Source organism: Pseudomonas sp. B21-036 (assembly GCF_024748925.1).
Lineage (GTDB): Bacteria > Pseudomonadota > Gammaproteobacteria > Pseudomonadales > Pseudomonadaceae > Aquipseudomonas > Aquipseudomonas palmensis.
Genome location: NZ_CP087178.1, coordinates 4,256,191 through 4,312,152 on the forward strand (window position 1 = coordinate 4,256,191; position 55,962 = coordinate 4,312,152).

Annotated in this window: 52 protein-coding genes and 1 pseudogene (2 of these 53 cut by a window edge); 24 read left to right on the forward strand and 29 right to left on the reverse strand. The window is 64.3% G+C overall.

Features of this window, described 5'->3' with window-relative positions:
- On the forward strand, nt 1-407 hold the 3' portion of the coding sequence (wrbA, locus tag LOY33_RS19230; protein ID WP_043862567.1) for an NAD(P)H:quinone oxidoreductase. Its footprint begins 199 nt before the window's first position; only the last 407 of its 606 coding nucleotides appear in the window; the start codon falls outside the window, past its left edge; it ends in the stop codon at nt 405-407.
- Nucleotides 400-813 (forward strand): DUF2069 domain-containing protein, encoded by a 414-nt coding sequence (locus tag LOY33_RS19235; protein WP_043862568.1) that lies wholly within the window; start codon nt 400-402, stop codon nt 811-813. Before wrbA ends, LOY33_RS19235 begins: the two co-directional genes overlap by 8 nt.
- A 97-nt stretch (nt 814-910) precedes the next feature.
- Here the strand turns inward: LOY33_RS19235 and LOY33_RS19240 are convergent, their stop codons facing one another.
- Together LOY33_RS19240 and ttcA are read right to left on the reverse strand one after the other, a co-directional pair.
- Nucleotides 911-1,582, reverse strand: a complete 672-nt coding sequence (locus LOY33_RS19240; protein WP_043862569.1) for a DNA-3-methyladenine glycosylase I — start codon at nt 1,580-1,582, stop codon at nt 911-913.
- A gap of 5 nt (nt 1,583-1,587) precedes the next feature.
- Nucleotides 1,588-2,412 carry a tRNA 2-thiocytidine(32) synthetase TtcA gene (gene ttcA / locus LOY33_RS19245; protein WP_054914704.1) on the reverse strand — a complete coding sequence of 275 codons (825 nt, stop codon included), beginning with the start codon at nt 2,410-2,412 and terminating at the stop codon, nt 1,588-1,590.
- Nucleotides 2,413-2,680: 268 nt separating this feature from the next.
- On the opposite strand from ttcA, the gene LOY33_RS19250 reads away from it, so the two are divergent.
- Complete coding sequence (locus LOY33_RS19250) at nt 2,681-3,280, forward strand: Yip1 family protein (RefSeq protein WP_043862571.1); 600 nt, start codon at nt 2,681-2,683, stop codon at nt 3,278-3,280.
- 128 nt (nt 3,281-3,408) lie between these two features.
- A complete protein-coding gene (locus LOY33_RS19255; protein ID WP_043862572.1) occupies nt 3,409-3,903 on the forward strand; it encodes a SprT family zinc-dependent metalloprotease in 495 nt (164 codons plus the stop codon).
- 111 nt (nt 3,904-4,014) lie between these two features.
- Here the strand turns inward: LOY33_RS19255 and LOY33_RS19260 are convergent, their stop codons facing one another.
- The 4 genes from LOY33_RS19260 to LOY33_RS19275 form a co-directional block, all read right to left on the reverse strand.
- Nucleotides 4,015-5,343: a dicarboxylate/amino acid:cation symporter gene (locus LOY33_RS19260; protein WP_054914705.1), complete on the reverse strand. Its 1,329-nt coding sequence runs from the start codon at nt 5,341-5,343 to the stop codon at nt 4,015-4,017.
- Between the two features lie 298 nt (nt 5,344-5,641).
- Nucleotides 5,642-6,988, reverse strand: coding sequence for an ATP-binding protein (locus tag LOY33_RS19265; RefSeq protein WP_043862574.1), 1,347 nt, complete (start codon nt 6,986-6,988; stop codon nt 5,642-5,644).
- A complete protein-coding gene (locus LOY33_RS19270; protein ID WP_043862575.1) occupies nt 6,985-7,662 on the reverse strand; it encodes a response regulator in 678 nt (225 codons plus the stop codon). The genes LOY33_RS19265 and LOY33_RS19270 overlap by 4 nt, the downstream gene beginning before the upstream one ends.
- Before the next feature lie 111 nt (nt 7,663-7,773).
- Entirely contained in the window at nt 7,774-8,376 is a 603-nt protein-coding gene (locus LOY33_RS19275) for a membrane protein (protein ID WP_043862576.1), read from the reverse strand.
- A gap of 132 nt (nt 8,377-8,508) precedes the next feature.
- Here LOY33_RS19275 and LOY33_RS19280 point away from each other — a divergent pair, with 132 nt between their 5' ends.
- Nucleotides 8,509-9,300: a dienelactone hydrolase family protein gene (locus tag LOY33_RS19280; RefSeq protein WP_253086725.1), complete on the forward strand. Its 792-nt coding sequence runs from the start codon at nt 8,509-8,511 to the stop codon at nt 9,298-9,300.
- A gap of 101 nt (nt 9,301-9,401) precedes the next feature.
- Entirely contained in the window at nt 9,402-10,103 is a 702-nt protein-coding gene (locus tag LOY33_RS19285; RefSeq protein ID WP_258659728.1) for a 4'-phosphopantetheinyl transferase, read from the forward strand.
- Between the two features lie 9 nt (nt 10,104-10,112).
- Here the strand turns inward: LOY33_RS19285 and LOY33_RS19290 are convergent, their stop codons facing one another.
- The 3 genes from LOY33_RS19290 to LOY33_RS19300 are packed head-to-tail and all read right to left on the reverse strand — an operon-like array spanning nt 10,113 to nt 12,968.
- Entirely contained in the window at nt 10,113-10,628 is a 516-nt protein-coding gene (locus tag LOY33_RS19290) for a (2Fe-2S)-binding protein (protein ID WP_258659733.1), read from the reverse strand.
- Nucleotides 10,615-12,246, reverse strand: coding sequence for an ATP-binding protein (locus LOY33_RS19295; protein WP_054914710.1), 1,632 nt, complete (start codon nt 12,244-12,246; stop codon nt 10,615-10,617). The genes LOY33_RS19290 and LOY33_RS19295 overlap by 14 nt, the downstream gene beginning before the upstream one ends.
- Nucleotides 12,243-12,968: a response regulator transcription factor gene (locus tag LOY33_RS19300; RefSeq protein ID WP_054914711.1), complete on the reverse strand. Its 726-nt coding sequence runs from the start codon at nt 12,966-12,968 to the stop codon at nt 12,243-12,245. The genes LOY33_RS19295 and LOY33_RS19300 overlap by 4 nt, the downstream gene beginning before the upstream one ends.
- Nucleotides 12,969-13,696: 728 nt before the next feature.
- On the opposite strand from LOY33_RS19300, the gene LOY33_RS19305 reads away from it, so the two are divergent.
- The gene (locus tag LOY33_RS19305) at nt 13,697-16,585 is read left to right on the forward strand and encodes a ribonucleoside-diphosphate reductase subunit alpha (RefSeq protein ID WP_043862582.1); all 2,889 of its coding nucleotides are present in this window, start codon (nt 13,697-13,699) and stop codon (nt 16,583-16,585) included.
- 249 nt (nt 16,586-16,834) lie between these two features.
- Complete coding sequence (locus tag LOY33_RS19310; protein WP_043862583.1) at nt 16,835-18,082, forward strand: ribonucleotide-diphosphate reductase subunit beta; 1,248 nt, start codon at nt 16,835-16,837, stop codon at nt 18,080-18,082.
- 185 nt (nt 18,083-18,267) lie between these two features.
- On the opposite strand, the pseudogene LOY33_RS19315 reads toward LOY33_RS19310, so the two are convergent.
- The 6 genes and pseudogenes from LOY33_RS19315 to LOY33_RS19340 form a co-directional block, all read right to left on the reverse strand.
- Nucleotides 18,268-18,602: pseudogene (locus LOY33_RS19315) on the reverse strand (low molecular weight protein tyrosine phosphatase family protein).
- A 142-nt stretch (nt 18,603-18,744) separates the two neighbouring features.
- On the reverse strand, nt 18,745-19,308 hold the full coding sequence (locus tag LOY33_RS19320; RefSeq protein ID WP_078479805.1) for a UPF0149 family protein: 564 nt from the start codon (nt 19,306-19,308) through the stop codon (nt 18,745-18,747).
- Nucleotides 19,309-19,365: 57 nt separating this feature from the next.
- Complete coding sequence (locus tag LOY33_RS19325; protein WP_408980663.1) at nt 19,366-20,562, reverse strand: hypothetical protein; 1,197 nt, start codon at nt 20,560-20,562, stop codon at nt 19,366-19,368.
- A gap of 9 nt (nt 20,563-20,571) precedes the next feature.
- The gene (locus LOY33_RS19330; RefSeq protein WP_054914714.1) at nt 20,572-21,468 is read right to left on the reverse strand and encodes a nitrilase family protein; all 897 of its coding nucleotides are present in this window, start codon (nt 21,466-21,468) and stop codon (nt 20,572-20,574) included.
- Nucleotides 21,469-21,595: 127 nt separating this feature from the next.
- Nucleotides 21,596-23,545, reverse strand: a complete 1,950-nt coding sequence (locus LOY33_RS19335) for an FAD-dependent oxidoreductase (RefSeq protein ID WP_258659736.1) — start codon at nt 23,543-23,545, stop codon at nt 21,596-21,598.
- Nucleotides 23,546-23,626: 81 nt separating this feature from the next.
- Nucleotides 23,627-24,820 (reverse strand): hypothetical protein, encoded by a 1,194-nt coding sequence (locus LOY33_RS19340; protein ID WP_258659737.1) that lies wholly within the window; start codon nt 24,818-24,820, stop codon nt 23,627-23,629.
- Nucleotides 24,821-24,936: 116 nt separating this feature from the next.
- Between LOY33_RS19340 and LOY33_RS19345 the strand changes: the two genes are divergently transcribed.
- Entirely contained in the window at nt 24,937-25,839 is a 903-nt protein-coding gene (locus tag LOY33_RS19345; protein ID WP_043862589.1) for a formate/nitrite transporter family protein, read from the forward strand.
- Here LOY33_RS19345 and LOY33_RS19350 read toward each other — a convergent pair.
- Complete coding sequence (locus tag LOY33_RS19350; protein WP_258659738.1) at nt 25,836-26,903, reverse strand: MBL fold metallo-hydrolase; 1,068 nt, start codon at nt 26,901-26,903, stop codon at nt 25,836-25,838. The two genes, LOY33_RS19345 and LOY33_RS19350, sit on opposite strands and share 4 nt — an antisense overlap.
- Nucleotides 26,904-27,057: 154 nt before the next feature.
- Between LOY33_RS19350 and LOY33_RS19355 the strand changes: the two genes are divergently transcribed.
- Nucleotides 27,058-28,134 carry a diguanylate cyclase gene (locus tag LOY33_RS19355; protein ID WP_258659739.1) on the forward strand — a complete coding sequence of 359 codons (1,077 nt, stop codon included), beginning with the start codon at nt 27,058-27,060 and terminating at the stop codon, nt 28,132-28,134.
- 71 nt (nt 28,135-28,205) lie between these two features.
- Here LOY33_RS19355 and LOY33_RS19360 read toward each other — a convergent pair whose 3' ends face one another.
- Nucleotides 28,206-28,529 (reverse strand): DUF2025 family protein, encoded by a 324-nt coding sequence (locus tag LOY33_RS19360; protein WP_043862592.1) that lies wholly within the window; start codon nt 28,527-28,529, stop codon nt 28,206-28,208.
- Between the two features lie 192 nt (nt 28,530-28,721).
- On the opposite strand from LOY33_RS19360, the gene LOY33_RS19365 reads away from it, so the two are divergent.
- Nucleotides 28,722-29,936 carry an ATP-binding protein gene (locus LOY33_RS19365; protein WP_043862593.1) on the forward strand — a complete coding sequence of 405 codons (1,215 nt, stop codon included), beginning with the start codon at nt 28,722-28,724 and terminating at the stop codon, nt 29,934-29,936.
- On the opposite strand, the gene LOY33_RS19370 is transcribed toward LOY33_RS19365, so the two are convergent.
- On the reverse strand, nt 29,875-30,792 hold the full coding sequence (locus tag LOY33_RS19370) for a LysR family transcriptional regulator (protein ID WP_054914718.1): 918 nt from the start codon (nt 30,790-30,792) through the stop codon (nt 29,875-29,877). The genes LOY33_RS19365 and LOY33_RS19370 overlap by 62 nt on opposite strands.
- Before the next feature lie 115 nt (nt 30,793-30,907).
- Here LOY33_RS19370 and LOY33_RS19375 point away from each other — a divergent pair, with 115 nt between their 5' ends.
- Nucleotides 30,908-31,666: an SDR family NAD(P)-dependent oxidoreductase gene (locus LOY33_RS19375; RefSeq protein WP_078480543.1), complete on the forward strand. Its 759-nt coding sequence runs from the start codon at nt 30,908-30,910 to the stop codon at nt 31,664-31,666.
- A gap of 4 nt (nt 31,667-31,670) precedes the next feature.
- Here LOY33_RS19375 and LOY33_RS19380 read toward each other — a convergent pair whose 3' ends face one another.
- The 7 genes from LOY33_RS19380 to LOY33_RS19410 all read right to left on the reverse strand — a co-directional run bounded on the left by LOY33_RS19380 (nt 31,671) and on the right by LOY33_RS19410 (nt 36,248).
- Nucleotides 31,671-32,090, reverse strand: a complete 420-nt coding sequence (locus LOY33_RS19380) for a DUF4375 domain-containing protein (protein ID WP_058540986.1) — start codon at nt 32,088-32,090, stop codon at nt 31,671-31,673.
- A gap of 53 nt (nt 32,091-32,143) precedes the next feature.
- Nucleotides 32,144-33,001, reverse strand: coding sequence for an HlyD family secretion protein (locus LOY33_RS19385; RefSeq protein WP_043862597.1), 858 nt, complete (start codon nt 32,999-33,001; stop codon nt 32,144-32,146).
- Nucleotides 33,002-33,012: 11 nt separating this feature from the next.
- Nucleotides 33,013-33,219 carry a DUF1656 domain-containing protein gene (locus tag LOY33_RS19390; RefSeq protein WP_254996540.1) on the reverse strand — a complete coding sequence of 69 codons (207 nt, stop codon included), beginning with the start codon at nt 33,217-33,219 and terminating at the stop codon, nt 33,013-33,015.
- Nucleotides 33,206-35,194, reverse strand: a complete 1,989-nt coding sequence (locus LOY33_RS19395) for an FUSC family protein (RefSeq protein ID WP_043862599.1) — start codon at nt 35,192-35,194, stop codon at nt 33,206-33,208. Before LOY33_RS19395 ends, LOY33_RS19390 begins: the two co-directional genes overlap by 14 nt.
- Nucleotides 35,195-35,436: 242 nt before the next feature.
- Nucleotides 35,437-35,553, reverse strand: coding sequence for a cytochrome c oxidase subunit CcoM (gene ccoM, locus LOY33_RS19400; RefSeq protein ID WP_043862641.1), 117 nt, complete (start codon nt 35,551-35,553; stop codon nt 35,437-35,439).
- A gap of 133 nt (nt 35,554-35,686) precedes the next feature.
- A complete protein-coding gene (locus LOY33_RS19405) occupies nt 35,687-35,848 on the reverse strand; it encodes a hypothetical protein (protein WP_088513942.1) in 162 nt (53 codons plus the stop codon).
- A 70-nt stretch (nt 35,849-35,918) separates the two neighbouring features.
- Complete coding sequence (locus LOY33_RS19410) at nt 35,919-36,248, reverse strand: hypothetical protein (RefSeq protein ID WP_043862600.1); 330 nt, start codon at nt 36,246-36,248, stop codon at nt 35,919-35,921.
- A 151-nt stretch (nt 36,249-36,399) separates the two neighbouring features.
- Here LOY33_RS19410 and LOY33_RS19415 point away from each other — a divergent pair, with 151 nt between their 5' ends.
- Nucleotides 36,400-37,014, forward strand: coding sequence for a hypothetical protein (locus LOY33_RS19415; protein WP_258659747.1), 615 nt, complete (start codon nt 36,400-36,402; stop codon nt 37,012-37,014).
- 6 nt (nt 37,015-37,020) lie between these two features.
- Here the strand turns inward: LOY33_RS19415 and LOY33_RS19420 are convergent, their stop codons facing one another.
- Nucleotides 37,021-37,719: a M949_RS01915 family surface polysaccharide biosynthesis protein gene (locus tag LOY33_RS19420; RefSeq protein WP_058540983.1), complete on the reverse strand. Its 699-nt coding sequence runs from the start codon at nt 37,717-37,719 to the stop codon at nt 37,021-37,023.
- A 116-nt stretch (nt 37,720-37,835) separates the two neighbouring features.
- On the opposite strand from LOY33_RS19420, the gene rapA reads away from it, so the two are divergent.
- Nucleotides 37,836-40,682, forward strand: coding sequence for an RNA polymerase-associated protein RapA (gene rapA / locus LOY33_RS19425; RefSeq protein WP_258659751.1), 2,847 nt, complete (start codon nt 37,836-37,838; stop codon nt 40,680-40,682).
- A gap of 214 nt (nt 40,683-40,896) precedes the next feature.
- Nucleotides 40,897-43,149 (forward strand): bifunctional diguanylate cyclase/phosphodiesterase, encoded by a 2,253-nt coding sequence (locus LOY33_RS19430; RefSeq protein ID WP_258659753.1) that lies wholly within the window; start codon nt 40,897-40,899, stop codon nt 43,147-43,149.
- On the opposite strand, the gene LOY33_RS19435 is transcribed toward LOY33_RS19430, so the two are convergent.
- Nucleotides 43,049-43,936, reverse strand: a complete 888-nt coding sequence (locus LOY33_RS19435; RefSeq protein WP_258659754.1) for an NAD(P)-dependent oxidoreductase — start codon at nt 43,934-43,936, stop codon at nt 43,049-43,051. The genes LOY33_RS19430 and LOY33_RS19435 overlap by 101 nt on opposite strands.
- Before the next feature lie 198 nt (nt 43,937-44,134).
- On the opposite strand from LOY33_RS19435, the gene LOY33_RS19440 reads away from it, so the two are divergent.
- Nucleotides 44,135-46,321, forward strand: coding sequence for a hypothetical protein (locus LOY33_RS19440; RefSeq protein ID WP_054914724.1), 2,187 nt, complete (start codon nt 44,135-44,137; stop codon nt 46,319-46,321).
- Between the two features lie 204 nt (nt 46,322-46,525).
- On the opposite strand, the gene LOY33_RS19445 is transcribed toward LOY33_RS19440, so the two are convergent.
- A complete protein-coding gene (locus LOY33_RS19445) occupies nt 46,526-46,831 on the reverse strand; it encodes a DUF2288 domain-containing protein (protein WP_043862607.1) in 306 nt (101 codons plus the stop codon).
- 355 nt (nt 46,832-47,186) lie between these two features.
- Between LOY33_RS19445 and LOY33_RS19450 the strand changes: the two genes are divergently transcribed.
- The 5 genes from LOY33_RS19450 to LOY33_RS19470 all read left to right on the forward strand — a co-directional run bounded on the left by LOY33_RS19450 (nt 47,187) and on the right by LOY33_RS19470 (nt 52,171).
- On the forward strand, nt 47,187-48,305 hold the full coding sequence (locus tag LOY33_RS19450) for a branched-chain amino acid ABC transporter substrate-binding protein (protein WP_043862608.1): 1,119 nt from the start codon (nt 47,187-47,189) through the stop codon (nt 48,303-48,305).
- A 223-nt stretch (nt 48,306-48,528) separates the two neighbouring features.
- The gene (livH, locus tag LOY33_RS19455; protein WP_043862609.1) at nt 48,529-49,452 is read left to right on the forward strand and encodes a high-affinity branched-chain amino acid ABC transporter permease LivH; all 924 of its coding nucleotides are present in this window, start codon (nt 48,529-48,531) and stop codon (nt 49,450-49,452) included.
- Nucleotides 49,449-50,705, forward strand: a complete 1,257-nt coding sequence (locus LOY33_RS19460) for a high-affinity branched-chain amino acid ABC transporter permease LivM (protein ID WP_043862610.1) — start codon at nt 49,449-49,451, stop codon at nt 50,703-50,705. The genes livH and LOY33_RS19460 overlap by 4 nt, the downstream gene beginning before the upstream one ends.
- Entirely contained in the window at nt 50,702-51,469 is a 768-nt protein-coding gene (gene livG, locus LOY33_RS19465) for a high-affinity branched-chain amino acid ABC transporter ATP-binding protein LivG (protein WP_054914726.1), read from the forward strand. The genes LOY33_RS19460 and livG overlap by 4 nt, the downstream gene beginning before the upstream one ends.
- A complete protein-coding gene (locus LOY33_RS19470; protein WP_043862612.1) occupies nt 51,470-52,171 on the forward strand; it encodes an ABC transporter ATP-binding protein in 702 nt (233 codons plus the stop codon).
- Between the two features lie 33 nt (nt 52,172-52,204).
- Here the strand turns inward: LOY33_RS19470 and LOY33_RS19475 are convergent, their stop codons facing one another.
- Nucleotides 52,205-53,155, reverse strand: coding sequence for a LysR family transcriptional regulator (locus LOY33_RS19475; RefSeq protein ID WP_043862613.1), 951 nt, complete (start codon nt 53,153-53,155; stop codon nt 52,205-52,207).
- A gap of 103 nt (nt 53,156-53,258) precedes the next feature.
- Here LOY33_RS19475 and LOY33_RS19480 point away from each other — a divergent pair, with 103 nt between their 5' ends.
- From LOY33_RS19480 to LOY33_RS19490, 3 genes are all read left to right on the forward strand, one after another.
- On the forward strand, nt 53,259-53,858 hold the full coding sequence (locus LOY33_RS19480) for a short chain dehydrogenase (RefSeq protein ID WP_043862614.1): 600 nt from the start codon (nt 53,259-53,261) through the stop codon (nt 53,856-53,858).
- A gap of 70 nt (nt 53,859-53,928) precedes the next feature.
- Complete coding sequence (locus LOY33_RS19485) at nt 53,929-54,603, forward strand: COG3650 family protein (protein ID WP_043862615.1); 675 nt, start codon at nt 53,929-53,931, stop codon at nt 54,601-54,603.
- Between the two features lie 105 nt (nt 54,604-54,708).
- Nucleotides 54,709-55,962, forward strand: the 5' portion of a protein-coding gene (locus tag LOY33_RS19490) for an NAD(P)/FAD-dependent oxidoreductase (protein WP_043862616.1). 366 nt of this gene lie beyond the right edge of the window; the window shows 1,254 of its 1,620 coding nt (coding positions 1-1,254); it begins with the start codon at nt 54,709-54,711; its stop codon lies beyond the right edge, outside the window.

A 55,962-nucleotide genomic window follows, 5' to 3' on the forward strand; every position in this document is an offset into this window, starting at 1 on the left:
TGCGCCATTGCTCGGGCCTGGCCCTGGGCAGCCCGACGCGCTTCGGCAACATGGCCGCGCCGCTCAAGTATTTCATCGACGGCACCAGCAGCCTGTGGCTGAGTGGCGGGCTGGTGGGCAAGCCGGCGGCGGCGTTCACCTCCACGGCCAGCCTGCATGGCGGCCAGGAGTCGACCCTGCTGTCGATGCTGCTGCCGCTGATGCACCACGGCATGCTGATCATGGGGCTGCCCTACAGCGAATCGGCCTTGCTCGACACCCGGGGCGGCGGCACGCCGTATGGCGCCAGCCACCATGCCGGGGCCGATGGCAAGCGCGACCTGGACGCCGACGAGATCGCCCTGTGCCGTGCCCTGGGCCAGCGCCTGGCGAGCACTGCCAAACTGCTGGAGAACGGCCGTGGCTAAGAAGCCCAAGGTGCTGCCGCCGCTGGAGTGGCTGGAGCCACGTGTGCGCGCTACCCGGGTGCTGAGCCTGGTGGCGTTTTTCAGCCTGATGGCGTTGCTGACGGTGAACAACCTGTGGTTCGCCAACCTGCACGGCGCGCGCGTGGGGGTGATCCTGGCCATCGAGCTGGTGCCGTTGCTGCTGGTGCTGCCGGGCATGCTGATGGGCAGTGCACGGGCCCATGCGTGGACGTGCTTCGTGGTGAACCTGTACTTCATCAAGGGCGTGCTGGCCGCGTTCGACCCGGCGCGGGCGCTGCTGGGGTGGCTGGAAGTGGGGATCAGCCTGGTGCTGTTCGTGAGTGCGCTGCTGTTTGTGCGCTGGCGCTTTCAGTATGAGCGGCGGGTGGCGGGGGAAGGCGTCTGAATAGGCGGCGCGCCTATCGCGGGTCAAGCCCGCTCCCACAGGATTACCACGGTCCTTGTGGGAGCGGGCTTGACCCGCGATTGCGACACCGTCGTTCTCAATGGTTGACGGTATACGCCAGCATCATCGACAACTGGCACATCGGCCGCCCGCTCTGGGCATGCCACTGGTTGAACGCCTGCTGCACGGTGGCCAGGTCGCGCTGGCTGGTCGGCTGCCGGTCGATCACATCCTGCGCCACCAGCGCCGCCACCACGTCATTGCTCGGCACGAAGGTGTCCTTGCCGACCATGCGCAGAAAACGCGGCGCCGACAGCCCGCCCATCTGGTTGCCCTGCTTGGCCAGGTACTTCCACAGGCCGACGATGTCGGTCACCGGCCAGTCGGCGATCAACGCACCGAAACTGCCCTTCTCCCTGGCCACGTCGAGCATGAACTGCGCATTGCGCGGCACGCTCTTGAGCTTGCCCAGGTGGCGGATGATGCGGGTGTCCTGCATCAGCCGCTCCAGGTGCTCGGCGCCCATCAGCACCACCTTCTCTGGGGCGAAGCCAAAGAACACCTGCTCGAACGCCGGCCACTTGGCGTCCACCAGGCTGTGCTTGAGCCCGGCGCGAAACACCCGCAGGGCCATGGTCGAGAGGTAGCGGTCGTCGCTGATCTGGCGCAGCTGCGCCGGGCTCAACGGCTCGGGCAGGTGCGCCTCGAGCGCCGCCGCCGAACCGAAGCGGTTCAGGCAGAATTCATGCAGCCACTGATAATCGCGCATGCCGGTCAGAGGTTCAGAACATCGACGAACCGTGGGGTGGCGGTTTCATCGATGCGCAGGTTGGTGAAGTCGAACAGGTTGCGGTCCGCCAGCTGCGACGGCACCACGTTCTGCAGGCCGCGGAAGATGCTCTCGGTGCGTCCCGGGGTCTTGCGCTCCCACTCCACCAGCATGTCCTTGACCACCTGGCGCTGCAGGTTTTCCTGCGAGCCGCACAGGTTGCACGGGATGATCGGGAATTGCTTCATGTCCGAGTAGGCCTGGATGTCCTTCTCGGCGCAGTAGGCCAGCGGACGGATCACCACGTTGCGACCGTCGTCGGCGCGCAGCTTGGGCGGCATGGCCTTGAGCGTGCCGTTGAAGAACATGTTGAGAAAGAAGGTCTCGACGATATCGTCGCGGTGATGCCCCAGGGCCATCTTGGTCGCACCGATCTCGTCGGCGAAGGTGTACAGCGTGCCGCGACGCAGGCGCGAGCACAGCGAGCAGGTGGTCTTGCCTTCCGGGATCAGTTCCTTGACCACCGAATAGGTGTCTTTCTCGACGATGTGGTACTCGATGCCCAGGGTCGCGAGGTAGGCCGGCAGGATGTGCTCGGGGAAGCCTGGCTGCTTCTGGTCCATGTTGACCGCGACGATGTCGAACTTGATCGGCGCCACTTTCTGCAGGTGCAGCAGAACATCGAGCATGGTGTAGCTGTCTTTGCCGCCCGACAGGCAGACCATGACCTTGTCGCCCTCTTCGATCATGTTGAAGTCGGCGACGGCTTCGCCGGCAAGGCGACGCAGGCGTTTTTGCAGTTTGTTCTGGTTGACCGAAAGGGTGCCCATGGCGATTGAATCCGCAAGGTGTGACAAAAGCGGCACATTTTACGCACAAACCTGACGCTCGCGTAGCCCATCCGATAAAGACTGCAAGGAAATGAAGCGCCGCGCTTACAGCGCAATTTGCTCTAAAAAAGCGGATTTGTGCAGCGAACCCCTTCCTATACTGCGTCATAAGGCCACAGCAAGCGTGACCTGATCCCGTCAGGCCCAGCCACTGGGCCGCGCAAGCGCTCCGCTGGGGGGCGATGGCAACAACGAGGGAGTGACTGGCATGATCCATCACGTTCTGGGGCTGTTCACCCATCCTGACCAGGAATGGAAAGAAATCCGTGGCGAAGACGAAACCATCAGCCACATGTACCTGACCCACACCTTGATACTGGCGGCGATACCCGCCGTTTCCGCGTTCATCGGCACCACCCAGGTGGGCTGGGTGATCGGCAACCGCGCACCGGTCATGCTCACCGTCGACAGTGCGATCTGGATGACCGTGATGTCCTACCTGGCCATGCTGGGCGGCGTCGCGGTGATGGGCGCCTTCATCCACTGGATGGCGCGCACCTACGACGCCACCCCGAGCATGGCCCAATGCATCGCGTTCGCCACCTACACCGCCACCCCGCTGTTCATCGGCGGCCTGGCGGCGCTGTACCCGCACCTGTGGCTGGGAATGATCGTCGGCACGGCAGCCATCTGCTACACGGTGTACCTGCTGTACGTGGGCCTGCCGACCTTCATGAACATCCCGTCCGACGAGGGCTTTCTGTTCTCGAGTTCGGTGCTGGCGGTGGGGCTGGTGGTGCTGGTTGCCATCATGGCCTTCACCGTGATCGTCTGGGGACTGGGCGTGGGGCCCGTCTATACCAGCTAGACAATACGCCAACCTAGGGGCTGTACCCATCAGGCCGCCGCAAGGCGGCTTGATGCTGTGCGGACCAGCGGTCTCGGCAGCGCCGCCCGGGTTGCGGCATAATTGCCGGCCAGGAGTGTCCAACCGTTATGCCAGAGCTGCTCAATTCCCGCGTCGAAAGCTGTTACCAGCAAGCCGAAAGTTTTTTCAAGCGCCCCTTCCTGCGTCCCGAGGTGAGCTTCAAGCTGCGCGGGCAGAAGGCCGGTGTCGCGCACCTGCACGAAAACCTGCTGCGCTTCAACCTGCAGCTGTACCGCGAGAACAGTGAAGACTTCCTGCGCCAGACCGTGCCACACGAAGTCGCGCACCTGGTGGCGCATCAACTGTTCGGCGACCGCATCCAGCCCCATGGCGAGGAGTGGCAGCTGATCATGCGCGGGGTGTACGAGCTGCCACCCAACCGCTGCCACAACTATGCAGTCAAGCGCCGCAGCGTGACCCGCTACATCTACAAGTGCCCATGTGCGGGCAGTGACTTTCCGTTCTCGGCGCAGCGCCACGGGCTGGTGCGCCAGGGGCGGCGGTATCTGTGCCGGCGGTGTCGGCAGACGCTGGTGTTCACCGGCGAGACGCGGGTGGAGTAGACGCTTCGCCGGCAAGCCAGGGCCCTGCGGGAGCCGACCTTGCGGCGAAGACGCCTGCACAGGCACAAAAAAAAGCCCATCCGAAGATGGGCTTTTTGCGTTTGGCTAACCTCAGCCCTGGCGCACCGCACCTTCGGCGACACCCAGGTCGTCGGTAGGACGGGTGTCGACCAGCGGCGAACCACCCGAAGCCAGCTCGGCTTGCAGCTTGTCTTCGTCCAGCTCGTTGACCCACTTGGCCACCACCACGGTTGCCACCGCGTTGCCGATCAGGTTGGTCAGGGCGCGGGCTTCGGACATGAAGCGGTCGATACCCAGGATCAGCGCCAGGCCGGCAACCGGCAGGTGGCCAACCGCCGACAGGGTCGCGGCCAGCACGATGAAGCCGCTGCCGGTAACGCCTGCAGCACCCTTGGAGGCCACCAGCAGCACCAGCAGCAGGGTGATCTGGTGGGTGATGTCCATGGTGGTGTCGGTGGCCTGGGCGATGAACACCGCAGCCATGGTCAGGTAGATCGAGGTGCCGTCCAGGTTGAACGAGTAGCCGGTCGGGATCACCAGGCCAACCACCGATTTCTTCGCGCCCAGACGCTCCATCTTGGCCAGCATGCGCGGCAGGGCCGACTCGGACGACGAGGTGCCGAGCACGATCATCAGCTCTTCACGGATGTAGCGGATCAGCTTGAGTACGCTGAAACCGTGGGCACGGGCGATGCCGCCCAGAATCACCAGGATGAACAGCAGGCAGGTGATGTAGAAGCAGGCCATCAGGTAGCCCAGCTGCACCAGCGAACCCACGCCGTACTGGCCGATGGTGAAGGCCATGGCACCGAAGGCACCGATCGGGGCCAGCTTCATGATCATGTTGATGATGTTGAACATGACGTGGGCGAAGCGGTCGATCAGGTCCAGCAGCGGCTTGCCGTAGGCACCCAGGCGGTGCAGGGCGAAACCGAAGATCACCGAGAACATCAGCACCTGCAGGATGTCGCCGTTGGCGAAGGCACCGACCACGGTGTTGGGGATGATGTTGAGCAGGAAGCCGACGGTGGTCTGCTGCGCACCGGCGGCGGCATAGGCAGCCACGCTGCTGGCGTTGAGGGTGGTCACGTCGATGTGCATGCCGGCACCCGGCTTGACCACGTTGACCACGACCAGGCCGATGATCAGCGCGATGGTCGAGACGATTTCGAAGTAGAGCAGCGCGTAGCCGCCGGTCTTGCCGACCGATTTCATGCTTTGCATGCCGGCGATGCCGCTGACCACGGTGCAGAAGATGATGGGGGCGATGACCATCTTGATCAGTTTGACGAAACCGTCACCCAGCGGCTTGAGCGCCACACCGGTGTCGGGATAGAAGTGACCCAGCAAGATACCGATGGTGATGGCGATGATCACCTGGATATACAGCGATTTGTACAGCGGCTGACGCGTCGTCATGGCTATTTTCCTCAATGTGCCGGCCCATCCTTCCCAGGAGGCGATCGGCACCTAAAGCGCGAACCCTCCTGCATTGGAGGGATTTGTTGTGTCGAGCTGCGTGGCAATGCTCTGCGGAGTCAATAGCAAGGCTGATGCCAGGATGTGCCAAGGCGGTGCAAACACCCTGTTTCAGGGCATTTCGTGCACCGCAAGGCAGCAAGGCAGGACGCGCCAGTTGGCGGATTTCCGCCCGGCACTCAAAGAATAGACCCGATGATGGCGGTAATCCGCCCACTGGGCGGAATGTGACAGGCGCTCAGTCGAGCGGAAAGCGGATACGGAAGGCTGCGCCGCCCAGGGGCGAATCGTCGAGAGTGAGGGTGGCGTCGTAGCTCTCGATGATGTCCTTGACCACCGCCAGGCCGATGCCCTGCCCCGGGTACTGGCGATCGAGGCGCTCGCCCCGCTGCAGGATACGTTCGCGCTGGTGCACCGGTACGCCCGGGCCGTCGTCCTCGACACACAGCTCCAGCGCCGTGTCGCTGACCCGCAGGCTGATGCGGATCTGCCCCAGGCACAGACGGTAGGCGTTTTCCAGCAGGTTGCCGAGCAGTTCGAGCAATGCGCCCTGCTCCATGGGTACCAGTGCCTGGTCGGGCACTGCATAGGTGATGTGCACCTGCTTGTCGCGGTAGACCTTGGCCAGGGTGCTGCACAGGCTGTCGAGCAGCGGGTGCAAGGCCACCTGGTGGCGCACCAGGCCGCTCTTGCGCAGGCTGGCGCGCTGCAACTGGTAGTCGATCTGCTGGCTCATGCGCTCGATCTGGCTCTGCAGCACCCGCGCCTGCTCGCGCTCGCCTTCGCGCTGGGCCATGCTTTCGCTGACCCCTTGCAGCACCGCCAGCGGGGTCTTGAGGCTATGCGCCAGGTCATCCAGCGAGTCGCGGTAGCGCCCGCGCTGCTCGCGCTCGCTGCGCAGCAGGCGGTTGAGCGAGCCGGTCAGGCGCAACAGCTCGCGCGGGTGTTCGGCACTGAGGCCCTCGCGGGCGCCGGACTCCACGTCGTCCAGCTCCACGCTCATGCGCCGCAGCGAGCGCAGGCCCCAGGTCAGCCCGGCCCAGAGCAGCAGCATCAGGGCCAGCAGCGCCGCGCCAAAGCCCAGGTAGAGCTTCTCTTGCAGGCCGTTGAGGGTTTGCTGGTACTCGCGCACCGGTTGCAGGGCAACGATGCTGAAGGCCGCGCTCTTGCCGCCCAGCAGCTTGACCTCCACGTCATAGACGAAGAACTCCTCGCCGTGGTCCTGGCGGATGCGCGCGAACTCGTTGCCGCGTCCGTCGTAGCGGGGTGTGTAGTTGATGTTCTCGTCGTTGGTGGCACGCGAACGCCACACCAGGTTGCCCTGGCGGTCGTAGATGTAGCCGAGCAGGCGGCTGTCGGGCAGGTTGAATTTCTCGTCCGGCAGCAGATCGGGCATCTGCAGCTTGCCGCCGTCTATGCGCGCCGCCGAGATCAGCGTGGTCACGTCCGAGGCCAGGCGCTGCTCGATGGACTCCTGCAGGGCCAGGCTGAAGGCCTTCTGCAGGGCCGGCAACAGGGCCAGCATGAACAGCAGCGCCAGCACCGCTGCGGCCAGCATCAGGCGCAGGCGCAGCGAACGAATCACAGGCAGCGCTCGGTGAACAGGTAGCCCAGGCCACGTACCGTGTCGATGGGCTTGAAGCCGTTGTCGCCCTCGAGCTTGCGGCGCAGGCGGCCGATCAGCACTTCTATCACGTTGGGGTCACGCTCGCCGTCGTCGGGGTACAGCTGCTCCATCAGACGGTCCTTGGCCACCACCTGCTGGTGATGGCGCATCAGGTATTCGAGGATGCGGTATTCGTAGGCGGTCAATGCCAGGGGCTGGTCATCGAGCAGCGCCTGCTTGCGGTTGAGGTCCAGGCGCAGGGGGCCGGCGATGATGGTCGACTGGGTGAAGCCGCTGGAGCGGCGCAGCAGCGCATTCAGGCGCGCCTCCAGCTCTTCGAACTGGAACGGCTTGACCACGTAGTCGTCGGCACCGGCGGCCAGGCCTTCGACCTTGTCCTGCCAGTTGCCACGGGCGGTGAGAATCAGGATAGGAAATGTCTTGCCCTGGCTGCGCAGTTGGCGGATCAGGTCCAGCCCGCTCATGCCCGGCAGGCCCAGGTCGACGATGGCCAGGTCGTGATTGAACTGTTCGGCCTGGTACAGCGCCTCCTCGGCATTGGCCACCGCTTCGACCACATGCCCGCTTTCGCTCAGACGGCTGAACAGGTGATGCCGCAACAGGGCTTCATCCTCGACCACCAGCAGTTTCATACGCTCCTCCATAACCAGGCCCGGCCTGCTTGGCCGGGCATCTCGCTACATAACGGCAGAATAACAGCGAACCGGCCAGAGTGAAGGCCGGTTCGGGTATTGCGCGGGGGTTCAGAACAGGTAGTTGGCCGACAGGTAGGTTTGCGCGCTGCTTTTCAGGCGCAGGGCACCGAGCTTGTCGCCGTCGTGCTCGGACAGTTCGGTGGTGGCGTTGCTGCGCAGGTAGCGGTAGCCCAACTCGACCGAAGCATTGCTGCTGACCTGTTGCAGTACGCCAGCCTGCAGGCCGTAGGCGTAGCCGGTGTCGGTGTCGCGGCTGTAGCCGGAGGATTCCTGGCTGAGCTTGGTCACGCCCAGGCTCGCACCGCCGAATGCCTTGGTGCTGCTACCCAGCGGATAGAACACGTCGTAGCTGCCCAGCAGGTTTTCCTGGCGCATTTTCAGGCCGCTGTGGTTGTTGGAGACGTTGTCGTAGGTGAGGTAGTAGCGGCCCTGGTCGTTCTGCTGACCAATGCGCGCACCCCAGGTGCCGTCCTTGCTGATGATGCCGTCGGTGTTGAGGTGGTCGGTGTTGCTGCTGAGCAAGCCGGACTTCTTGATCTTGTCGCTGGTCTGGCCGTAGGTGAGGCCGGCGAAGGTGGTGTCGGCAGCCTGTACCAGGGAGCTGGCACCCAGCATGGTGATGGCGATCAGTACGGTATTGAGGCTTTTCATGAGTGTGTACTCCAGAGTGATGCGCGGTGTTTGTGTGGGAGCTAGAGTAAGCAGGGCGCCCTGAACCGCCGCTGAATGCTGGCTGAACCCCGGCTGAACGAGCGGGCATCAACGGAAAAAAGGAGACTGACCATGCGTTACCTGCTCGCACTTGCCCTGATCGGCGCCACTGGCCTGGCCCAGGCCTCGGTGCAAACCCGCCAGATCGACTACCAGGACGCCGACGGCAAGCGCCTGGTGGGCTACTACGCCTATGACGACGCCGTGAAGGGCGAACGTCCCGGGGTGGTGGTGGTGCACGAATGGTGGGGGCTGAACGACTATGCCAAGCGCCGTGCCCGCGACCTGGCCGGGCTGGGCTACAGCGCGCTGGCCATCGACATGTATGGCGACGGCAAGAACACCGAGCACCCGGCCGATGCGCAGGCGTTCATGGCGGCGGCCCTGAAAGACCCGAAGACGGCGGCAACACGCTTCGATGCCGGGGTCGAGTTGCTGAAGATCCAACCGCAGACCAACCCCGACAAGATCGCCGCCATCGGCTACTGCTTCGGCGGCAAGGTGGTGCTGGACGCTGCGCGGCGCAGTGAGCCGCTGGCGGGGGTGGCGAGCTTTCACGGAGCGCTGGTGACGGCCACGCCGGCAACCAGCGGCAGTGTGAAGGCGCCGTTGCTGGTGGAGCATGGCGCCAGCGACAGCATGGTAACCCCCGAGCAGGTGGCTGCGTTCAGGAAGGAGATGGAGGCAGCCGGCGCCGACCTGAAGTTCGTGAGCATCCCGGGGGCCAAGCATGGCTTCACCAACCCGGATGCCGACCGCCTGAGCCACGGCGAGCACGGCGGGCCGGATATCGGCTATGACAAGGCCGCCGATGAAAGCTCGTGGGCAGACCTGCAGGTGTTCTTGAAGAAGGTGTTTGACTGAAGCCCGCCTGGCGGCAACGCTGGCTCCTGCGGCAGGCCGCGTGAACCTGCAGGCGCCAGCGTTGCTGGCGAAGGCTCGTGGGCCACGGCACAATAGCGCCCATGAATCGACTCCCGCACTGCTGCGCCCCGCTCCAGCACCACTGGCCCCTGCCCCACCCGGTCCCCGGTGCGGTGTTGGTCAGCTGCGCCTTCGACCCGGCCAACCTCGCCGCCGATGACTTCCGGCGCGCCGCCATCGAACCCACCCCCAGCCTGCAACGCTCGGTGGCCAAGCGCCAGGCCGAGTACCTGGCCGGCCGCGTGTGCGCCCGCGCCGCCCTGCAGCGCCTGGACGGGCGCGACTACCTGCCCGCCACCGACGACGACCGCGCCCCCCTATGGCCGGCCGGCATCAGCGGCTCGATCACCCACGGCAAGGGCTGGGCGGCCGCCGTGGTGGCCCGCAGCAGCGACTGCCAGGGCCTGGGCCTGGACCAGGAAAACCTGCTGGAGACCGAACGCGCCGAACGCCTGATGGGCGAAATCCTCACTGCCGATGAGCTGCAGCGCATGGACCGCAGCCAGCTGAGCCTGACCACCACGCTGACCTTCTCCCTCAAGGAAAGCCTGTTCAAGGCGCTGTACCCCATAGTGCGCAAGCGCTTCTATTTCGAGCACGCCGAACTGCTGGAGTGGTCCGCCGATGGCCACGCCCGCCTGCGCCTGCTCACCGACCTGTCGCCGCTGTGGTGCCACGGCCGGGAAATCCAGGGGCAGTTCAGCCTGCAGGGCGATCAGCTGCTGAGCCTGGTCAGCGTGTGAGCCGCAGGCTTACAGCGGGCACTGCGCGCAGCGCCCTACCCACTCCACCTTGTAGCTCAGGCAACAGGTGCGCCTGACCCGCCGCCCGTCAGGGGTGTAGCGCACCGCGTCGTACAGCGGGTTGCCGGGCGTATCCAGCAACCGCTGGACCTCGGGCCGCTCACCTGCAATCTGCTCCAGGCAGTCACCGGCATTGCCCCACAACACCGCCGCCGGCACGCTGCCCAGCACGGCCAGTTGATCGACGATGGCTGGCAGGTGCCGTTCCAGTACCGCCACCACACCGCCCACCGCCGCGGACGTCGACAGGTCGGTTGGCAGGCCGCGCCCATCCAGCGTCACCGCCAGCGCCTGAATCTGCAACGGGGCGCGCCCGACCAGGGCCGCACGCCACAGCACGGCGAAATAGTACTTGGACCATTGCGACACCAGCACCGGCCGTTGCGCCGGCATCAGCTCGGGGCCGTACAGCCCCAGCAGCAGGGCATCGAAGGCGTCGGGGCGCAACAGCTCAGCGAGCCTCAAGGCCGTCCTCCTGCGCCTGCTCCGCGTCATGCGCGCGTGGCCAGCTCAGGCTGAAGCAGGCACCACCCAGGCGCTCGCTCTTGCCGATCAGGGCGCGCCCGGCATGCCAGTAGATGATCCGCCGCACGATCGACAAGCCCAGCCCGTGCCCGCCAGAGGCGCGGGTACGGCTGTCGTCCAGGCGGGTAAAGGGCGTGAAGATGCGCGACCAGGCGCTTTGCGGCACCCCCGGCCCATCGTCCTCGACGTCGATGCGACAGCGCTGGGCGCCCAGTTGATAGCTCAGGCTGACCTGCGACTCGGCGTGGCGCATCGCATTGCTCACCAGGTTCTGCAGGGCGCGGTGCAGGTAGCGCGGCTCGGCCTCGACCCACGCCCCCTGCTCGCCGCCCTGGCACGGCCCGCGCAGCACCCGCACCTCGCGGCGCAGCGGCGCCAGTTCGGCAATCACCTGGTCGAGCAAGGCGTCCAGGTCGATACGCTGGAAGTTCAGGGCCGGCGCCCCTTGCTCAAGACGTGCGTAGGTGAGCATCTCGTCGACCAGTCGGTCGAGGTCCTGAATGTCGTTGTCCATGCCCAGCAGGTATTTCTCGCGGGCGTGCTCGCTGCTGGCGTTCTCGACCATCTCCAGGCCAAAGCGCAGGCGCGCCACCGGGGTGCGCAGCTCATGGGACACCGCCCGCACCAGTTCGCGCTGCATGTTCAGCGATTGCTGCAGGTGCCCGGCCATATGGTTGAACGCCGCGGCCAGGCGCCCCACCGAGTCGGCGTCGTCCGCTGCCACCCGCACGTCCAGGCTACCCTGGGCAATCTGCGTGGCTGCCGCCTCCAGGCCCGACAGACGCCGCTCCAGCTGGCGTACCAGCAGGTACACGATCAGGCCGATCAGGCACAGCCCCAGCGCCGCGATCACCAGCAGCATCTGCGGTGGATACGGGTTCATCTGATACAGCGGCCCGATCTCCAGCACCCAGGGCGTGGCCACCATGCCGGCGAACACGCGGATCGAGTTGCCGTCCTTGCCCAGCGCCATCACGGTGTCGCCTTCGTCGACGCGACGGCGCTGGTCGCCGTCCATGTCGGTCTGGTCGAGGCTGAGCAGGCGCAGGTCGAAGCCAAACCCCTTGCTCTGCTTGAGTTCGGCCAGGCGCTGCGGCTGCTCGCCCACCGGGTAACGCACCAGTTCGTCGGCCAGCAGGTAGATGGTGGCGCGGGCCAGTTGCTCGCTGATCTGCTGCACCTCGCCGGTCAGCAACAGGTTCTGCCCGCGCACCTGGCGCAGCACCCGCGCCGCATGGGGGCCGGTGCGCTGCACCAGCACATGCCCGCGTTGCAGGCGGGTGCGCTGGCTGCCGTCGAGGGCGGCCTGATCGATCGAGGCGAGGGCCAGCGGAATGCCCAGCAGGCGCCCCCATATCGCCAGCGCCCGGGTACGCTCCACATCGCTCATGGGGGCCAGGTTGTCGGCCATCAGGGTAAAGGTGCCGTGGGCCAGGCGCTCGCGGTACTGCTCGGCACGCACCTCGTTGAGCAGGTGCAGGCTGAGCGCGCCCAGCAACGCCACCAGCACCAGGGCGGCCAGCATGCCGCCGTAGATGCGCAGGAATATCGAGTTCATTCAACCAGGCCCAGCGCCTGGGCAGCCTCGCCCACGAACAGGTAGCCTTTGCTGCGCACCGTCTTGATCATGCGCGGGTGGTCGGGGTCGTCGCCTATCTTGGGGCGGATGCGCGAGATGCGCACATCGATGGAGCGGTCCTGGCCGTCATAGCCCACCCCGCGCAGGGAGGTAAAGATCTCTTCGCGGGACAGGATGCGCCCCGCGTTGCTCACCAGCAGCCACAGCAGGTCGAACTCGGCAGCGGTCAGCTCGATGCCGTTGTCGCCAAGCCAGGCTTCGCGCAGGGTGTTGTCCACCCGCAGCGGGCCGAACTGCAGGCTCTGGCGCTCGCCCGTGGTGGCCGGCACCTCGGTGCGACGCAGCAAGGCGTTGATCCGCGCCAGCAACAGGCGCGGGCGCACCGGCTTGCACACGTAATCGTCGGCGCCCAGGTCCAGGCCCTGCACCTGGTCCAGGTCCTCGCTGCGCGCGGTGAGCATCAGGATGACCCCGTTGTACTGCGTGCGCACCTTGCGGCAGATGCTCAGGCCGTCCTCGCCGGGCAGCATCAGGTCGAGGATCACCAGGTCTGGCTGCTCGGCCACGATGCGCGCCGCCGCCTTCGCTCCATCGCCCTCCACCGCCACGTCGAAGCCATTGGCTTGCAGGTAGTCACGGGTCAGCTCGGCTAGACGCTCGTCATCCTCGACGATCAACACCTGACTGTTGGGCTGCTGCACGGATCACCTCGGCTGGGCTTTTTATTGTTGGAGTGAAGCCCTTCAATAAAGGGCAACATTGGCCCGCGATACTACCACTGCCGGGCGCCGGAAAAAGCCGCGCCAAAGTCGCTGGACAAGTGCGTTTTTTGTGATAGGGTTCGCGCCCTCAAAAATGCCCCTGCGACGCTTTGCCCGGGCAAAAAAAGAGTGACGAGCGGTGGAATGGCGGTGGGACGCGGCCTACAAGGCTTTGCCCATAATCACGCACAATCTACCCACACGTTATCCACAGGCCACTGCCTTGCAATACCCCCGATACCGCATTATCTTGTATCCCCAGCGCGACAAAACACTACATGTTGGGTTTTGAACAAAAATCCAAGCACAAGTGGAGCAGAGAACTCAAGCCTTCAGAGGCGCTTTTTTTGCTTGAACTTTGATTGAAATTCGCAGCCAAACCGCTCCTGCGGAAGGCGACCGGTGCAAGCCCGCGATGGGCCTTGTTTCGGGTACGGGTGTTGCAAGTGCAACCCCGTCAGCAACAGTTTTTGGGCCGTGGCCCAGAACCTTTGACTTCGGCCAGGGAGCGGCAAGCGATTGCCCCTTTTTTTCCTGATCTGTCCCGAAGTCGGTAGACCCTGCCCGGCCAGGCGCGCATGCGCCGGTGGGCAAGTTGGCGAGCTTTCGGACGGAACGGTAGGTGCCCAAAAGGCATCTGAACAAACATAGAGAACGTGGAGACACCCATGCAAACCGACACAACTCGCGAGAACCCGCAGGCGCTGGCGCCGCAGGCCGCTGATTCGAACCAGGATCTGGCTGCCACCGCCCCCGGCCAACTGCGCGTGATCAAGCGTAACGGCACTGTCGTCGCCTACACCGACGACAAGATCACCGTGGCCATCACCAAAGCGTTCCTCGCAGTTGAAGGCGGTACCGCTGCCGCCTCGTCGCGCATCCACGACACCGTCGCCCGCCTGACCGAGCAGGTCACCGCCACCTTCAAGCGTCGCATGCCTTCGGGCGGCACCATCCATATCGAAGAGATCCAGGACCAGGTCGAACTGGCCCTGATGCGCGCCGGCGAGCAGAAAGTCGCCCGTGACTACGTGATCTACCGTGACCAGCGTGCCAAGGAGCGTGCCACCCGCACTCCGGCCGACGCCTCGGTACAGCCGCACCCGAGCATCCGCATCAGCCTGGCCGACGGCAGCTTCGCGCCGCTGGACATGAACCGCCTGAACACCATCATCACCGAGGCCTGCGAAGGCCTGGCCGAAGTCGATGGCGAGCTGATCCAGCGCGAAACCCTGAAGAACCTGTACGACGGCGTGGCCATCAAGGACGTCAACACCGCCCTGGTGATGACCGCCCGTACCCTGGTAGAGCGCGAGCCGAACTACTCGTTCGTCACCGCCCGCCTGCTGATGGACACCCTGCGTGCCGAAGGCCTGAGCTTCCTCGAAGTGGCCGACAGCGCCACCCACCACGAAATGGCCGAGCTGTACGCCAAGGCGCTGCCTGCCTACGTGGCCAAGGGCGTGCAGTTCGAACTGCTCAACCCTGCCCTGGCCGACTTCGACCTGGAGCGTCTGGGCAAGGCGATCAATCACGAGCGCGACCAGCAGTTCACCTACCTGGGCCTGCAGACCCTCTACGACCGCTACTTCATCCACAAGGATGGCGTGCGCTTCGAGCTGCCACAGGTGTTCTTCATGCGCGTGGCCATGGGCCTGGCGCTGGAAGAGAAAGACAAGGAAGCCCGTGCGATCGAGTTCTACAACCTGTTGTCGTCGTTCGACTACATGGCCTCGACCCCGACCCTGTTCAACGCCGGCACCCTGCGTCCGCAGCTGTCGAGCTGCTACCTGACCACCGTGCCGGACGACCTGTCGGGCATCTACCACGCGATCCACGACAACGCCATGCTGTCGAAATTCGCCGGTGGCCTGGGCAACGACTGGACCCCTGTGCGTGCACTGGGCTCCTACATCAAGGGCACCAACGGCAAGTCCCAGGGCGTCGTGCCCTTCCTCAAGGTGGTCAACGACACCGCTGTTGCGGTCAACCAGGGCGGCAAGCGCAAGGGCGCGGTCTGTGCCTACCTGGAAACCTGGCACCTGGATATCGAAGAATTCATCGAGCTGCGCAAGAACACCGGTGATGACCGTCGTCGTACCCACGACATGAACACCGCCAACTGGATCCCCGACCTGTTCATGAAGCGTGTCTTCGATGACGGCAAGTGGACCCTGTTCTCGCCAAGCGAAGTACCAGACCTGCACGACCTGACCGGCAAGGCCTTCGAAGAGCGCTACGAGTACTACGAAGCCCTGACCGAGTACAACAAGATCAAGGTGTTCAAGACCGTCCAGGCCAAAGACCTGTGGCGCAAGATGCTGTCGATGCTGTTCGAGACCGGCCACCCTTGGCTGACCTTCAAGGACCCGTGCAACCTGCGTTCGCCGCAGCAGCACGTGGGCGTGGTCCACAGCTCGAACCTGTGCACCGAGATCACCCTGAACACCAACAAGGACGAGATCGCGGTCTGCAACCTGGGCTCGATCAACCTGCCGAACCACATCGTCGACGGCAAGCTGGACACCGCCAAGCTGCAACGCACCGTGAACACTGCCGTGCGCATGCTCGACAACGTGATCGACATCAACTACTACTCCGTGCCGCAGGCGCGCAACTCGAACCTCAAGCACCGCCCTGTGGGCCTGGGCATCATGGGCTTCCAGGACGCGCTGTACCTGCAGCACATCCCGTACGGTTCGGACGCTGCGGTCGAGTTCGCCGACAAGTCGATGGAAGCGGTCAGCTACTACGCGATCCAGGCCTCCTGCGACCTGGCCGATGAGCGTGGCGCCTACGAGACGTTCCAGGGTTCGCTGTGGTCCAAGGGCATCCTGCCGCTGGACTCGCAACAGATCCTGATCGAGCAACGTGGCCAGCAGTACATCGATGTCGACCTGAACGAGAGCCTGGACTGGGCACCGGTACGTGCCCGTGTGCAGAAAGGCATTCGCAACTCGAACATCATGGCCATCGCACCGACCGCGACCATCGCCAACATCACCGGCGTTTCGCAGTCGATCGAGCCGACCTACCAGAACCTGTACGTGAAATCGAACCTGTCGGGCGAGTTCACCGTGATCAACCCGTACCTGGTCCACGACCTGAAGGCCCGCGGCCTGTGGGACTCGGTCATGATCAACGACCTGAAGTACTACGATGGTTCGGTGCAGCAGATCGAGCGTATTCCGCAGGAGCTCAAGGACCTGTACGCCACCGCGTTCGAAGTCGAGACCAAATGGATCGTCGATGCAGCCAGCCGTCGCCAGAAGTGGATCGACCAGGCCCAGTCGCTGAACCTGTACATTGCCGGCGCTTCGGGCAAGAAGCTGGACGTGACCTACCGCATGGCCTGGTACCGTGGCCTGAAAACCACCTACTACCTCCGTGCCCTGGCCGCCACCAGCACCGAGAAGTCGACCATCAGCACCGGCAAGCTCAACGCCGTGTCCAGCGGTGGCGACAGCGCCCCGGTCCAGGCAGCAGCGCCAGCCGGCCCTGCCCCAGTGCCAAAAGCCTGCGCGATCGACGAGCCAGACTGCGAAGCCTGCCAGTAAGGCCTGAAGGCGCCGCTTGCAAGCGGTGCCTTGCGCCTACCCTGTAGGCGCTGGCCTTGCCAGCGAAGAGGTCGGCACAACCACCGGCCTCTATCGCCGAACACCCAGGTGCGGGTCACCCCGCCCTCCCCGAGGGGCTGCGCCCCCGGAAGCATTCCAAGATTTTGCGTGCACACCTTAACCGCGAGCAGCGCAACCCTAGATCCAACCGGCCATACTCTTTCATGGCCCTCAAGCAGGAGACCCATCATGCTGAGCTGGGACGAATTCGAAAACGAAGACGGCGAAGTCGCCGCCAAAGGTCAAACCGCCTCTCAGGTGGCTGAAGCGGGCATCGACAAGCTCGACAGCGCTGGCGGTGTGGCCGCGCAGGAAGCCCGTGCAGTGACCGCCGCCGACTCCGACGCGGTCAAGCGCGCCAAGGCGGCCCTGGACGATCTCGACATCGCCGAAGGCCTGGCCGAGCTGGAAGGCTCTGCTGCCCGTGTAGCGGTCGACGAGAAGCGCATGATCAACTGCCGCGCCGACCTCAACCAGCTGGTACCGTTCAAGTACGACTGGGCCTGGCAGAAGTACCTGGATGGCTGTGCCAACCACTGGATGCCGCAAGAGGTCAACATGACCGCGGACATCGCCCTGTGGAAGACCCCCGAAGGCCTGACCGACGACGAGCGTCGCATCGTCATGCGCAACCTGGGCTTCTTCTCCACCGCCGACTCGCTGGTTGCCAACAACCTGGCACTGGCCGTGTACCGCTTGATCACCAACCCCGAGTGCCGCCAGTACATCCTGCGCCAGGCGTTCGAAGAGGCGATCCACACCCACGCGTACCAGTACTGCATCGAATCGCTGGGCATGGATGAAGGCGAGATCTTCAACATGTACCACGAGATCCCTTCGGTCGCGAAAAAGGCCGCCTGGGGCCTGCGCTACACCCGTGCCATCTCGGACCCGGAGTTCGACACCGGCACCGTCGAGACCGACAAGGAACTGCTGCGCAACCTGATCGCCTACTACTGCGTACTCGAAGGCATCTTCTTCTACTGCGGCTTCACCCAGATCCTGTCGATGGGTCGTCGCAACAAGATGACCGGCGTTGCCGAGCAGTTCCAGTACATCCTGCGTGACGAGTCGATGCACCTGAACTTCGGTATCGACGTGATCAACCAGATCAAGATCGAAAACCCGCACCTGTGGGATGCCGAGATGAAGGAAGAGGCCTCGCAGATGATCCTGCAGGGTACTCAGCTGGAAATCGAATACGCACGCGACACCATGCCACGCGGCGTGCTGGGCATGAACGCGGCGATGATGGAGGACTACCTCAAGTTCATCGCCAACCGTCGCCTGTCGCAGATCGGCCTGAAGGAAGAGTACCCAGGTACCACCAACCCGTTCCCATGGATGAGCGAAATCATGGACCTGAAGAAAGAGAAGAACTTCTTCGAGACGCGGGTTATCGAGTATCAGACTGGCGGCGCGTTGAGCTGGGATTGATTTCCCGCGCGTGGATGCTGCAAAAAGAGGCTGCCGCAAGGCGGCCTTTTTTGTGCCTGGCTTTTTTCAGAGGTTTTCGCATGCTGTTGGTCGCTGCGCCTGCTGGCGTCAGTCAGCCAGGGTCACGCTGGAACCCGGTAGGAGCCAGCCTTGCTGGCGAAGAGGCCAGCAGACCTTGCGCACTACTACAGTTGATCCGGCAAAAACTGCGGCACCCTGGCCTTCAAGAGTTCAACCAACTCCGGCGCCATGAACCCATAGTCGTCCGGGATGCCCAGGCAAACGATGCGCTTGTCGCCCAGCACCGAGCGGAATCGCGCGACAGTTTCTTGCGGTGCGCCTGCTCCATCACGATCACCAGGTCTGCCCATGCCAGCAACTCGTTGCCCACCGGCACGTCCGCATCATTGCCCACACCGGCAGAGGCCGTCTCCACCCCCGGCCAGTCGGCAAATACCTGTTCAGCCGTGGGGCTGCGCAAGCGGTTCTGAGTACACACGAACAGTACATGCAGTGTCATTGATTACCTGGAATTACAACAAGATTAGGGTTGTCAGACAGCCCATCGCGGGGCAAGCCCGCTCCCACAGGAGGGCGCAAACACTTTGTGGGAGCGGGCTTGCCCCGCGATGGCGTCGGCAAATCAGAGGGTCGCGCGATGGCTACCCGCGCTGCGAATCGAAAAACCGATACAACGCCCGCAAACCGATCACGACGGCCTCGACCGAAGCCGCATGCTCCTGCGGCTGCAACGCCTCGATTTTTTCGATGTTCTCGTCCAGCCCATGCAGCGCAATCGCCTCCAGGTGCCGCACCTGCACCGGCGGCAGCGCCGGCCAGCGCGCTACCTGCACACCCCGCAAATAGCCGAAGCACCACTCCTCGACCACCACCTGCGGATCAGGCTCGGACTCGTCTTCGAGAAACAACGGCTCGAAGGCATCACACGCCTCACTGAGCTCGCCCGCCACGTTGTTCATGTAGCGCATCAACAACGCCGAAAACGCCTCGGCCTCGGCCGGCTTCTTGAACCGCGGCGCTCTGCCACCGGTCACTTCGGGCAGCCATTCGTTGGGCGTCAACAACACGGGCGAACTGGCCAGCGCCACCAGAAAGCCATCCAGCTCCGAGAGCGTGAGGATGGCTTCATCGTTACCGTACTTGAGCAGAAAACCATCAAGACGGGTCATTTCCTTATCGTTCAAAGGCTGTACAAAAGCTGTCATGGCATAGCCTCAAGGCGGGATCCTGCCGTAACACTACATCACCCCGCCCTTCAGCGCTTACCCGGCGCCCGTCAGCCACGCCACAAATGGCAGGATCATCAGCGTGCAGGCAGCCATCGACAGCACGTTGCCAATGTACCCATGCAGATGGCTGGGCAGGCGCTGGCTGATTGCGACCGCCAATGGCGGTGCCATCACCGCGCCCAGGCCGGCACTGAGCACCACCACCTCCCACGTGCCACCCAATGTCAGCACCGCCGCCGGCACCACGGACACGATCGGGATGTAGGTCGGGTACCACCCCCTCTGCATCCATTGCCTGCGCCACAACAGCACGCCGATCAGCGACGCCAGCGCCTGCCCGCCCACCATCTCCAGCACCAGCTGCGAGCCGTAGGCCGGCCCGGCCGGCGACAGCAGGTAGGCCGCCAGCACGCCGAGCAACAAGCCCAGGCTGGCCAGCTCATTGCCGAAGAACGGCGCCTCGCTGAAGTCGGCCAGCACCCGTCGCAGCGTCCAGCCAACGCCGTGGTGCGGTGTCGCTCTCTCGACGACCGGTGCCGGTGGCGGCGCATCGACAGGCGGCGTCGAGCGCACCAGGCCTGCAAACCGCCGGCACAGCATGAACGCCAGCACGCTCGCCACGGCCATGCCGCCAACATTGCCGATCACCACCGGCAAGCCCAGTGGGTAGCACAGGTAGTTGACCAGCAGCAGGCTCGCTGGCGTCACCAGCAGTGCCCCCAGCAACGCGCCATTGATCGCGACCTTCCAGCCGCCGCCGAACAGCAGCACCATCGCCGCCGGCAGCGAGACGAACGCGACGAAGGTGGGTTGCCAGGTGCTGGCGCTGAGCGTCCAGCCCCACAGCACATGGCTGAACACCAGCCCCAGCAGCGAACTGGTCACCAGCCAGGGCCACAACCCGGTGCCATAGCAGATCGCAAAGCCCTGCCATGCCCGGCCCGTGCGGTGCGCCCAATGGGCCAGCGCGGCGCCCAGCATCAACCCGATCGCCGGCAGCTCATGCTTGTAGAACGCTACCTCGCTGATATCGCCGACGATCCAGCGCAACCGCGCCAGCGGCTCGTGCAGGTTGGCGACCATGTGCGCGTAGTCGGGCCATACCCCGACCCAGGATGCCGCACGCCCGCTGATGACCTCGATGAACACCCCGGTGCCCAGCGACACGCACACGCACATCAGCAGCAAAGGCAGAAAGCCTGCCTCCACCTTGTCGATTGACTTGTCCATGGCGACTCCTCAGCGCGGCAGCGCTGGATGCTGGTCATAACCCAGCATCGCGCCATAGCAATCGGTGCGACGGTCCCGTGGCAGGTCATTCAGGCTGTTCCAGACCGGCGCGCTGCGTGCAGTGCTGAGGTCGACATCGGCATACAGGATGCACTCGTCCTCGGCGCCCCCCACCTTGCCCAACGGCCAGCCATTGGTGCCCGCGATCAGCGAACACCCCAGAAAACGCCCGCCACGCTCGCTGCCGATGCGGTTGGCGGCGGCAATGTAGACATTGTTGACGTGGGCCGCGGTGATGGTGAGGTACGAGGCCATGCACCTGCCGCTGGCATCGAACAGCGGGGGCGGTGTCCACACCCAGTTGTTCAGGCTGCAGATGATGTCTGCACCCTGCAACGCAAGCAGGCGTGGCACCTCGGGAAACCATACGTCCCAGCAGATCATCAGGCCGATCCGCCCGATCGGGGTTTCAAACACCGGAAAGCCCAGATCACCGGGGCTGAACCAGAGCTTTTCCTGGTTCCACAGGTGTGCCTTGCGGTAATGGCCCAGCAGCCCGTCGGGGCCGAACAGCACCGCGCTGTCATACAGCTTGAGGCCATCGCGCTCGGCAAATCCTGCCACCAGGTACACCTGATGCTCCCGGGCGAAGGCGCGCCAGGTCTTGATACTGGGACCTTCATCGAGGGTTTCGGCATGCGCATAGGCTTCTGCTCGGGTCTCGAAGGTGTAGCCGGTGTTGGCAAGCTCGGGCAGCACGATCAGGTTGGCGCCGTCATGCACCGCCTCTTCGGCGAGCTGCAGACCTTTGCACAAGTTGTTGTCGCACTGGTCCAGCCCGACCTGCGGGTCGAACTGAATCACGGCAATACGCACGGGGCTGACCGGGACAGAGGGTGCAGGCATGGGAGTGTCCTTTTTGTTGTTCGAGTTGTCGTTTGGAGGCTTTCCAGTGGACAAAACAACCCTCAAGAGGGACAAGTCGGCCCCTTCCGACAATGCTGCAAGGCCGCTCTGCGCCTGTAGGAAAGGCCTACCGGGACGCCTGGGGCTGAATGCGATAGTGCGGATAGAGCGCCATGCTGAAACCGCCGTTGAACAGCGCCCCGGTGTCGTTGCACAGGTTGATCACGGCATCGATCGCGGTACGCAGGCAGGGCTCGGTCCAGCCTGCATCCACCGAGAACGACTCGCCTGCCAGGTACAACCCGCTGTGACGGGCATGCTCACGGCTGTATCGCATCAGGCTCAACGCATCGTAGTAGGTGCCGGCCCGGTAGAGCCTGGCGCAGCCCAGGGCATTGCGGTCGGTGACCCAACGCTGCACCCGCGCATTGCGGGTATCGACATACGGCGATAGCGGTACCTGCACATTGCTGCACCGCAACAGGATCCGGTCCAGCTCCTGCACGCACTTTTCCACCAGTTGCTCATCGCTGAACGCGACCAGCTTGGTCGCGTCGTCCTCCCAGGTGTAGCTGAGCAGGATGCAGTCGCTGGCATAGCGGTCGTTGTAGCGATAGGCATAAACATCGTGGATAAAGCTGTCAGTAACGAGAATTTGCGGGATGGCCTGATTACGTTGCAAAAAACTTTTCTGCAATGGCGCATACACCTTGCAGCTGGTTTCCCAGTGCGCCGTCTTGTATGCATCGATGATCTGCTGAGGCAGCATTGCCGCAGTGAAGCCTTCAAGACGCACCGATGTCTCGATCAGCCAGGAAGGCAAGGTGACGATCACTGCGTCGAAGTCTTCGCTCTGCAACGTGCTCGACTGCAGGTCGCTGGCATGCCACTGGTACTGCACGCGAATCTGCTGGTTCGCCAGCTTGCGCAGGCCAGTAACCGGGCTGTCGGTGAGCAGCCCGTTGGGCAGGGCACTGAGGTGCTGGTAGGGAGATGCACCGGTTGGCGCCACCGGCATGAACAACAGGCATTCATCCAGAGCGGCCAGCCCCAGGTAGGTAGGTGACGCGAACGGCAGACCTCTGCTGTCGTATACAGGCTGATTGGCAACCAGCGGCGCGTCCAGCGGGTCACCCTGCTCGTCCACGCGGCCATGCACCAGTTGCAGGTGGCTGCTGAAGCCGAAGATCGCCGTTCGCAGCGGATACAGGCTGCAGACATCATAGAAAGCCCCCCAACTGCCGTCGCCGATACCGATGGCATAGAACAACGCGGACTCTGCCGCGCTCATGCCCAGGCCGCCGAAGTCGCCGGGCGTTTCGGGGTTCCACACATCAATTGCCGGCAACCTGACCAGGTCCCGAAACGACATTGCCTGATAGCGTTCAACAATGGCGGCCCACAGGTCTTCCCACTGCTCGCCGCCATAGGCTTGCGCCACGGTTTCGGTCATCCGGTCGGCAAACACCCGCCACTTTTCATGTACCTGTTGCAAGGTGGCCGTAGGTGGCGGTGTCCGGCCGTCAGCGTTGTCCCAGATCAACAGCGTCGGCTCGCCCTCGCCGTCCAGCAGACCTTCACGCAGGTAGATGCCTGTCGAGCGTACGGCAGGCGTACCCGGGTTGGGAAAGTCGGACAAGCGCAGATCGAACTGACTAGCGTAGTACGCCATCAACGAGCGCCCCTCTTTCGGCGCTTCGCCACTGCGATTGAACAACGGCATGCGCATGGCGCCCATTTCGAACGGCGTCGAAGGCTCCCTGTCGCCTGGGCCAGGGTCGACGATGGTCATGTACCGACCGCCGATCCGTTGCGACTTTTCGATCAGGGTGATGTGCTGGAAGCCGCAACGCAGCAGCTCGCGGGCGGCAGTCAAACCGGTAACGCCGGCACCGATGATGCAAATGCGGTGCTCGGCGCGACGGGCTTGGGCGATACCACCGACCTGCTCGAGCAACCTGCGGTAGTCGAAACACAGATCGGGCGGGTTGGGGAACCGCGCCGACCAGCCTTCGGCATTACCCGCCAAGGGGGTCGCAACATCAGCGGGATGGTTGTAGGTGGAACCGATAGTCATGGGCTGCTCTCTGCTTGAAGTGGCGGAGCAGAGAGCTTGAAGTCGCTGCAGGCTGCAGCGGTGCTACATAGTTGAACGCCCTCACTCCGGCAGTTCGAGCGCCACCCCACCTGCATGCTGCCTCACGATCCGATACGGCAGCACCGCCCAGCCCACCCCACGGCAATGGCGCTGCACGCTGTCGAACACCGGGTCGAACAGGATGCCTTCGGGGGTAAAGCGCCATGTGGGCATCTGCCACACCTGCGCCTGTGCATAATCGCAGCCGTCCTCGCCCACCTCGCCCAACATGTGCTGCGGATACAGCTGCTTGAGCTGCTCCAGCAACCACGGCGCAAAGGTGCGCGAGCGGTAGTCCACATAGGCACCGAAACTCACGGTGGCGAACTGCTCGGGGTTGGGGCCAGGCTGGTACTCGTAGTGAAACGGCTTGCCCTCGCCCACCCACAGCACATCGTCCAGGGTCAGCTCCTTGCCCGACTCCACCGCCAGGTTGAGCGGCGCATCGGTGGGCAGCATCGGCGTGCCGTCGCAGCTGTAGTCCTGCACGATGCTGACACTGAGCAGCGCATTGCTCATGAACCGCGGCGTCACCGTCTGCCGGTAGTACCCGCCAGGGCGCCCCAGCAGCATGCACTGGTGGTAGGCCACCACATCACTGGACAGGCGCGCGCGCAGCAACTGGTTGAGGCGTGTGAGCTGCTGCGCAGGGTAACCGTCCTCGATCACGAACAGGCTTATTCCCGAGGACGGCTCGCTCAGCCAGCGCAGCGGGTAGCCTTGAAAGTGTTCAAGCTCACCCGGCTTCAACGGCAGTTGCATCAGCCTCAGGTATTCATAGGGTGAGTCGGTGTACTGGCGGGCCAGGAACGGATCGGCACCCGACGGTACCTGCGGCAGTCGTGCCGGCAGCAGCGTGATCGGCAGGCGTTTGCCCTGGGCGCTTTGCCACTCACCTTGCAGGCCGCCCTGGGCAGCCGGCCACAGCGCGAGTGTTGGCAGCGAGTCGATGCCTGCCTCCGGAGCCGGCTCATGCCCCTCCACCAGTTGAATCCGCGTGCCCTGGATGCTGCCGGTGAGCTGCAGGTCGTGGTGATGCTTCACGTAGAAGTAACGCCCGCTGACATCCTCGGGCACGGCGCGGTCGAGCTCCAGCACGATCGACTGGGTACCCAGGGTACCGGTGAACACGTCGCTGCCCAAGCCCGCCTGGGCGGGCATGGCTGCGGTCAAGGCCTGCGCGGCCAGCAGTGCGACGCAACATCCATGTTTCATGGGAAAAACGTCCGCTATTCAAGAGGGGTGAATTATGCCGACAAAGCCTGCGACACAAGGCAACTAATTGAACGGCGGCGGATCTTTACTCAGAGCCCACCACGGAAGCCTCCCCCATGAACGAGCAGAAAAGCGGCAAGACCCCGGGCCTGTCAGCGGACGAAGAGCAGGAGGTCAGCCACAACCAGCCGCCACGTGCCGCTGTGCTCCACGAGATCATCCGCGCCCAGGGCGACAAGGAACTGCAGCGCACCATCGCGGCGCTGTGGTGGTCGGCACTGGCGGCCGGCTTGAGCATGGGCCTGTCGCTGATGGCGATGGGGCTGTTCTATTCCCGCCTGCCCGAGGGCGACAGCAGCCAGGTGATCGCCAGCCTGGGCTATTCGGCGGGCTTTCTGGCGGTGATTCTCGCGCGCCAGCAACTGTTTACCGAAAATACCCTGACCGCCGTGCTGCCGGTGATGACCAAACCCACGTTCAACAATGTAGGGCGCCTGTTGCGCCTGTGGGGCGTGGTGCTGTTCGGCAACCTGGTGGGCACCGTGCTGGTGTCATACGTGATGCTGCACCTGCCGATCTTCGACACCAAGACCGATCTCGCCTTTCTCGAAGTGGGGCGCAAGGTCATGGAAAACGAGGTGGGCCAGATGTTTGCCAAGGGCATCATCTCGGGCTGGATGATCGCGACCATGGTGTGGATGATCCCGTCGATGGAGAACGCCAAGATCTGGATCATCCTGCTGATCACCTATCTCATGGCGCTGGGTGACTTCACCCATATCGTGGTGGGCTCGGTCGAGGTGTCGTACCTGGTGTGGGCCGGGGAAGTGAGCTGGCAGCAGTTCTGGCTGCACTTTGCCGCGCCGACCCTGGCGGGCAACATCGTGGGCGGCAGCTTCATCTTCGCGCTGATCAGCCATGCGCAGATTCGCAGCGACGCCGGCCTGCCCGACGAAACCCTGAGCAAAGGCCGCGAGCGCCCCTTGCCCGGCCGGCGCGACCCTAGCGACGCACCTTAACGCTGCCCGGTGGCCAACACGGCTGCCTGGGCCTGCTGTTGCTCCAGTGGAAGCCACCACGCGGTACCCCGCTGCGGTTGCACCAGGCTGACCCGCTCCCCCATCTGCGGGGTGCTCAGCGGTACCCGTGCGTTGGCCGCCAGGGCCATGATGCGGTCGAAGGGTTCATGCCAGGCGTGGGTGGACAGGTCGAAGGTGCCGTTGTGGATCGGCAGCAACCAGCGCCCGCGCAGGTCCAGGTGCGCCTGCAGGCTCTGCTCGGGCTGCATGTGCACATTGGGCCAGTTGACGTTGTAGGCGCCGGTTTCCATCAGGGTCACGTCGAATGGCCCGTAGCGTTCGCCGATCTGCCTGAAGCCCTCGAAATAGCCGGTATCGCCGCTGAAGAACAGACGCAGGTCCTCATCGAGCACCACCCATGACGCCCACAGGGTGCGGTTGCTGTCGAACAGCCCGCGCCCGGAGAAGTGCTGCGCCGGGGTGGCGACGAACTGGATGCCCGCAACCTCCGTGGCCTGCCACCAGTCGAGCTGGCGCACCTTGGCCGCAGGCACGCCCCACCCGACCAGGGTGTCGCCCACCCCAAGCGGGGCAAGGAACACCTCGGTGCGCTCGGCCAGGGCCAGCACCGCCCGTTCATCCAGATGGTCGTAATGGTCGTGGGACAGTATCACCGCCGTGATCGGCGGCAGTTGCTCCAGCGCCAGCGGCGGCTGGTGAAAGCGCTGCGGGCCGGCCCACTGCACCGGCGAGGCGCGCTCGGCGAACACCGGGTCGGTGATGAAGAAACGATCGCGCAGCTTGAGCAGCACCGTGGAATGGCCCAGGCGCCACAGGCTGCGGTCCGGCGCGGCCAGCACCTGGGCCTGGCTCAGGGGGTGCACCGGTATCGGCAGGGTTGGCCGGGTGTCGGCCGGCTTGCTCAGAAACAGGAACTTGAAACCGATGCGCAGTTTTTTCAGCACCCCGTCGCGGGGCAACTGGGCCTGGTTGCGGTACCGCCCGTCCTGCTGCAGCGAAGGCTGCGCGGGGGTTTCGGTGGCTTGTGCTGCAAGGGAAGCCATGAATGCAAATACTCCGACTAACCGTTTCAGGTGCATGCCCATTGCCCGTACCAACTGTGAAATGGCCTGCAAGGCCATTCTTGAACAGCCCGGCATTGTTCAACAATATTCACGCAAATTATGCGATGAACGGCGTCAGGCAGATCGGCAAATCATGACTCAAATCAGCAACGGCAAGGGACTATCATTTGTCAGAAGAATTTACCTGCCGCGTATCATCGGCTCAGGTATCGGCCTGTTCAGCGTGCTCTCCGGCGTGCTGCCCCTGCAGCTGCCGTACTGGGTCGTAGCGCTGCTGGTGTTCAACGGGCTGGGCTGGCCGCACCTGGCCTACCAACTCGGCCTGCGCTCGCAAGCCCCCTATCGCGCCGAACAGCGCAACCTGATGGTCGACTCGCTGATGGGCGGCTTCTGGGCCGGCACCGTGCAGTTCAACCCGCTGATCAGCGTCACCATCCTGGCCATGATGGGCATGAACAACGTCGCCGCCGGTGGTCAGCGCCTGTTTGTGCAAGGTCTTTTGGCCATGGGGCTGGGCATGGTGGCGGCGGTGGTGCTGTTCGGGCCGAGCCTGCAACTGGAGGTCAGCACCCTGCAGGTGTACGCCTGCCTGCCGATGCTGACCCTCTATCCGCTGGCGCTGGGCTGGGTGTGCTACCGCCTGGCGATCAAGCTGGCCGAGCACAAGCGCAGCCTCAGTGCGCTGAGCCGCACCGACAGCCTCACCGGCCTGTTCAACCACGGCTCATGGAAAGACCTGCTGCAACTGCGCTTTCAGCTGTGCCAGCAGGCCCCGGCCCAGGCCGTGATCGCGATCATCGACATCGACCACTTCAAGACCATCAACGATGTGTATGGCCATGTGGTGGGTGACTGCGTGCTGCGCCAGCTGAGCGTCGAGCTCAAGCGCAACCTGCACGAGGACGACGTGCCGGGGCGCTACGGCGGGGATGAATTCGGCGTGATCCTGCCCGGGTGCAGCCTGGAGCATGCCAGCCAGGTCATGGAGCGCCTGCGCCAGCGGGTCAACGAGTACCGCAACGAGCAGCTCCCGCAATTGCGCATCAGCCTGAGCATCGGCCTGGCCAGCTTCCAGCCAGGCTTCGCAGACTCCATGGTGTGGCTGAACGAGGCGGACAAGGCGCTGTATGCGGCCAAGCAGAGTGGCCGCAACAAGGTCAATGTGGCCCGCGGCGAGGTGGTGCCGCTGCGCCTGGCCTACCCGGACTGAAATGCAGGCACCACGTTCCGGCGCCTTCGCCGGCATGGCCGGCTCCTGCAGCTAGTGCTTGCGGCCCTGTGTCACGCCCGCAAGCGGCGCTGGGCCGCGATCTCCGGCAGGTCGTTGCGACGCAGGTACACCCGCAACGGCTCGGTGATGTTCAACCGCTCGTCGACATTCTGCGCCAGCAGCACCTCGATCAGTTCGCGGCGCAAGGTCATCACCTCGCCGCCACTCGCCTGCCACACGAATTCATGGCTGGGGATGATGCTGTCGTCGGCCACGTCCATGCCGAACGAGTCTTCGCTGAAGCGCACGATATGCCGGCCCAGCTTGTGGTTGAAGCCTACGAAGCCCTTGAGCTGGTCGGCCGCGGCGCAGATATCCTGGGAAGTGATGTGCATGTCAAACCTCACTGAAGCATCGTCGAAGATGCGGGGTGAATGGAATTGGCACGCGGGGCGGGTCGTCTGCGGCCCTCTCTGACGGAGAAGCTCGACAGGCAGAGGTTACTAAAAACCCGCCTGCGCCTGACACCCTTTTTTTCGCTAAACTGCCAGACATCCTCACCTTGCCGCCAGCCACGTGGACGTTCCATGAGTACTGCCATCACCGCCGACCTTGCCACGATTGCGCGGATCAACGCCGTGCCGGCCATCCTCCAGGTGATCTGCGAAACCACCGGCATGCGCTTTGCGGCCGTGGCCCGTGTCACCGAGAACAACTGGACCGCCTGCGCCGTGCTCGACAACCTGGGCTTTGGCCTGGGAGTGGGCGGCGAGCTGGACGTGGCCACCACGCTATGCCACGAGATTCGCGGCAGCCACCAGACCATCGTGATCGACAAGGCCAGCGAGGACGCCCGCTACTGCCACCACCCCACCCCGCGCCTGTACCGCTTCGAAAGCTATATCTCGGTGCCGGTGTTCCGTACCAACGGCAGCTTTTTCGGCACCATCTGCGCGCTCGATCCGGCCCCGGCCGCCCTCACCGGCAGTGCCATCCAGCCGATGATGGAGTCCTTCGCGCGGCTGTTGACGATCCAGATCGAGAGCGAGGAAGCCGCCCAGCAGACCGAGGCGGCGCTGAAGAAGGAGCTGGCCATCGCCGAGCTGCGCGAACAGTTCATCGCGGTGCTCGGCCACGACCTGCGCAACCCGCTGTTCGCCATCACCGCCGGCGCCGAGCTGCTGGTCAAGCGCCTGGGCGATGCACGCTCGCGAACCATCGCCGAGCACATCCTCGCCTCCGGACGCCGTGCCACCGAACTGGTGCGCGATGTGCTGGATTTCGCCCGCGGGCGCCTGGGCAACGGCATCATGGTGAACATCCAGCCCTGCCCCGACCTGGACACCGCCTTGCGTCAGGTGGCCTCCGAGCTGCAACGGGTCTACCCGCAGCGGGTGATACGCCTGCATATCGATGACCTCAGCGGCATGTGCTGCGACCGCGAGCGGATCACCCAGCTGCTCTCCAACCTGCTGGCCAACGCCCTGAACCATGGCGACGCCAACAGCCCGGTAGATGTATCGGCGCGTATCGAGCAGCAGGTGTTCACCCTGGGCGTGCACAACCAGGGCGCGCCGATTGCCCCGGCGGTGATGGCGCAACTGTTCCAGCCGTTTTCGCGCCCGCTCGACGGCACCCCGCAAAGCGGCCTGGGGCTGGGCCTGTACATCGCCAACCAGATTGCCCTGGCCCATGGCGGGCGCATGGAAGTGGTGTCCAGCCGCGAGGCCGGCACGCTGTTCAGCCTGCGCCTGCCACTGGATCGAGTTGCCCCGCCAGAACCTGCTCCAGCCACCCCATGAACGCCGCCACCCGCAATGGCAGGTGTACCTGCCGAGCGAACAGCAATGACACCGGCATCGGCTCGGGCACCTGCTGGTCCAGCACGCTGACCAGTTGCCCGCTCTCCAGGTACTCGCGCACACCGGCAAAGGGCGCCTGGATGATGCCCAACCCGGCCAGGCAGGCGCTTTCGTAGGCATCGGTATTGTTCACCGTGACCGCACCGCCCATGGGCTGATACCGCGTCGTGGCGCCCTGTCGGTACTCGAACCCCGGGCAGCGCCCCCCCAGGTTCTGTACGTAGTGGATCAACTGGTGGTCGCGCAGGGCCTCCAGCCGTGTCGGCACCCCCATGCGCTGCAGGTAGGCAGGGCTGGCGCAGTTGACCATGCGCAGGCTGCCCAGGGGCCGGGCAACCAGCGCAAGGTCGCTGAGCGCACCAATGCGCAGCACGCAGTCGAAGCCCTCGCGCACCAGGTCGACCTGGCGATCGGTGCAACTGATCTCCAGCGCCAGCCCCGGGTGCTGCTGCATGAACGCCGGCAAGGCCGGCAGGATGATGCGTCGTGCCATCAGCGTCGGCAGGTCGATGCGCAGGCGACCGTGCAACTGGGCCGGGTCGGGCCGAAACAGCCCTTCGAGCTCGTCCATTCGCGACAGCAGGTCTTTGCTACGCTCGTACAGTTGCAGGCCATCCTGGGTGGCCTGTACACGCCGCGTGGTGCGGTTGAGCAGGCGCGTGCCCAGGTGCCTCTCAAGCAGGCGCACCTGTTCCGAGACGGTAGAACGCGGCAGCCCCAGGCTCTCACCGGCCAGGGTGAAGCTCGACAGTTCGGCAACCCGCACAAAGGTGCGCAACAGCTCCAGCGTGTTCATCCCAGCCCCTCCATTGTTCGGCCCTGCCGAACAGTATTTCCGAATCCAGCGGATTTATCAGTACCGGAGCGACCAATAGACTGTGCTCGACTTCAGCCACCCCGAGGAACCGACCATGACCCGCAAGATCGCACTGATTACCGGCGCCAGCCGTGGCCTGGGCAGGAACACCGCGTTGCACCTGGCAGCCCAGGGCATCGACATCATCGGCACCTACCACAGCAAGGCCGACGAGGCCCACGCGCTGGTGGCCGAGCTTGAGCAAAAAGGCGTGCGCGCCACCATGTTGCAACTGGACGTGAGCAACAGCGCCAGCTTCGAGGCGTTCGCCGCCACCCTCGATGACACCTTGCAGCGTACCTTCGGCCGTCGACAGTTCGACTTTCTGGTGAACAACGCCGGCATCGGCATCAACGCAAGCTTCAGCGAAACCACCGAAGCGCAGTTCGATACCCTGCTCAACATCCAGCTCAAGGGCCCGTTCTTTCTCACCCAGCGGCTGCTGCCGCTGCTTGCCGACCAGGGCCGCATCGTCAACATCTCCACCGGGCTGACCCGCTTTGCCCTGCCCGGCTTTGCCGCCTACGCGGCGATGAAGGGGGCGATGGAGGTGCTGACCCGCTACCAGGCCAAGGAGCTCGGTGCGCGTGGCATTCGCGTGAACATCCTGGCCCCCGGCGCCATCGAGACCGACTTTGGTGGCGGTGTGGTGCGCGACAATGACCAGGTGAACGGCTTTATCGCCAGCAACACCGCCCTGGGCCGCGTCGGCCTGCCGGATGATATCGGCGCGGCGGTGGCTGTGCTGCTCGGCGACGGTGGCAGCTGGATCAACGGCCAGCGGGTGGAGGTGTCGGGCGGGATGTTCCTGTGAAACCTCAGAGGTGCCTGTACAGCTCGGTGAGGCGGTCCAGTGCGGCCTGCACGAAGTCCTCGGGCAGGTCCTGGATCAATCGCGACGGGGCCTCGAACAGGTCCTCGCCGTGCGCTGCCTCAAGCGCCTCGAGCACCTCCATGCGCGCGTCACGACGCTCGGGGTAGTGCGGGCCGAACAGCGCCAGGGCATCACCGAACGCCTTGGCAGTGACCGGCATGTGCAGGGCATGCAGGCCGCGCAAGGCGATCAGGGCCTGGTCGCCGGCACTGTTCCAGAAATACTGGTCCAGCCGCCCGTTCATGGTTTCGGCCTCCAGCCACCACAGCGCGATGGCTTCCTGCTCCTGCGCCAGCAAGGTGTCGAAACCGTGACCCCAGCGTGCTTCGAGTTGCGCCCAGGTGGGGCTGTTGGTGATGCTCATGTACGTTCCCTCGCCCACGTGCCGAATCGATGGGCGCGATTATAGGCGCCGCCTCAGTCCTCGCGCACCTGCACGCTGGCGGTCATGCCTGCACTGAGGTTGACCCCCGCCGGCACCTCGTCGAGCCGGATGCGTACCGGAATGCGCTGGGCCAGGCGCACCCAGTTGAAGGTCGGCTCCACTTCGGCCAGCAACTGGCTGTCGGGGGTGGCGTTGCGATCGGTGATGCCGCGGCTGATGCTCTGCACATGGCCCTGCATCGGCTCGCCGGCGCTCATCAGCCACACCTTGACCGGCGCACCGACCTTGATGCGCGGCAGCTTGGTTTCTTCGAAATAGGCCTGCACATAGAAAGTCGAGTCGTCCACCAGCGCCATCACCGGCTGCCCGGCATTCACATAATTGCCCTCGGCCAGGCGCAGGTTGGTGATGTGCCCGTCCCGCGGTGCCTTGACCTGGCTGCGCGCCAGGTTGAGCGCGGCCACCTTGACCTCGGCCAGGGCCTGGCGCAGCTCGCCACGGGCCACGGCGGCGTTGATCTGGGCATTTTCGCGCAGCTCGGCGCTGATCGCCTGCGGGCCCAGTGCAGCGCGGCGCGAGGCCTCGTGTTCGCGCAGGCGCAGTTGCTGCTGGCGGGTCTCGGCCACGGCATTGGCTTTTTCCAGCGCAGCCTCGAAGCGGTCCTTGTCGATGGACATCAGCAAATCCCCCGCCTTGACCTCCTGGTTGTCGTGCACCTTGAGCTCGCGCACCCAGCCCGACACATCCGGGGCGACGATCACCACGTCGGCGCGGATCTTCGCGTCGCGGGTCCAGGGGGTGAGCATGTAGTAGCGCCACAGTTCGAGGCCGGCGAACACCGCCACCACCACCAGGCACAGGGTTACGGCAACACGCACATAGGTACGCATGGTCAAACTCCTTACAGGGGCCCCAGTACGCGGGTGACCAGGACCAGAATACAAACGAACAGTGCAGTGTCGAACAGGGCTTCATGCCACACCCAGCGCCCCAGCGGGGTCAGACGCAGCAGCAGCCGCACCGCGAAGGTCAGCAGCAGCGCCAGCACCGCATAGATCAGAAACGGGCTGAGCAGTACCCCGCCCATTGCCCACTCACGCAACCCCATGGAGTTCCTCCTGTCGCCGGCACCATTTGGCCCAGCTGTGTCGAAGTTGCAGTACCGCGCCCACGGCAAGACGTAGCGGGTCGCTGTCGGGGCGTTGCTGCAACGCCGCGATGAAGGCTTCGCTGGCAGCATCCAGGCGCTGCCCGCGCCCGGCACCTGGGCCCTGTGCCAGCACGTTTTCCAGCTGCTGGAAATACGCACGCTGCGCCGCGTCCGGTGGCACCTGGGCCACCGCCAGGCACATGCGCAGGTGCAGCAGTTCGTCGCCGATGTCCAGCCCGTGTAGGCCATCGTCCCAGTGGCCGCGCTCCTGCTCGGGCAGCGCGGTGTAATGGCGCGCCAGCTGCAGCAGGCGGTCGGCCATGCGCCCGCCAAACCAGGTTTCGGCGCCGCGCAGGTCGCGCCGGGTCAGGCGTACCAGGTCGTTCTGGGTGGCGGCGCGCAGGCGCCGGCCGTGCCATGCGGGGTTGCGCAACACCAGCAGCTTGAACGCCAGCACCGCTGCGCCCACCCCCAGCAGCATGGCCTGGGCACTGTTGAGAAAGTTGGCCACATCGAACGTCATGGTATTGAGCGGTGCCACCAGCACGATGAAGTGCAGGCAGTACGAAGTGGCTGTGGCGCCGATTTTCGGGTTGGCCATGCCCAGCGCGCCCAGGAACAGCGGCACCCCCATGCCCATGCACAGCAAGGCGAAACCGCTCCACTGCGGCAGCAGGATCTGCCCGACGAAGAACGCCACGGGCACCGCCAGCAGGATGCCGCGCAAGAAACTCATGCCGATCTGCGCGCCGTTCTCGCGACTGGCGAACAGGCTGCACACCACGCAGGTGAGTACCAGGCCGCCGGGCGCCGCCGACCAGGCGGTGGCCAGCCAGAAGCTGGCCATGGCCAGGAACGCCAGCGCACTGCGCGAGCCGAACAGCAGTGCCAGCGGCACGTCGCGGTGCACCGCCAGGCTGTCGGGCAGGTCGGCTGGTGCCTTGCCCTCCTCCACCGCGCGCAGGGCCAGGGTCGCCGCCATGGCGTTGTCCAGCAGCAGGGTCAGACGCGCCAGGCAGTAATGCTGCGCGGGGCTGTTGTGCTCGTCATGGGCGGCATCCCAAACGCGCTGGCGCAGCACCAGCAGTGCGGCCTGATCGGGCTCGGCCAGGGCGGCCTGCACCTCGCTCAGCCACGGGGCCATGTGCTGCGCCTGTTCGTCGTCGAGCTGGCGCCACTGACGGCGTACAGAACGGGCGATGCGCAACAGGATCAGCAGCTTCTGGCTGAGCCCGCGAATCGCCCGGGCACGCTGGCGACCCAGGCTGCCTTCGAACCAGGCGTGTTCGCGCTGGGCATCCACCGCGACGATGCGCCCCAGAATCTCCAGAAGGCCCTTGCGCCCCTGCTCCTCGCCGGTCAGGGTCGCACTGGCCGCCTGCAGGCCGCTTTGCCAGGCCTGGCGAGCCTGCCCGCTGAGCTGCTGCTCGACCCGCATCGGCCAGAGCAAGGCGCTGACCAAGGTGGCGCAGATGATGCCCAGGCTGATCTCGGTGCAGCGTGCCACCGCCTGGTCGAACACCAGCAGCGGGTGATTGATGGCCGGCAAGGCGATGATCGCCACGGTGTAGCCGGCCAGCACGAAGGAATACGCCCAGGCGCTGCGCAGCAGGGTCGAGCAGGCCGTGCACAGCGCCAGCCACAGGGCCAGCGCCAGCAGAAACAGCCACGGCGTCTGGGCGAACAGGCCCATGAACACCACTGACATGATCGTGCCGACCAGCGTGCCGAACAGCCGTGCCAGGCCCTTCTGCAGCACCATGCCCGACAGCGGCTGGGCCACGATGAAGGCCGTCATCAACGCCCAGGCCGGTTGTTCCAGCCCCCAGCGCAACGCCAGCCACAGCGCCAACCCGCCGCCAAGCAGGGTTTTCACGGCAAATTGCACAGCGAGTCGGTTGGGCGCCAGCAGGGCCTGCAGAGTGATGGGCACGGATCGAACCTTGGGAAGCGATGAAGTAAAGATAGACACAGATACGCGGGAAAGGTCAGATGCGAATTATTAGCTAGCTAACTACTTATAGTCCAGAATTTTTCTCCCTTCCTTCGCCGGCAAGGCCGTGCCTACAGGGCCCATCCCGGCAGGCCCCGGTACTGCCACCCCAAATTCCAGGCAAAAAAAATGGGCAACCGAAGTTGCCCTAAATGCCTTGCGTGCTCGTGTATCGGAAAGGATCAGCCCTGCTTGCGCTTGTTCGAGTCCTTCCAGATGAAAATACCCAGGCCTGCGAAAAACAGCAGCATCAGGCCGACTGTCACAACGCCAGCGATAACCACATTATCGAAGAACATATCGGCCTCCATTCGCCTGCACCTGTCTGATGGGGTAACAGTAGCGAATGGGGCGGGAGAGGAAATTGACCGAGGTCAATGGCGCCCATCAACGGACGCGCGAGGCGGGTGCAGGGTTGACCTGCATCAAGAATCAGCGCTTCTTCGGCTTGCCCTTGGGCTTTTTCTTGCCCTTGCCCAGGGGCATTGCCTGCTCGAACGCCTGACGCACTTCGTTCAGGCGCTTTTCCTTGAGGTCGTGCACGCGACGGGCGCGCTCGGCGCCGAAATCGATCAGGTTGTCGTCTTGGCTCATGTTCAGGCTCGTGGAACGGACTGCGGAAGTCGCCATGATGAGGGCTCGCGCCCGCACTGAACAGCCCCGCTCAGACTTCGATGTCCACCAGCAGGCCCTGGCGCGGCTGTTCGCCCATCAACGGCGCCACCGGCACGGTGTTGTCGGCGTTGACCTCGTCGCCCGGCAGGGCCTGGTACAGCTCTTCGTCCGGGGCCTTGCGGCGTTTGCCCTGGCGGCGGCGCTGCTCGTCACGCAGCAGTACCCCCGACTCCTGCGGGTCGCGCTTCTTGAAATCGATATTGCTGTCGGTGGCGCTGGGCTGGGCCGGCACTACGGGGGCGATGGTCGGCGGCTGCTTGACCGGGTCGTGTTGCGTGGTGACCGGGGCGGCACTGAGGGGAATGATGGGCGGCAGCATGGTTGTTGTTCTCCTGTCGCCAATGTGTCGGCTGCCAAACGGCAGCCTTGAGCGCCGATGGCAAAAGTGTGGCACCCGTCACAGCCAGGGGTGTGCCTGAGTATAGTACGCTGCGCTTCCCGTTTTTCGCCCTATAAGGCAGGAGCCTACGATGCGCATCCCCTATCGCCTCCTGGCGAGTATCGGCCTGGCCACGGCCGGCCTTGCGGCCATGGCCGACCCGGCTCCGGTGTTGTTCGGTGGCTGGCGCAACCTCGCCACGGCGGCCGATGCCGGGTATGTCGAAGAGAACATGGCATTCGCCATGCTGCCGGCAGTGGTTGCCCGCGGCACGCGCATGGCCGTGCTGGACGAGCAGCGCAAGCAGACCGTGTGTTGCCTGGAGGTGGTCAGCGTGCCGCTTGAAGACAGCCTGCTGCGCCACCGTTTCGACCTGCCGGGCGTCTGGGTGAGCGACCTGCGCAATGACTGGAACATCGACCACCGGCCCTACCTGCCCGAGGTGTTCGCCCTGCAACGACGCGACGCCCTGGTCGACTATCACTTCGATGAAAATGGCTACGGCCACCTGGGGGGCCTGCTCGTCCCGGCCGATGCGCGAATCACACCCCAGGGCACGCTGCACACCGGTGGCGAGACGTTCACCGTCGACATCGATACCCAGCCGATGGCCAACGACAACGGCTCGATGAGCCGCTACACCCTGACCGACACACGCAACCCGCAGCACCGCTATACAGTGGAAGTCCCCGTCGCCACCTACTGACGTGCCCTACTGATCGGGGTCGTCATCGTCCGGTTCGGGCGCCGCTTCGCTCCACGGGCGCTTGAGCACGCTGTTCCAGACCTTCTCCAGGTGTTCGCGCAGCACCGGCGGTGCGTCCTTGAGGGTGGGGCCGTCTTCGCGTTCACCACCAAAGGCATCCTCGCCTTCCGGGGCGATCAACGACTGGCCGTTGATCACGTAGCTGGCGGCCCCTTCGCGCAGTTCCACATGCAGGTCCTGCGGGTCGACACCGCCGCCGCAAAAGGAATGGCTGGCAACGGTCAGTTCGGCCACACCATCGTTGTTCAGGTCGCTGGCGCCGCTGACGTCGGTATAGAAGCCCACGTCCAGGTCCAGCCCCGGGCAGGTGGTTTCATTCTCGATGGTCCAGCGCGCCTTGTAGGTTTGGGCGTCGTGGCTGCGGCCATACAGGGTGGCGGTGAGCACCACCCGGTCGACCTCCTGCTGGGTTTCCTCGTCGCTGACCTGGTCGTCCAGACGGCTGAGCACCAGCACCGCCTCGCCGTCGCGGTCGCGAAAGTGCACGTTCTGCACCGGCACCTGCACGCCCAGCGCCGCCAGCGCCGGGGGCTCCAGTGGTGGCAGCAGTTCGAAACCCTGCTGGTCGCAGGCGCCGAGCGAGGCCAGGCTGGCCAGTACGATGCAGTGGCGTAACGGGAGGGACAGCAGAGGGTGTCGGAGCATGGGTCGAGGCCTGTGGTGGCAAAGACGGCTTTCGTCGATGAAATCGCCAGACGCTTTGGTCTGTGCAGCCCTATCCGTTAAGATAGTCGCCTTTTGAATGGCGGGAGTCAGGCAGTATGGCGCAGCAGTATCAACCGGGGCAACGCTGGATCAGCGACAGCGAAGCCGAGCTGGGTCTAGGGACCGTTCTGGCACAGGACGGCCGCTTGTTGACCGTGCTCTACCCGGCCACTGGCGACACCCGCCAGTACTCCCTGCGCAATGCGCCCCTGACCCGCGTGCGTTTCTCGCCGGGCGACCAGATCACTCACTTCGAAGGCTGGAAGCTGACCGTGCGCGAAGTCGAGGTCATCGACGGCCTGATGGTCTACCACGGCCTCGATGCCCAGAACCAGGCCTGCACCCTGCCTGAAACCCAGCTGTCGAACTTCATCCAGTTCCGCCTGGCCAGCGACCGCCTGTTCGCCGGGCAGATCGACCCGCTGGCGTGGTTCTCGCTGCGCTACAACACCCTGGAACACACCAGCCGCCAGTTGCAGTCGTCGCTGTGGGGCCTGGGCGGCACCCGTGCCCAGCCGATCGCCCACCAGTTGCACATTGCCCGCGAAGTGGCCGACCGTATCGCCCCGCGCGTACTGCTGGCCGACGAAGTGGGCCTGGGCAAGACTATCGAAGCCGGCCTGGTGATCCATCGCCAGCTGCTCACGGGTCGCGCCAGCCGCGTGCTGATCCTGGTGCCGGAGAACCTGCAGCACCAGTGGCTGGTGGAAATGCGCCGCCGTTTCAACCTGCAGGTGGCTCTGTTCGACGCCGAGCGCTTCATCGAAAGCGATGCCAGCAACCCGTTCGAGGATGCGCAACTGGCGCTGGTGGCGCTGGAGTGGCTGACCGAGGATGAAAAGGCCCAGGACGCGCTGTTCGCCGCCGGCTGGGACCTGCTGGTGGTCGACGAGGCGCACCACCTGGTGTGGCACGAAGACCAGGTCAGCCCGGAGTACGCGCTGGTCGAGCAACTGGCCGAGGTCATCCCCGGCGTACTGCTGCTGACCGCCACCCCCGAGCAACTGGGCCAGGACAGCCACTTCGCACGCCTGCGCCTGCTCGACCCCAACCGTTTCCACGACCTGGCCGCGTTCCGCGCCGAGAGCGACAACTATCGCCCGGTGGCCGAGGCGGTGCAGGAGCTGCTCGATGAAGGCCGCCTGTCGCCCAAGGCCCACGCCACCATCCAGGGCTTCCTGGGTGCCGAAGGCGAGGCGCTGCTGGCCGCAGTCAACGATGGCGACACCCAGGCCAGCGCACGCCTGATCCGCGAGCTGCTGGACCGCCACGGCACAGGCCGCGTGCTGTTTCGCAACACCCGCGCCGCGGTGCAGGGCTTCCCGCAGCGCCAGCTGCACGCCTACCCGCTGCCGTGCCCCGACGAGTACATGGAACTGCCGGTGGGCGAGCATGCCGACCTGTACCCGGAAGTCAGCTTCCAGGCCCAGGGCGACAGCGACGAAGAGAGCCGCTGGTGGCGCTTCGACCCACGGGTCGAATGGCTGATCGACACCCTCAAGATGCTCAAGCGGGTCAAGGTGCTGGTGATCTGCGCCCACGCCGAAACCGCGATGGACCTGGAAGACGCCCTGCGCGTGCGCTCGGGCATTCCGGCCACGGTGTTCCATGAGGGCATGAGCATCCTGGAGCGCGACCGCGCCGCCGCCTACTTTGCCGACGAAGAGTTCGGCGCGCAGGTGCTGATCTGCTCGGAAATCGGCAGCGAAGGCCGCAACTTCCAGTTCGCCCACCACCTGGTGCTGTTCGACCTGCCGGCCCACCCCGACCTGCTGGAACAGCGCATCGGCCGCCTGGACCGTATCGGCCAGAAGCACACCATCGAACTGCATGTGCCGCACCTGCAGAACAGCCCGCAGGAGCGCCTGTTCCAGTGGTATCACCAGGCACTCAATGCCTTCCTCAATACCTGCCCTACCGGCAACGCCCTGCAGCACCAGTTCGGCCCGCGCCTGCTGCCGCTGCTGGAAAGCGGCGACGACGGCGAATGGGAAGCGCTGGTCAACGAAGCCTGCGCCGAGCGCCAGCGCCTGGAGTCGGAGCTGCACAGCGGCCGCGACCGCCTGCTGGAGCTCAACTCCGGTGGTGCCGGCGAAGGCCAGGCGCTGGTGGAGGCGATCCTCGAGCAGGACGACCAGTTCGCCCTCCCGATCTACATGGAGACCCTGTTCGACGCCTTCGGTATCGACAGCGAGGACCACTCGGAAAACGCCCTGATCCTCAAGCCGAGCGAGAAGATGCTCGACGCCAGCTTCCCGCTGGGCGACGACGAAGGCGTGACCATCACCTACGACCGCAACCAGGCGCTGTCGCGCGAGGACATGCAGTTCATCACCTGGGAACACCCCATGGTGCAGGGCGGCATGGACCTGGTGCTCAGCGGCTCGATGGGCAATACCGCGGTGGCGCTGATCAAGAACAAGGCGCTCAAGCCGGGCACCGTGCTGCTCGAACTGCTGTACGTCAGCGAAGTGGTAGCCCCGCGCGCCCTGCAACTGGGCCGCTACCTGCCGCCGGCAGCGCTGCGCTGCCTGCTCGACACCAACGGCAACGACCTGGCGGCGCGGGTGTCGTTCGAGACCCTCAACGACCAGCTCGAAAGCGTGCCCAAGGCCAGCGCCAACAAGTTCATCCAGGCCCAGCGCGATGTCCTGACCCCGCGCATCAATGCCGGCGAGACCAAGATCATGCCGCGCCACGCCGAGCGTGTGGCCGAGGCGCAGCGCCGCCTGGCAGCCGAAACCGATGAAGAACTGGCGCGCCTGACCGCGTTGCAGGCGGTCAACCCGACCGTGCGCGACACCGAAATCCAGGCCTTGCGTGCGCAACGCGAGCAGGGCCTGGCGATGCTGGAGAAGGCCGCACTGCGCCTTGAGGCAATTCGGGTACTGGTCGCCGGCTGACCCACTGGCCGGCTCCTGCATGATCGATGCAGGAGCCGGCTTGCCGGCGAAGGGCGCGACTCGGTTTTAGAACCAAACGCTATCGCCCCAATCTCCAATCCATACAAGTCAATCTGCCATTAATCCCGATGGGTTAATGCTCTCTTCCTATACTCAGCCAAAACCGTCTCCACTCCGCTGGAGGCCGCGTGCACACCGGACCAAGAGGCATGCTATGGAGTGGCAGGGGCTGCATGTACTCGCCGAACTTCCCGCAACCGGACAATTGCTCCTCGATTGCCGGCACAACCCCTACCTGGTGGCACTTGCCTACCTGGTCGCCTGCGCGGGCAGTTTCGCCACCTTCGACATCATCGAACGCGTGGGCAATGCCGAGCACAGCGCCGCCCAACGTCAATGGCGCCTGCTCGGCACCTTCTGCCTGGCCTGCAGCGTGTGGGGCATGCACTTCATCGGCATGCTCGCCTTCCAGGCCCCCCTCGAGGTGCACTACGACCTGGCCCTGACGGCCGTATCGCTGCTGCTGATGCTGCTCGCCGCCTGGAGTGCGATGAACCTGCTCGGCACACCCCAGCCGCGCCTGCACCAGCATGTGCTGGCGGCCATCGCCATCGGCCTGGGCATCGGCGCCATGCATTACACCGGCATGGCAGCCATGCGCTCCAACGCCTCGCAGTTCTACCGCGCCGACCTGCTGGCAAGTTCGGTGGTGGTCGCCTTCGGCGTCAGCCTGCTGGCGTTGCTGCTGACCCGCTACCGCCCAGCCCAGAGCAACTGGCCCAGGTACGTCGCCAGCCTGGTGATGGCCACCGGCATCATCGCCACCCATTTCACCGGCATGTGGGCCCTGACCCTGGTACTGCCCGTGGACGCACCGCTGCAGTTGCCGATCACCGACAACAGCCTGCACCTGAGCCTGGCCATCGCCTTCGTCGCCCTGCTGATCAGCGCCAGTTGCATCAGCGCCGCCCTGTCGGACAAGAAGCTGCAGAGCAAGGAGCACGACCTGCGCCGGGTCAACATGTTGCTCAGCCAGCTGGACCAGGCACGGGTCTCGCTGCAACAGGCGGCGCACTACGATGCACTGACCAACCTGGTCAACCGTCGCGGTTTCAACCAGCTGTTCGCCGAGCGCCTGGCCGAACAGGCGGCCAGCGGCGGGATGCTGGCGGTGATGTTCCTGGACATCGATCACTTCAAGCGCATCAACGACAGCCTGGGCCATGACGCGGGGGATCAGCTGCTGCAGGTGATCGCCGCGCAGATCAAGAGCGCCACCCGTAGCCACGACGTGGTGGCCCGCTTCGGCGGCGACGAGTTCTGCATTCTGATCGGCCTGCACAACCGCGACGAGGCCCGCCACCTGGCGCAGCGCATCATGCACAAGGTCAAGGAACCGATCGACCTGAGCGGCCGGCGCATGGTGATGACCACCAGCATCGGCATCAGCGTGTTCCCCGACGATGGCGAAAGCTGCGACGAGCTGCTCAAGCACGCGGACCTGGCGCTGTATCAGTCCAAGGGCTGCGGGCGCAACAACCTGAACTTCTTCAGCAGCAACCTGAAAACCCGCGCCACCCTGGAGCTGCAACTGGAGGAGGAGCTGCGCGTGGCCCTGCTCGAAGAGCGCGGGCTGCGCATCCATTACCAGCCGATCTTCGACCTGGCCAGCGGCCAGGTGGCCAAGCTCGAAGCGCTGATCCGCTGGCAGCACCCGCAGCACGGCCTGCTCAGCCCCGACCGCTTCATCGGCATTGCCGAAGCCAACGGCCTGATCGGCGAGCTCGACCTGTGGGTGTTGCGCCGCGCCTGCCAGGACCTGGCGCAGTTGAGCCGCCATGGCTTCGACCAGCTCAAGGTCACCGTCAACTGCTCGGCGCTGACCCTGGGCCGCGAAGAACTCGTCAGCGAAGTGGAAGATGCGCTGTTCAGCGCGGGGCTGCCGGCCTGGCGCCTGGAAATGGAGGTGACCGAAAACGCGCTGATGGGCAACATCCACAACACCATCGCCCTGCTCAAGCGTATCCGGGCCAAGGGCGTTTCACTCTCGATCGACGACTTCGGCACCGGCTACTCATCGCTGGCCTACCTCAAGCGCCTGCCGCTGGACACGCTGAAGATCGACCGCTCGTTCATCCAGGACATCCCCCACTCCGAGCAGGACATGGACATCGTGCAGGCCATCATCATCATGGCCCACACCCTGCACCTGAAGGTGGTGACCGAGGGAGTGGAAACCGTCGAGCAGTACCAGTTCCTGCGCCAGCAGGGCTGCGACTTTCTGCAGGGCTACCTGTTCAGCCGCCCGGTACCGATGGGCGAGCTGCACGCGGTGCTCGGCAGCCTCAACCAGTGCAGCGACCTGCCTATGGCTTGCGGCGAAACAGCTCGACCAGGGTTGCGGGATCCTTTTCCAGGTAACCCTGGCTGCCGTGCAAGCGCATCAGTTGCGCCGCCAGGCCGCTGATCGGGGTGGCCGAGCCCTGCTCGCGGGAAAACTTGACCGCCGTATCCAGGTCCTTGAGCAAGGTGCGCACGTGCCACTTCACCGGCTCGTAACGCTGCTCGGCCATTTGCGGGGCCAGGATCTGCAACGGCCTGGAATCGGCGAAACCGCCTGCCAGGGCTTCGGCGATCAGGCTGGCATCCACCCCTGACTGTTCGGCCAGGGCCACCACCTCGGCAATCACCAGTGCGTTACAGGCCACGATCATCTGGTTGCAGGCCTTGGTCACCTGCCCTGCCCCCACCGCACCCATGTGCGTGACCCGCTGCCCCAGCAACTGGAGCACCGGGCGCACCCGCTCAAGATCGGCCGCCTCGCCGCCGACCATGATCGCCAGGCTGCCGGCCTCGGCGCCCGGGGTGCCGCCCGACACCGGTGCATCCAGCCAGTGCATGCCGCAGGCCTGCCTCAGCTGTGCGGCCATTTGCCGCGTGGCGCCGGGCTCCAGGCTGGAAAAATCCACCAGCAGCTGCCCGGCCGCGCCGCCTGCGGCGATACCGTCGTCACCGAACACCACCTCGTGCACCACCTGGGTGTCGGCCAGGCACAGCATCACCACGTCCGCCGCCGCGCAGAGCTCTGCCGGGCTGTTCGCCTGGCTCGCCCCGGCGGCCACCAGTGGCGCGCACTTGTCCGATGAACGGTTCCACACGGTCAACGGAAAACCGGCCGCCAGCAGGCGCCGACACATGGGCAATCCCATCAGACCGATACCGGCGAACCCCAGCGAAGGTAGTGCAATGCTCATGACAGCTCCTGGCAAATTAAAGAAGTTGGCGATGCGGACGATTCAGTTCTCAGACGTGACAGGAAAACCCTTAGAGGGTTATAGGGCAGGACCCTATCGCTCACGCCAAAGGCGCACTGATACAGTCGCGAAACTTATCCCGTGATGGCTCGATGATATCGACTTTTACCAGCCGTCCACCCAGGCAAATGGCGCAAAATGACCTCAAAGAATACTTCTGCCACCGCGGTTTCCGAGCTGATGTCATCCTCCACCGCGCTCACCGCCCCGGCGCCTCGAGAATACTACAGCCCGCGCGCGGCTACGCCGCAGCAGTACCTGTATTACACCGAGACCGATATCCAGCGCATCCTGGACAACCTCGACGGCCTGCGCGACCTGGTGTTCCCGCCCAGTGTGCATGTCGAAGATGACACCCAGTTGCGCCTGGACCAGCAGTTCCCTTCGGTGTGCCTGATCGGCCTGGGTCGTTGCGGTTCGAACATTGCCCTGGATGTGGCGGAGCTGGTGTACAACGCCCGCACCTTCTACCTCAACGAATTCAACAACGAAGACCGCCACGCCGGCGAGCAGCCCTACAGCCCGGGCCGCTGGATCCGCAACAACCTGCGCCTGGTGCAGAACAAGGGCGCCAAGCCGGTGTTCCTGGTGGAACCGCTGGTGATGCTGGGCGACCTGGACAAGGACATCGCCGGGCGCATCCGTTTTTCGCGCAAGGGCGAGAAGAGCGGCTTTCTGCGCGACTACAGCAAGATGAAGATCATGGACCTGTCCGAGGTGCATGCGGGCGGCGCCGGCAACGCGCCGATCCTGGGCCAGTACCTGGCCAAGATCATCCTCAACAAGGAAACCCAGCGCTTCTCCAGTGCCGACTGGAAGCTGATCCACTCATACCTGATCGACTCGTGCGGCATCAAGGCCAACCAGTCGCGCCTGTACTTCTACATCTTCAGCGCCGGTGGCGGTACCGGCTCGGGCATGGCATCGGAGTTCGGCCTGGCCCAGCAGTTCTCGTACATGAACAAGACGTTCGACACCAAGCCGGCCGACGAGAACGACACCAAGAGCGGGCACTCCTTCGTCTTCGAGCCGATCTTCACCAGCGGCATCTGCGTGCTGCCGAACATCTCCGACCACCGCAGCGAGATGTCCGAGGCACTGCACATCAACGCCGGCCGCCTGCTGTGCAAGTACCTGTCGGAGGAATGGGACTTCTCGTACAACTTCGACAACGAGGACAGCAGCGAAGCCAGCGTGATGGGGCGTATCCGTCCGTGGAACGCGATGATGCTGATCTCCAACGACATCATGCGCTATGCCGAGGAGAACGATGACGGCAACATCCAGGACATTGACGTCAATGCCATGGAGAAGCACGCCAACCAGTACATCTCGCAGCAGATCTTCAACATCCTCACCGCCCAGGCGGTGACCACCGACTACGACCAGAACTACTTCCGGCGCGCGGGTATCGACATCGGCGAGACCATCCGCCTGGATGCCAACGACCTGTTCATGAGCCTGGCCGGCCCGGTGGCCATCGCCTACGCCGAATCGGTAGTGCCCGAGCAGCCGACGCCAGGCAACGACAAGTTCAAGGTGTTCGAGAAAGAGAAGCCGCAGCTCAACATCGACGACCTGTTCTTCCGCTCCATCGATCTGCCGCACTTCAACAAGGTGACCCAGGCGATCGAGGGCATCAGCCTGCTGCCGATCGAGTCCAAGCGCTATCGCGCGGCCCTGGAGCAGTACAAGACCTCCGGCTACGACGCCGCGGCGCTGCATGACCTGCACTTCTTCAAGAACTGCTCGTCGGTGGTGTCGATCGTGTCCCTGCCCAAGGACTACAAGCTCTCGTACATGGACCTGAACCGGCTCAAGACCCACCTCAACAGCCTGTTCCCCAACACCACGCTCAAGCGCTACGCGCTGGTGATCGGCGCCTCGGCCAACCTGTCGCTGACCACCCTGATCGCCAAGAGCCCGTGCCTGTCGGACGACTTCCTGACCCTGATCGTGGCGTTCATCAAGCGCTGTTTCGCGCGCACCCCGTACCGTTTCGACGACACGCTGGACAACGCCATCCTCGACTTCATCACCCGTGAGGAATTCGACGAGGACCGTATCGACGACCTGCTCAACGAGTTCGAGAACCCGGCCAAGATCCTCGATACCAACTGGTACGCGATCAAGCCGATGTACGAGAAGAAGTACCGCGAGCTGATCAACGACAAGAGCAAGTTCGTGTCGATCAACGATATCCGCCTGTCACGCGAGTGCGTGAAGAAGGCGGTGAAGTACCTGCGCGAGATCTACCGTCACCGCATCGGCAAGACGCGGGTGATTTCGCTCAACAGCCATACGGGCAAGACAGACTACGAGTAATCTGCGCGGCGGCTTTGCGGCCATCGCGGGTCAAGCCCGCTCCCACCAAGGTCTCCACCAACCTGTGGGAGCGGGCTTGACCCGCGATGAGGCAAGAACTGTTACCGCGTTTTTTGAACCCCTGCCCCACTGTTACCAACAACCACCCCGCCTGAACGCCCTCGCGCACCAAAATCTTCCGGCTGTTCGTTTTTGCGCACCAGATCAGGGCGCGGACTTTTTCTGAATCACGATAAACGGCGAAACCACCACTGCCCAGATCGGCGCAATCGTGTGCGAAAGGTCTAGCGCCTGCTCGGCAGTCACCGGCACGACCGTGCCATCATTTCGCCATTTTTCCACGGTTTCACTGCGGTTTTCGGCCATTGCCGACGCCACCTCGATCAGGTCCAGCGACGGGTCGACCCAAATCAGGTCACCCTTGGCCCAAAAACGCTCCAGCGCTTTCCACTCGATGATTGCAGTCTCGCCGAGCAATTTGGCATAGAGGGTGCTTGGTTGATCTGTCATGGGTTCCTACCAGAAATAATTCGACCACTGAAAGGTCGCTATTTTTGCAGAAAAACCCAGTTTCAAATAAGTAATTGATCGACAAGGCCATGAAGATCACGCCCCGCCGCAGCATGCTGGCAAATTGGCGGCGCCTTTATGTAACTTTCTGTCGATTAGGCGACACCCCCGGATTTTGCCCCGAAAAGCCCGCTTTTCAATCGATCAAGCGGCGCTCTACACTGTACCGGTACAGTTGCCAGGGCATTTTGCGGGGGAACACGGGAAAGGCGGGACGGCGTGGCCGTCACGGTATCCCGGTCCGTAGCCCTGGGCACCAGGACTATAAAAATTACAACAGAATGAGTGGAGCACTATGAGTAAGCAGATTTCCAAGCTGTTCGCCGCAATGGTTCTGGCCGGGGTTGCCAGCCATGCAGTTGCCGCCGATACCATCAAGATCGGCATCGCCGGCCCGAAGACCGGTCCGGTTACTCAATACGGTGACATGCAGTTCATCGGTGCAAAACAGGCCATCAAGGACATCAACGCCAAGGGCGGCGTTGACGGCAAGATGCTCGAAGCCAAGGAATACGACGACGCCTGCGACCCTAAACAGGCCGTGGCAGTCGCCAACAAAGTGGTCAACGATGGCGTCAAGTTCGTGGTCGGCCACCTGTGCTCCAGCTCCACTCAACCAGCGTCCGACATCTATGAAGATGAAGGCGTGATCATGATCACCCCGGCTGCCACCAGCCCGGAAATCACCTCCCGCGGCTACAAGCTGATCTTCCGTACCATCGGCCTGGACAGCGCCCAGGGCCCGGCCGCCGGGAACTACATCGCCGACCACGTCAAGCCCAAGGTGGTTGCGGTACTGCACGACAAGCAGCAGTACGGTGAAGGCATCGCCACCGCGGTCAAGCAGACCCTGGAAGGCAAAGGCACCAAGGTTGCCGTGTTCGAAGGCCTGAACGCCGGCGACAAGGACTTCTCCTCGATCATCCAGAAGCTCAAGCAAGCCAACGTCGACTTCGTGTACTACGGCGGCTACCACCCAGAGCTGGGCCTGATCCTGCGCCAGGCTCAGGAAAAAGGCCTGAAGGCCAAGTTCATGGGCCCAGAGGGCGTGGGCAACGACTCGATCTCGCAGATCGCCCAGGGCGCTTCCGAAGGCCTGCTGGTAACCCTGCCCAAGTCGTTCGACGCCGACCCTGCGAACAAGGCCATCGTCGACGCCATCAAGGCTGACGGCAAGGACCCGAGCGGTCCGTTCGTGTTCCCGGCCTACTCGGCGGTGGAGCTGATCGCCGAAGGCATCAAGGCGGCCAAGAGCGAAGACACCGACAAGGTCGCACAGGCCCTGCACACCGGCACCTTCAAGACCCCTACCGGCGACTTGTCCTATGACAAGAACGGCGACCTGAAGGACTTCAAGTTCGTCGTCTACGAATGGCATTTCGGCAAACCTAAAACCGAAGTTTCCCCTCAGTAATCCCGTCACTCCATGACTACAAGCCCACTGTGCGAGCAGTGGGCTTTGTTTTACGAGGTTCATGGGCCTGATTCCCGCGATCCGGGAGCAGGTTCACCTGAAAATCTTAAAACCGTCACCAGCGGTTCGCTGGCAGTGCCCGTGCGAAGTGGCCTCAGACCACAAGCCGGGACGGGCGCAAGCCCACCAGTGAAATGCGTATCGGGTTTTTAGGAGCGCTGTAATGCCTGAGATCTATCACTTCTTCCAACAGCTGGTTAATGGCCTGACCATTGGCAGCACCTATGCCTTGATAGCCATTGGCTACACAATGGTTTACGGCATCATTGGAATGATCAACTTCGCCCACGGCGAGGTGTACATGATCGGTTCCTACGTGGCCTTCATCGCCCTTGCCGGGCTGGCCATGATGGGCATCGACTCACTGCCGATACTGATGACCGCCGCGTTCATCGCGACCATCGTGGTCACCAGCGCCTATGGCTACAGCATCGAACGGGTCGCCTACCGCCCCTTGCGCAACAGCAACCGGCTGATCCCGCTGATCTCTGCCATCGGCATGTCGATTTTCCTGCAGAACACTGTCTTGCTTGCCCAGGATTCCAAGGACAAGTCGATCCCCAACCTGATTCCGGGGAGCATCTCCTTCGGGCCGGGCGGCGCCGAGGAAGTCCTGATTTCCTACATGCAGATCCTGGTCTTCGTCGTCACCCTGGTGGCCATGACCGGGCTGACCCTGTTCATCTCGCGTTCACGCCTGGGCCGCGCCTGTCGCGCCTGTGCCGAAGACATCAAGATGGCCAACCTGCTGGGTATCAACACCAACAACATCATCGCCCTGACCTTCGTGATCGGTGCGGCCCTGGCGGCCGTGGCAGCGGTACTGCTGAGCATGCAGTACGGCGTGATCAACCCCAACGCCGGCTTCCTGGTGGGCCTGAAGGCCTTTACCGCGGCGGTGCTGGGCGGCATCGGCAGCATTCCGGGCGCCATGCTCGGCGGGCTGGTGCTGGGCGTGGCCGAGGCCTTTGGCGCCGATATCTTCGGTGACCAGTACAAGGACGTGGTGGCATTCGGTCTTCTGGTTCTGGTGTTGTTGTTCCGTCCGACCGGCATCCTGGGCCGTCCGGAGGTCGAGAAAGTATGAGCAGAAATCTCAAATCGGCGTTTTTCAGCGCCTTGCTGGTCTGGGCCGTGGCATTCCCGGTACTGGGCCTGAAACTCAGCATCGTCGGTATCAGCCTGCAGGTGCATGGCCAGGGGCCCCTGGCCCTTAGCGTGATTGTGGTGTGCTCGGTGCTGATGTTCCTGCGCGTGCTGTTCGACAAGCAATGGAGCGCGATGATGCGGTCCGCCCCCCGGGGTGCACTGATATCGCCCAAGGTCAGCAACTTCCTGACCCTGCCGCGTACCCAGCGCTACATCATCCTGGGCCTGATCGCGGTTGCCCTGGTGTGGCCGTTCTTCGGTTCGCGCGGTGCGGTCGACATCGCCACGCTCATCCTGATCTACGTGATGCTGGGCCTTGGCCTGAACATCGTGGTCGGCCTGGCGGGCCTGCTCGACCTGGGCTACGTGGGCTTCTACGCCGTGGGCGCCTACAGCTATGCGCTGCTGTCGCACTACTTCGGCCTGAGCTTCTGGGTGTGCCTGCCCATCGCGGGGATGATGGCGGCCACGTTCGGCTTCCTGCTGGGCTTCCCGGTGCTGCGCCTGCGCGGTGACTACCTGGCCATCGTGACCCTGGGTTTCGGCGAGATCATCCGGCTGTTCCTGCGTAACCTGACCGACCTCACCGGCGGCCCGAACGGCATCAGCAACATTCCCAAGCCGTCGTTCTTCGGCCTGAGCTTCGAGCGCAGGGCGGCTGAAGGCATGCAGACCTTCCACGAGTTCTTCGGGGTGGAATACAACTCGATCAACAAGGTGATCTTCCTGTACCTGGTGGCACTGCTGCTGGCCCTGCTCGCGTTGTTCGTGATCAACCGCCTGCTGCGCATGCCGATCGGGCGCGCCTGGGAAGCACTGCGCGAAGACGAGATCGCCTGCCGTGCGCTGGGCCTGAACCCGACCATCATCAAGCTCTCGGCCTTCACCCTCGGTGCCTGCTTCGCCGGTTTTGCCGGCAGCTTCTTCGCCGCGCGCCAGGGCCTGGTGACGCCGGAGTCGTTCACCTTCATCGAGTCGGCGATCATCCTCGCCATTGTCGTGCTCGGCGGCATGGGCTCTCAGCTGGGCGTGATCCTCGCGGCCATCGTGATGATCCTGCTGCCCGAACTGATGCGCGACTTCAGTGAATACCGGATGCTGATGTTCGGTGCACTGATGGTATTGATGATGATCTGGCGTCCGCAGGGCCTGCTGCCTATGCAACGTCCACACATGGAGCTGCGTCGATGAGCCGCGAAATTCTGCAAGTGAGCGGCCTGAGCATGCGCTTCGGCGGCCTGTTGGCGGTCAACGGCGTGGCCCTGTCCGTCAAGGAAAAACAAGTGGTGGCACTGATCGGCCCCAACGGCGCCGGCAAGACCACCGTGTTCAACTGCCTGACCGGCTTCTACAAGCCCAGTGGCGGCAGCATCCTGCTCGACGGCCAGCCCATCCAGGGCCTGGCCGGCCACGAGATCGCCCGCAAGGGCGTGGTGCGTACCTTCCAGAACGTGCGCCTGTTCAAGGAAATGACCGCGCTGGAAAACCTGCTGATCGCCCAGCACCGTCACCTGAACACCAACTTCTTCGCCGGCCTGTTCAAGACCCCGGGCTTTCGTCGCAGCGAGCACGAGGCGATGGAGTACGCGCAGTACTGGCTGGAAAAGGTCGACCTGGTCGAGTTCGCCAACCGTAACGCCGGCACCCTGGCCTATGGTCAGCAACGCCGGTTGGAAATCGCCCGCTGCATGATGACCCGCCCGCGGATCCTCATGCTCGACGAGCCGGCGGCAGGCCTGAACCCGAAAGAGACCGAAGACCTCAAGGCGCTGATCGGCACCTTGCGTGAGGAACACGGGGTGACCGTGCTGCTGATCGAGCACGACATGAAGCTGGTCATGAGCATTTCCGACCATATCGTGGTGATCAACCAGGGCACGCCGCTGGCCGATGGCACCCCGCAACAGATCCGGGACAACCCCGAAGTGATCAAAGCCTACCTGGGGGAAGCGTAAATGCTGCAGTTCGAAAACGTTTCCACCTTCTACGGCAAGATCCAGGCGCTGCACAGCGTCAACGTGGAGATTCGCCAGGGCGAGATCGTCACCCTGATCGGCGCCAACGGCGCAGGCAAGTCGACCCTGCTGATGACCCTGTGCGGGTCGCCCCAGGCCCACAGCGGCAGCATCCGCTACATGGGCGAGGAGCTGGTGGGGCAAAGTTCGGCGCAGATAATGCGCAAGAGCATTGCCGTGGTGCCCGAGGGTCGGCGCGTGTTCGCACGCCTGACCGTGGAGGAGAACCTGGCCATGGGCGGGTTCTTCACCGACAAGGGCGACTACCAAGAGCAGATGGACAAGGTGCTGCACCTGTTCCCGCGGCTCAAGGAGCGCTTCAGCCAGCGTGGCGGCACCATGTCCGGGGGCGAGCAGCAGATGCTCGCCATCGGCCGTGCGCTGATGAGCAAGCCCAAGCTGTTGCTGCTCGACGAACCCTCACTGGGGCTGGCGCCGATCATCATCCAGCAGATCTTCGACATCATCGAACAGCTGCGCAAGGATGGTGTAACGGTGTTCCTGGTGGAGCAGAACGCCAACCAGGCCCTGAAGATCGCCGACCGTGCCTATGTGCTGGAGAACGGCCGGGTGGTGATGCAGGGCACCGGTGAAGCGCTGCTGACCGACCCGAAAGTACGCGACGCGTACCTGGGGGGCTGAACCAGACGGCCCCTTCGCCGGCAACGCCGGCTCCTACAGTGCAGGAGCCGGCGTTGTCGGTGAAGGGGCCGGTACCGGCAACGCACCCAGCGCCTGGCTGCCACGCTTGAACCAGCGCACCAGGTAATCGGCCACCACCTGCACGCGTTTGGGCATCCCGCCCTGATACGGGTGCACCAGGAACAACGGCGTACTGCGTGTCTGGTAATCGCGCAGCAACCAGCACAAGCGCCCGTCCGCCAGCTCGGCATGCAACATGTAGGACGGCAGCCGCGCCACCCCCGCCCCCACCAGCACCGCCTTCTTCAACAGGCTGTAGTGATTGCTGGCAAAATTCCCCGCCACCTGCACCCGCAGCAATTCATGCTGCTGGTGGTACAGCCATTCCTCGCGTCCGCTGTAATGACTGTTGAGCAGGCAGCGATGCTCGGCCAGCGCCTGCGGCGTGGTCGGCGTGCCGTGGCGCTCCAGGTACGCCGGGCTGGCGCAGGTCAGCTCCTGCATGGCCAGCAGCGGCCGCGCCACCAGGCGCTCGTCATTGCCCGGGATCTGTCGGATGGCCAGGTCGAAGCCGTCGCGCAGCAGGTCGCGGTAGGCATTGTCCAGTTCCAGTTCGATCTGCAACTGCGGGTACTGGTTGCCCAGCTCCAGCAGCAGGCCTTCGAAGAAGGTTTCACCCAGCGACACCGGCACCGTCACCCGCACCGGGCCCGACAGGTCATCCTTGAGCCGCGACAGCGCCTGGCGCGCCTGGGTCACCTGGCGCACCAGCGCCTGGGCCTGGGGCAGCAGCGCTGCGCCCGCGGCGGTCAGGCTCAGGCGCCGCGTGGTGCGGTGCAGCAGCTTGACCGAATGGCTGCTCTCCAGCTGGCTGATGCGCTTGGACAACTGCCCCTTGCTCCAGCCCAGCTGCTCCGCGGCCAGGGTAAAACTGCCCGCATCCATCAACACCGCAAAGGCCGCCAGATCGTCCAGCTCGCTCATGGATTGTTTCCGCATGAAAACCAAAGGTTGCCTATTAGCAGGCTTATTCACGCAAAAATCCACCCTAGACTGAAACCTCACCCCACACGCGAGGAACAGCCCCATGAAAATCATTCTGATCGGCGCCGGCGGTACCATCGGTTCGGCCGTGGCCCGTGAACTGGAACAGCGCCACGAGGTGATCCGGGTCGGTCGCAACAGCGGCGACCTGCAGGCCGATATCAGCGACAGTGCCTCGATTCGCCGCCTGTTCGAGCAGACCGGGCGCTTCGATGCCCTGGTGTGCGCCGCCGGCAACGTGGTGTTCGCGCCCCTGGACGAACTGGACGAACAGGGGTTTGCCCTGGGCCTGAACGACAAGCTGATGGGCCAGGTCAACCTGCTGCTGATCGGTCGCGAGTTCATCAATGACGGCGGCTCGTTCACCTTCACCACCGGCGTCACCAGCCACGACCCGATCCGTACCGGCACCTCGGCCAGCCTGGTCAACGGTGCCATCGACGCCTTCGTGCGCGCCGCCGCCATCGAGCTGCCACGCGGGCTGCGGGTCAACGCCATCAGTCCGACCGTGCTGCTCGAGGCCATGCCCGACTATGCCCCCTACTTTCGCGGCTTCAAGCCGGTACCGGCGGCCGACGTGGCGCTGGCCTACGCCAAGAGCGTGGAGGGGCTGCAGACCGGGCAGACCTATCACGTGGGCTAGGGCCTTGTGATTGCGCCCCAGGCTGCGTAACGTGACGGCACTTTTCTGGACCCGATGCTGGAGCCCCCCGATGCGTGCCGCCCCTTCGCTGCTGTTAGCCGCCCTGCTGCCCCTGTTCGCCGGTTGCCAGATGCTGGCAGACAAACCCGAGACGGTGTCCACCGTCGGCATGACTCGCCTGCAGGGCGAGCTGTCCGCCGCTGGCGGCCAGTTGCTGTTCAAGCCGTGCGAGGAGAGCCGCCGCTTCGTGGTCCGCGACACCGGCAACACCGGCCTGCTGCAGGAAGCTTCGGCACTGGCGGCAACCCCCGGCACCCTGTTCGCCGACGTGCGCGGCAAGCTGGCCGGCAGCCAGCAGGCCGGCAACGATGGCCAGCTCGACGTGCAACAGCTGTACCGCGTCGAGCACTCCTCCAGCGCCTGCAGCGACCCGAACTTCAAGCGCCTGATCCTGCGCGCCAGCGGCCATGAGCCGGACTGGAACATCAAGGCCAGCGGCCAGGGCATGGTGCTCGACCGCCCAGGCCAGCCCTCGTTGGCGGTGCCGTACCTGGAAGAACAGATGCCCGACGGGCGCCTGTCACTGAGCACCGAAGCCAACGGCCAGCGCATCGACCTGTGGGTCGCCCCGCAGCGCTGCGTGGACATCGCCACCGGCGCGGTCAGCCACCTGAGCGCCGAACTGCGCATCGATGGCCAGACCCTGCGTGGCTGCGGCTACTACGGCGGCTCGCGCAACGACTGACCGGCCGCACGCGTTTAAGCTGCCTTAAGCGCCTGCGAACAGCTTATACTTGGCGGTTTGTGCAAAGCCGCCGGCCCTTTGATGGCCGGGATACTGGACCCTGTCATGCTACGAATCACTGAACTGAAGTTGCCGCTGGATCACCCGGACGAAGCCCTGCGCGAAGCCATCGTGCAGCGCCTGGGGATCAGCGACGACCAGCTGCTGGACTTCACGCTGTTCAAGCGCAGCTACGATGCGCGCAAGAAGAACACCGAACTGCTGTTCATCTACACCATCGACCTGACAGCCAGCAACGAAGCTGAGCTGCTGCAGAAGTTCGCCGACGATCACAACATCACCCCGGCCCCGGACGTCAGCTACAAGCCGGTCGGCCAGGCGCCGGCCGAGCTTGCCGAACGCCCGATCGTGGTCGGCTTCGGCCCGTGCGGGATCTTCGCCGGCCTGCTGCTGGCACAGATGGGCTTCAAGCCGATCATCCTCGAACGCGGCAAGGAGGTGCGCCAACGCACCAAGGACACCTGGGGCCTGTGGCGCAAGAGCGTGCTCAACCCCGAGTCCAACGTGCAGTTTGGCGAAGGCGGTGCCGGCACCTTCTCCGACGGCAAGCTGTACAGCCAGATCAAGGACCCGAAGCATCACGGCCGCAAGGTGCTGCACGAGTTCGTCAAGGCCGGTGCGCCGGACGAGATCCTGTACGTCAACAAGCCGCACATCGGTACCTTCCGCCTGACCGGCATGGTCGAGAACATGCGCCAGCAAATCGAAGCCATGGGCGGCGAGGTGCGTTTCGAGCAGAAGGTCACCGACCTGATCAGCGAGGGCGAGCAACTGACCGGCGTGGTACTCGAAAGTGGTGAACAGCTGCATTCGCGCCACGTGATCCTGGCCCTGGGGCACAGCGCCCGCGACACCTTCCGCATGCTGCATGCGCGGGGCGTGTTCATGGAAGCCAAGCCGTTCTCCATCGGCTTTCGCATCGAGCACCCGCAGACCCTGATCGACAAGGCCCGCCTGGGCAAGTATGCCGGCCACCCGAAACTCGGCGCGGCCGACTACAAGCTGGTGTACCACGCCAAGAACGGACGTTCGGTGTACAGCTTCTGCATGTGCCCGGGCGGCACCGTGGTAGCTGCCACCAGCGAACCGGGCCGCGTGGTGACCAACGGCATGAGCCAGTACTCGCGCAACGAGCGCAATGCCAACTCTGGCATCGTGGTCGGCATCACCCCCGAGCAGGACTACCCGGGCGGCCCGCTGGCCGGCATCGAACTGCAGGAACGTCTGGAGAGCCTGGCCTATGAGCTGGGTGGCAGCAACTACCAGGCACCGGCGCAACTGGTGGGCGACTTTGTCGCC

What these genes read in the sequence shown, in the direction of transcription:
- LOY33_RS19240 (WP_043862569.1), bottom strand. Translation starts at nt 1,582, where the DNA reads ATGCGCGATTATCAGTGGCTGCATGAATTCTGCCTGAACCGCTTCGGT.
- ttcA (WP_054914704.1), bottom strand. Translation starts at nt 2,412, where the DNA reads ATGGGCACCCTTTCGGTCAACCAGAACAAACTGCAAAAACGCCTGCGT.
- LOY33_RS19250 (WP_043862571.1), top strand. Translation starts at nt 2,681, where the DNA reads ATGATCCATCACGTTCTGGGGCTGTTCACCCATCCTGACCAGGAATGG.
- LOY33_RS19255 (WP_043862572.1), top strand. Translation starts at nt 3,409, where the DNA reads ATGCCAGAGCTGCTCAATTCCCGCGTCGAAAGCTGTTACCAGCAAGCC.
- LOY33_RS19260 (WP_054914705.1), bottom strand. Translation starts at nt 5,343, where the DNA reads ATGACGACGCGTCAGCCGCTGTACAAATCGCTGTATATCCAGGTGATC.
- LOY33_RS19270 (WP_043862575.1), bottom strand. Translation starts at nt 7,662, where the DNA reads ATGAAACTGCTGGTGGTCGAGGATGAAGCCCTGTTGCGGCATCACCTG.
- LOY33_RS19275 (WP_043862576.1), bottom strand. Translation starts at nt 8,376, where the DNA reads ATGAAAAGCCTCAATACCGTACTGATCGCCATCACCATGCTGGGTGCC.
- LOY33_RS19280 (WP_253086725.1), top strand. Translation starts at nt 8,509, where the DNA reads ATGCGTTACCTGCTCGCACTTGCCCTGATCGGCGCCACTGGCCTGGCC.
- LOY33_RS19285 (WP_258659728.1), top strand. Translation starts at nt 9,402, where the DNA reads ATGAATCGACTCCCGCACTGCTGCGCCCCGCTCCAGCACCACTGGCCC.
- LOY33_RS19295 (WP_054914710.1), bottom strand. Translation starts at nt 12,246, where the DNA reads ATGAACTCGATATTCCTGCGCATCTACGGCGGCATGCTGGCCGCCCTG.
- LOY33_RS19305 (WP_043862582.1), top strand. Translation starts at nt 13,697, where the DNA reads ATGCAAACCGACACAACTCGCGAGAACCCGCAGGCGCTGGCGCCGCAG.
- LOY33_RS19310 (WP_043862583.1), top strand. Translation starts at nt 16,835, where the DNA reads ATGCTGAGCTGGGACGAATTCGAAAACGAAGACGGCGAAGTCGCCGCC.
- LOY33_RS19320 (WP_078479805.1), bottom strand. Translation starts at nt 19,308, where the DNA reads ATGACAGCTTTTGTACAGCCTTTGAACGATAAGGAAATGACCCGTCTT.
- LOY33_RS19325 (WP_408980663.1), bottom strand. Translation starts at nt 20,562, where the DNA reads ATGGACAAGTCAATCGACAAGGTGGAGGCAGGCTTTCTGCCTTTGCTG.
- LOY33_RS19330 (WP_054914714.1), bottom strand. Translation starts at nt 21,468, where the DNA reads ATGCCTGCACCCTCTGTCCCGGTCAGCCCCGTGCGTATTGCCGTGATT.
- LOY33_RS19335 (WP_258659736.1), bottom strand. Translation starts at nt 23,545, where the DNA reads ATGACTATCGGTTCCACCTACAACCATCCCGCTGATGTTGCGACCCCC.
- LOY33_RS19340 (WP_258659737.1), bottom strand. Translation starts at nt 24,820, where the DNA reads ATGAAACATGGATGTTGCGTCGCACTGCTGGCCGCGCAGGCCTTGACC.
- LOY33_RS19345 (WP_043862589.1), top strand. Translation starts at nt 24,937, where the DNA reads ATGAACGAGCAGAAAAGCGGCAAGACCCCGGGCCTGTCAGCGGACGAA.
- LOY33_RS19350 (WP_258659738.1), bottom strand. Translation starts at nt 26,903, where the DNA reads ATGGCTTCCCTTGCAGCACAAGCCACCGAAACCCCCGCGCAGCCTTCG.
- LOY33_RS19355 (WP_258659739.1), top strand. Translation starts at nt 27,058, where the DNA reads ATGACTCAAATCAGCAACGGCAAGGGACTATCATTTGTCAGAAGAATT.
- LOY33_RS19360 (WP_043862592.1), bottom strand. Translation starts at nt 28,529, where the DNA reads ATGCACATCACTTCCCAGGATATCTGCGCCGCGGCCGACCAGCTCAAG.
- LOY33_RS19365 (WP_043862593.1), top strand. Translation starts at nt 28,722, where the DNA reads ATGAGTACTGCCATCACCGCCGACCTTGCCACGATTGCGCGGATCAAC.
- LOY33_RS19370 (WP_054914718.1), bottom strand. Translation starts at nt 30,792, where the DNA reads ATGAACACGCTGGAGCTGTTGCGCACCTTTGTGCGGGTTGCCGAACTG.
- LOY33_RS19375 (WP_078480543.1), top strand. Translation starts at nt 30,908, where the DNA reads ATGACCCGCAAGATCGCACTGATTACCGGCGCCAGCCGTGGCCTGGGC.
- LOY33_RS19380 (WP_058540986.1), bottom strand. Translation starts at nt 32,090, where the DNA reads ATGAGCATCACCAACAGCCCCACCTGGGCGCAACTCGAAGCACGCTGG.
- LOY33_RS19385 (WP_043862597.1), bottom strand. Translation starts at nt 33,001, where the DNA reads ATGCGTACCTATGTGCGTGTTGCCGTAACCCTGTGCCTGGTGGTGGTG.
- LOY33_RS19390 (WP_254996540.1), bottom strand. Translation starts at nt 33,219, where the DNA reads ATGGGGTTGCGTGAGTGGGCAATGGGCGGGGTACTGCTCAGCCCGTTT.
- ccoM (WP_043862641.1), bottom strand. Translation starts at nt 35,553, where the DNA reads ATGTTCTTCGATAATGTGGTTATCGCTGGCGTTGTGACAGTCGGCCTG.
- LOY33_RS19405 (WP_088513942.1), bottom strand. Translation starts at nt 35,848, where the DNA reads ATGAGCCAAGACGACAACCTGATCGATTTCGGCGCCGAGCGCGCCCGT.
- LOY33_RS19410 (WP_043862600.1), bottom strand. Translation starts at nt 36,248, where the DNA reads ATGCTGCCGCCCATCATTCCCCTCAGTGCCGCCCCGGTCACCACGCAA.
- LOY33_RS19415 (WP_258659747.1), top strand. Translation starts at nt 36,400, where the DNA reads ATGCGCATCCCCTATCGCCTCCTGGCGAGTATCGGCCTGGCCACGGCC.
- LOY33_RS19420 (WP_058540983.1), bottom strand. Translation starts at nt 37,719, where the DNA reads ATGCTCCGACACCCTCTGCTGTCCCTCCCGTTACGCCACTGCATCGTA.
- rapA (WP_258659751.1), top strand. Translation starts at nt 37,836, where the DNA reads ATGGCGCAGCAGTATCAACCGGGGCAACGCTGGATCAGCGACAGCGAA.
- LOY33_RS19430 (WP_258659753.1), top strand. Translation starts at nt 40,897, where the DNA reads ATGGAGTGGCAGGGGCTGCATGTACTCGCCGAACTTCCCGCAACCGGA.
- LOY33_RS19435 (WP_258659754.1), bottom strand. Translation starts at nt 43,936, where the DNA reads ATGAGCATTGCACTACCTTCGCTGGGGTTCGCCGGTATCGGTCTGATG.
- LOY33_RS19440 (WP_054914724.1), top strand. Translation starts at nt 44,135, where the DNA reads ATGACCTCAAAGAATACTTCTGCCACCGCGGTTTCCGAGCTGATGTCA.
- LOY33_RS19445 (WP_043862607.1), bottom strand. Translation starts at nt 46,831, where the DNA reads ATGACAGATCAACCAAGCACCCTCTATGCCAAATTGCTCGGCGAGACT.
- LOY33_RS19450 (WP_043862608.1), top strand. Translation starts at nt 47,187, where the DNA reads ATGAGTAAGCAGATTTCCAAGCTGTTCGCCGCAATGGTTCTGGCCGGG.
- livH (WP_043862609.1), top strand. Translation starts at nt 48,529, where the DNA reads ATGCCTGAGATCTATCACTTCTTCCAACAGCTGGTTAATGGCCTGACC.
- LOY33_RS19460 (WP_043862610.1), top strand. Translation starts at nt 49,449, where the DNA reads ATGAGCAGAAATCTCAAATCGGCGTTTTTCAGCGCCTTGCTGGTCTGG.
- livG (WP_054914726.1), top strand. Translation starts at nt 50,702, where the DNA reads ATGAGCCGCGAAATTCTGCAAGTGAGCGGCCTGAGCATGCGCTTCGGC.
- LOY33_RS19470 (WP_043862612.1), top strand. Translation starts at nt 51,470, where the DNA reads ATGCTGCAGTTCGAAAACGTTTCCACCTTCTACGGCAAGATCCAGGCG.
- LOY33_RS19475 (WP_043862613.1), bottom strand. Translation starts at nt 53,155, where the DNA reads ATGAGCGAGCTGGACGATCTGGCGGCCTTTGCGGTGTTGATGGATGCG.
- LOY33_RS19480 (WP_043862614.1), top strand. Translation starts at nt 53,259, where the DNA reads ATGAAAATCATTCTGATCGGCGCCGGCGGTACCATCGGTTCGGCCGTG.
- LOY33_RS19485 (WP_043862615.1), top strand. Translation starts at nt 53,929, where the DNA reads ATGCGTGCCGCCCCTTCGCTGCTGTTAGCCGCCCTGCTGCCCCTGTTC.